Below are 55,822 nucleotides of genomic sequence, written 5' to 3'. Positions count from 1 at the left end.
CCCGAACCACTTTCCGAACGAGGCCGGTTGATCGCAGGCGACGTGCGCGGCGGGCTCGTAGCGCAACCGCCAGCCGGCGCGCTCGAGTCGCCAGCACAGATCTATATCGGCGGCCGAGCGCATCTGCTCGTCGAATCCGCCCTCGGCCAGCAGGGCGTGCCGCCGCACCAGCAGGGCCGCGCCCGGCGCGTACGACACCGAGCCGCGCGAACTGACCGCGGTTTCCCGGCGGCCGAAATCCAGGGACGACCGCGCGCTCTCGTAGCGGCCCAGCACACTGGCATCCGGCTCGCGCGCCACGATGCGGGGCGCGACCAAAGCGACCTCGGGATCGCTGAAATGGCCGAGCATGACCTCCAGCCAGCCCGCGCGGGGCACCACATCGGAATCCAGGAATGCGACGAATTCCGTTGTCGCCGCCCGCAGTCCGGCATTGCGCGCGGCGACCACGCCCTGGCGTACATCGTGGCGGAGCACGGTGACGCGGCAACGCCCACCGGTGCGCGGAATCCGAACCGGCCGGTCCGAACCGTCGTCCACGACCACCACGCTGTGCCCGCGCAAGGTCGAGAGCAGCCGCTGCAATCCGGCGGCGTCGTTGCAATGCGGCACCACGACCGTGACCTCCTCGGGGGAAGGAAGCAGGCGCGGACGCGGGTTGGCCACCCCGGAGTCGAGCAGCCGTCTGGCAACCACCGCGGACTGGGGATCCGTCACTTCGAGATACCCGTCACCGATCAGGGCGGCCGCTTCCGGAGCAAGTTTCAGCAACCTCGTCGGCGAGCCACCGACCAAGAGCCGTCCACCGGAATAGGTGCGCACCCGAGGATCGATTCGCACCCCGAACCCGTTGGGCAGTCGATCATGGCGCATTCCAAGAATGCTATGCGCTAACCGCCCTCCGGGCATCCCGTGTCGAAAAAAACGGACCGAATTCGATACGAATCCGGCGGCAACCCACCGGCTCCGGCGTTGCGTGTGTGTCAATGACCATCGACGCTATCTGGCTATCGCACGGCAACATTCACTTCATGATCAACGAGATTCCGCGTGGGACGCGATAGTTCATCTCCGGCTACTACCGCATGAGATGCGGCGTCGCCGCGTGCGCCGATCTCCTCCACGTACCGGGCCGCGACCACGAACGCGCACTCTAGACTGCGGAAGGCAAGCACATTGAACAGCAGATGACGGGTGGCCGTCGGGCGGGCTGCGCAGGTCTAGAGGTGGCATGGGAGTCGGACGGATGCAGACGAGCGGGGGCGGCAACACACTCTCGGAAGCCGAGATAGTCGAGGCCGCATTGCGTGTGGTGCGCGCCGACGGCGTGGAGAAGCTGTCGATGCGCCGGCTCTCCCGCGAACTAGGCGTCTCGCCGATGGCGCCCTACTACTACGTCGCCGACAAGCGCGAACTGCTGGATCTGGTGGCCAGCGCGGCCCTGACCGGCGTGCGGACCCCACCGCCGGAATTCGGCACCTGGCAGCAGCGCCTGCGCGAACTCATCGATCAGATCGACGAGAAGCTGCGCAAACATCCGGGCCTCGGCGATGTGCTGATCGAACAGACGCTGGGCAAACAGCTCGATCTGATCGCCGCTGTGATGGAAATCCTGTCCGATGCGGGCTTCGACGATCGCAATGTGCTCGCCGCCTATGCCACCATTCACACGTATCTGTTCGGCCGCGCCCGGGTCAATCCGCGGGACCGATCCGCGCTGGTCGACATGCCGCTTCCCGAAGCCGTCGAGCGGGCCGTCAAGCACATGGGCGATCTGCGCGGCAAATACTCCTACGACTTCGGTATGGATGTGCTGATCGCGGGGCTCGAGGCCCAGCTTGTCCGGCAGCGGGACGGCCACGTATCATAAATTAGAACACGTTCTAGTTTGCCCGCTCCAGTGCCCGGCCCCGAGAGGACACCATGACCACCGCCGATCCCGTCGTACCGCACAGCTCACGATCGGCCGTGCTGCGGGTCGCCGCTGTCGTCAACGAGACGGCCGACGCCTGTTCGCTGGTCTTCGACGTGCCCGAAGAACTGCGCGAGCGCTTCGCCTACCAGCCCGGCCAGTTCCTGACGCTGCGCATCCCGAGCGAGCGCACCGGTTCGGTCGCGCGCTGCTATTCGCTGGCCAGCTCGCCGCACACCGATGTGCAGCCGAAGGTCACCGTGAAGCGCACGGTCGACGGATACGCGTCGAACTGGGTGTGCGACAACGTCCAAGCCGGTGACGAGATCGAGGTGCTGCCGCCTTCCGGCGTCTTCACGCCGAAGGATCTGGACGAGGATCTGCTGCTGTTCGCCGCCGGCAGCGGTGTCACCCCGGTGATGTCGATCCTGAAATCGGCGCTCGCCCGCGGCACCGGCCGGATCGTGCTGGTCTACGCCAACCGCGATCCGGAATCGGTCATCTTCGCCGACGAACTGCGCGAACTCGCCGACAAGAATCCGCAGCGGCTCGTGGTGGTGCACTGGCTGGAGACGCTGCAGGGCCTGCCCACCGCCGACGGACTGGCCGCGCTGTGCACCCCGTACACCGGTTTCCGCGCCTTCATGTGCGGGCCGAAGGCGTTCATGGACCGGGTGCACGACGCCCTGGCCCAGCTGGAGGTGCCGCGCAACCGCACCCACGCCGAGGTCTTCAATTCGCTGTCCGGCGATCCGTTCGCCGCCGGCGCCCCGGTCGAGGTCAGCGAGGAGGACGCCGCCGACGCGGCCACCGTGGAGGTCGAACTCGACGGCGAGACCCATTCCATGCAGTGGCCGCGGCGTCAGACCCTGGTCGACATCATGCTCGCCAAGGGCCTGGACGTGCCGTACTCCTGCCAGGAGGGCGAATGCGGATCCTGCGCCTGCACCGTGCTGGAAGGCAAAGTGGAGATGGACAATTCGGAGATTCTCGATCCGGAGGACATCGAAGCCGGGTACATCCTCGGGTGCCAGGCGCATCCGGTCACCGATCATCTGAAGATCCAGTTCTGAGGACCGCCGCTGCCGCAGCCGACCGGTAGGCCCTGCGCGGCAGGGGAATCCGCCGCGGTGCACGGCCGCGGTATCGGCACGGCGGCGGCGCCGGGTGGTGGGCGAGCCGGCTTACGGCGCTTGCCGTTGCGCCCGATAGGCCGCGCGCGTCTCGGGTTCCAGATGTTCGGTGGCGTAACTCAGTGCCGTGCGGCCCATATCGTGGGCACGGCGGTCCAGGAATTCGGTGAGCAGGGCGCGGTCCACCCGTTTGCCGACTTCCCGCAACATCCATCCGACCGCCTTCTGAATCAGGTCGCGTCGATCGTCGAGCAGCCGTTCGCACAGTGCGAACGTGGTCGAGGCGTCGCCGGCCTTGATGAATGCGAAGGTCGTCAGCAATGCGACCCGTCGTTCCCACAGCGATTCCGACCGCGCCAGTTCGTCGAGCAGATCGCGCGGCCGTTCCAGTAACCACGGGCCGAGGATGTTCTCGGCCGATACGTCGACCAGATCCCAATTGTTCACGCGCCCGCCGCGCACCGCCGCGAGATACATCTCGACGATTTCCTGTTGCGCGGCAACGTCGTACGTGCGCGGTTTCCCCGCCTTCGCCATGGCATTGTTCGCGATCACCAAGGCGGCGAGCCGATGTTCGTGCACCGGACTCCGCAAAAGCTCAGCTATCTCCGAAACGGGCAGTGCGAAAAATTGTTTCGCGACCTTGCGGGTCTGCGGCACGGGGACTCCGAGGAAGACGTCGCCCTCGCCGTAGTCCCCGGGCCCGGTTTTGAAGAACCGCCGCAACTCGAGGGCGCGGCCGGGATCACCCAGCTCGTCCATGGCACGCGCGACATCGGCGGCGGTCGGTGCGGAGTTCATGCCCGCACTCCGCCGACACCGCCCGACGCCGAGTGCCGATCCTCCGGATGATGCGCAACGATCATGTACGGCAGTATCACTCACCCCTCACCCGATTCCCGACGACAACGCGTCCGGCCGCAGCCGGACACGTGCCGTTGCGGATCTAATTGGCGAAGGTGCGCTCCCCCCGCACCGGAGCGTGCGCGGACACCGCTCCCGCGGGAATGACGATGCGCCAACTCGGTTGTTTCCGAACCGGAAACGGCGGGAGTTCGGCGGCGCTCGGTGCGGGCTCGTGCCGCTCCGCGGTGATATCCCCGAATTCGACAACGGGCGCCGGGGGTGTCGCCGGTGCGGGCGGCGCCGGGTGCGGTGCTGCCGGAGCCGAAAGGGGTGCGGTCGGTACCGGCTGCGATGCCGCCGGCGCCAGCCGGGATGCGGCCGGAACCGGTTGCGGTGCCATCGGCATCGGATTGGGGGCGGTCGGCACCAGCTGGGATGCGATCGGCGCCGGATGGAGCGCGGCCGGCGCCACATGAGGTGCGGTCGGTACCGGCTGCGGTGCGGTCGTCGCGGGCGACACCCGTTGCGGTGCTGCCGGCGCCACATGAGGTGCGGTCGGTGTCGTGGGCGACGCGGTCGGTGTCGAGGGGTGTGCGGCTGCGACCGATCGCGTCGTCGGCCGGGCAGCCGTGCGCACAATCGGATTGTCGCGCAGATGATTCGTCAGTACACAGGCCGCGGCCCCGAAGGCGGTGATTCCGGCGAGCATTGCGGCGAAATCGAGATGGGCCCCCGCCAGTTGATGCGCGGCATGCGCCCCACCGAAGAGACCGCGGAGGATGCCGGAGAAACTGCTGTCGTCCGCGACCGCCGCGCGCATCTCGGATTCCTTGTTGTCGAGGTACAGCACATCCGCGAGGACGAACACCGCCACACCGGTCCCCGCCACCGCGGCCGCGGCGGAGAAGATCGACGCGCGGGTGCGCAGATAGGCCACCGCGGCGAAGATCGTCGCGAGCACCGCGACACAGGTCAGCACCGCCCACGTGCCGCTGATATCGGTATCGCGCAGACCGGCACCTGCCCAGTCCTGCTGGGACACGGTCGTACCGGTCAGCCTGCCGAAGGCATCCGACCGGATCGCGCCGCCCGGTCCGGAGGCCGACAACCAGGGCTGGAACAACAGGACGAGAGTCGCGGCGCTCAACACGGCCCCGCACAGGTATCCCCAGCTCGGACGGCGACCACCCGGTGGCGTCGGTAGTGAGCCGGACGATTCGAGGTCGCCGGTTCCGGGATGAACATCGCTCCAAGGCGTTCGGGTAGCCATAACTCCGGTTCTGTCTGTTACCGATGCGCCGGCTTCGTGGCGGCCGGCCCGGTAGGGGTGGGTGCGGAAATGCGTCGACGACCGCGCTGTACGTCTGCGAAAATCACGGTAGAACCGCGCCGGATAACGGGCCACCGGACCTCCCACGGCTGACTGGGGCGCAGGTCACAGCCCTTTTCCGACGCTCCGGCCGGAGGTGCTGAAAGAGATTGTCCCGGAACAGATTTCGATCGGCGGCACCGAATCCGGTAGCGGCCGGCCCGCGGGAAGCGCGGGCGCGAACGTGACCGGGTCGACACCGGCTACGCCGAGTGCCCCCGCGAAACTAGGCGGTCGGGCACGCGGTGTCGACCGCTCCGAGCGCTCGGCCGGATTCGAAGGCCGCCGCACTCGCGGGCAGTTCACCGGCACGGCCGCTGTTGTAGACCGTCACCGTGCCGGCGCCGGCGGTCGGCCGGCCCAGGGCGTCGATGCGCCGAAGTGTCTGGCCCGCAACGGCTTCCGCGCTGTCGAACAGACGGACGCCCGAGGGCAGCGCGGCCACGATGGAATCGAGGACCAGCGGGTAGTGGGTGCAGCCGAGGACGACCGCCTCGGTGCCGGCGGGAGTCTGCTCGGCGGCGCGGGCGATGGCGTGCTCGACGGCCGGGAGATCTCCGCGGTCGATCGCGTCGGCGAGGCCGTGGCATGCCACACCGGTCACATCGGCGTCACCGCCGAAGCGAGCGATGAGATCGGCCTGGTAGCGGCTCGCGGTCGTGGCCGCGGTCGCCCACACCGCGACCGAGGCACACGCGGCGGCCGCCGGTTTGATCGCGGGGACGGTGCCGATCACCGGCACGTCGGGCCCGACCTCGGCACGCACCTGTTCGAGTGCGGTGACGCTGGCGGTATTGCACGGCAGCACAATGGCCTCCGCGCCGAGCCGCAACGATCGGCGGGCCGCATCCAGCACCCGATCGATCACCCACTGCTCGGGTTTCGGCCCCCACGGCGCACCATCGGGATCCAGTTGCAGCAGCAGATCGAGGTCGGGACGCAACTTGCGCAGCCACGCCCCCGTCGGCAACAACCCCAGTCCCGAATCGATGAGCGCAACGATCACCCAGCCACTGTATTAGCGTCGCCACGAACCCTTACGCCCGACCGGGGTATCGGCCGGACCTGTTCCGCGCGCCGCTGGCGTGCCGCCGCACCGACCGATCCGGGCGGCCCGGCCCGGCGCGGGCGTTCAGCTCGCGGGTGCGGCGGACCTGGCGTTGGCTGCGAGTTCGGCGCGCATCTTCATCACCTGCGCGGTGCGACCGCCGCCGACCACGGCGGTCAGGACTCCGCCGTCGAAGTAGTGCGCCAGGAATTTGCGGCCGTCGTCCTCGACGATCCGGATCTCGTCGGCGCCCGCCGGGGTGCCGAGGACCTGGATCTTCAGGTCGTACTGGTCACTCCACACGTACGGCACCCGGGCGGCCGTGGGAACGTCGCCGCCGAGCAGCGCGGTCACCAGCAGCCGTGCCTGCTCACCGGCGTTGGTCCAGTGCTCCACCCGCTTGTGCCGGCCGTTGTCGTGGCGCCACGCGGCGACATCGCCGACCGCCCACACACCCTCGACCGAGGTGCGGCCCACCTCGTCGGCGAGGACACCCCCGCCCACCTGCGGTTCCGCCAGAGGGATGCCGGATCCGGCCAGCCATTCGGTGATCGGCGCGGAGCCGACACCGATGACCACCAGATCGGCGGTGACCGTAGTGCCGTCGGTGAGGGTGGCCCCGGTGACCGCGCCGTCTTCGACCTGCAACGAGCTCAGTCCGACGCCGCAGCGCAGGTCCACCCCTTCGTCGCGGTGCATGCGCCCGACCAGGCGGCCGACCGCCTCGCCCAGGGCGGCGGCCAGCGGAGTGGGCTGTGGTTCCACCAGCACCACGTCGACGCCGCGGGAACGGAAGCTCGCCGCCAGCTCGCAGCCGATGAATCCGGCGCCGACCACCAGCGCCCGCCGCGCGGTGGCCAGTCCGTCGCGCAGCGCGGCCGCATCCTCGTGCCGCCGCAGGACGTGGACACCGGCGGCCTCGGGCAGACCCGGAATCCGCTTGGGGCGCAGGCCTGTTGCGATGATCAGCTGTCCGTACTCGAGCACGGAGCCGTCGTCGAAGGTCACGGTGCGCGCCGCGGTGTCGACTCCGGTCGCGGCCAGGCCCAGTCGCAGCTCGATGTTCTTCTCGGCGAAGAATTCGGCGGGGCGCAGCGTCGTATCCTCGGTCTCGCCGCGCACGAACTGCTTGGACAACGGCGGCCGATCGTAGGGCAAGCGCTGTTCGTCACCGACGAGGATCACTCCGCCCTCGTATCCGGCGCGGCGCAATTCCTCCGCGGTGCGCAGGCCGGCCAGACCGGCGCCGACGATCACGATCGGGGCTGTCATCGTTGCGCTCCTGGCTCGGTTCCCACTGCTGGCACGTATTGCTGCACCAATCCACCATAAACTAGAACACGTTCTAGATTGCGGTGACGGGCGCCATATCCGACATGTGTGCAGGAATTTTCCGGAATAAGTATTGATCGGGCGGTCAATCAGAGTTATACCGAGATCAGAACACAATTCCGCCCCCCGAGGAGGCCCCCATGCTCACCGAAAACCGCACCCTGAGTTCCGTGGCCGTGGCACTGGGCGTCTACACCGCCCTGTCCCCCATCTGGACCGACCACAGCAACCGCGCCATGTGGACCCTGATCGTGCTCGGAGTGCTGATCGCCCTGGCCGGCCTGGTCCAGTTCACCCGTCCGGGCATCGCCGGAACCGATTACGCGATGGGCCTGTTCGGCGTCCTGCTGTTCATCTCGCCGTGGGTGATGAACTTCAGCTCCTTCAGCGCGGCGTCGTGGACCGCGTGGATCGTCGGCGTACTGACCGTCGCGGTCGCCCTGGCCGCCCTTCCGCAGGTATCGGCACGGATGCATACTGCTCACTGATGCAGATGCCCAAACCCCGTCGAGCGGGGCGTCGCCGCAGCAGCAAGGTCGACGGCGACGCCCGCGCCCTGATTCTGGATGCCGCCGAAAGCCTGTTCGCGGCACACGGATTCGACGCGACCGCGACGGCTGCGATAGCCACTGCGGCCGGCGTTCCGAAGGGGCTGGTCTTCTATTACTTCCCCACCAAGGACTCGATCCTCTCGGCGCTGATGGCCGAGCGAGTTCCCGCGCATCCGATCGACGACATCGCCACGGTGGTCCGGCCCGGCGATCCGGCGACCAGCCTGGTGAACCTCGACGCGGCGCTGAATCTGCGCGACCACCATTCCTCGGTGCTGCGCGTGATCATGTGGCGCGAGGCCGATACGCATCCGGATGTGCGAAAACAGGTGCGCCGCATGCGCGATCAGCTGCTCGACGTCACCGCCCGGGTATTGCAGGCGAGTGCGCCCGGGCAGGTACAACCCGGAACCCTGCGCGCCTGCGCGGCCGCCTGGGTGTCGGCCATGCTCACCATCGCGAGCACCGACCGGTTGCACGCACTGGACGGATTGACACTCGCGGGCGCCGAGGAGATCACGAACCTCTCCCGGGTCGTCGCGGCCGGCATGACCAGCCTGGGCTGAGCCGGCGCCGCCGGTTCAGCGAACCGGCAGCAGACCATCGACCAGCGCGCGCAATCCTTGCTCGTAGGTGTCGGCCGCGGTGAGCGCGCTCCACCGGTCGGCCACGGCCGCCAGGCGCGGAAGTTCGCCGGCATCGATATCGGCGAAGACGCGCTCCCGGAACACCGGCCGGTCGTCGTCGCGACGCCGGCGAGCCGCGGCCCGAATCAGAATTTCCCCGGCGGTGTAGTACCAGATCGTCCGATAGGCGTGCACCGCCCGCTCGGCATCCAGCCCGGCGTCCATCGCCGCGTCCAGGATCGTCTCGGGATACCAGAGCGCGGCCGGTGAGAGCAGGTCGTCGGCGGTGAGCACCTCGGTGATCCACGGAACCGGGGCCAGGATGTCGTGCATCGCGCGGGCCGCGACGATCAGGCGTTCCCAGGGGTCGTCCGGCAGTGGCGGATGGACCGCACCCGTCGCCACGTCGTCGAGCAGAAGCAGCAGCAGCGCGTCCTTGTCCGGTACGTGGTGATAGAGCGCCATCGGCGTCGCGCCGAGTTCGGTGGCCAGGCGCCGCATGGTCAGCGCCTGCACGCCGTGGGTCTCGATCAGCTCGCGCGCGGCGGCCACGATCTGCGCGCGGGACAACCGCGGCGGACGTCCGGTTCGGGTGCTCACCCGGCCATCTTGACACGAGGTCTCGACAGCGAGCATCGCGGTCGGTTACTTTTTATACATGTATAGAAAATACACACCGGGCGCCGCTCCGGCATTGATCACGGTGGCGCAGTGGATGATCGCGCTGGATATGGCGGTGGTGAACGTGGCCCTGCCCGCCGTTCGCCGCGAGCTCGGCTTCGCACCCGCACCGACTCCGGTCGCGGCCGAATGAAAGGCACCACCATGCACCTCGCACCTGTCGACCTGTTCGCCCGCGGCATCCGAATGCTGCCCGACGGCCGGGTGTTCGACGAACAACGCCGTATGTCCGGAGATATGGAGGGGTGGACGCTGGCGACTTTCCGGGTGGCCACCGACGCCGACGTCCACGGTGACCACTGGGAAATACATCCGAGCGGAGAGGAGTTGGTGGCGGTGCTCTCGGGCGGAATCCGGATGTATCTGCGTGAGCCCGGCGACGCGGCGGGACCGGTATCGCTGCGCGCCGGACAGGCGTTCATCGTGCCGCGGGGGCGTTGGCATCGGATCGAGGTGGACGAGCCGAGTGAACTGATGTCGCTCACCCTGCGCCGCGGCACCGAACTCGCAAAACGGACGGATTGAGCTGCGGCGCAAGGACGGCGGGAACCGTCGCACACCCCCGCGAACTCGCACCCCGAAACGTGAGCGATAAGAATGGAGTGTATGACGGATCCCGCCAATGCCCGTTTCGGAGAACCCCATACTGCACGAGAGGGGCACCGACTGACCCGCTCCGAGGAGGAGCCGGGTCAGCCGACGGGTGGCAGCGGTCCCGCGCACGGCGGTGCCGAGAAGTTCGGACTGCGCTGGGACAGCGCCGAATTCGGTGATTCCGGATCGGTTGAGAGCGTCTTCGGCCCGCCCCCGGTCGCCTCGCCCACCGATGTCCCGTCCTTTTCACCCGACTACCTCGCCGGCACCGCGGTTCCGGCACCTCCCGCCGCACCGCCGCTGCCGGTCCGCGACACATCGGCCCGCACGAACATCCCTCCGCTCGCCACCCGAGAACCCGCGCAGCGCAGCATGTTCGCCTCACCGTTCGATGCGGATTACGAGAAGGGTGCGGCGCAGTCGCAGAACAATCCTGCGGCCGACGACGAATCCGCTCCCACCTCCAGTTTCGCGGTGAGCGCGGCGGAGACGCCGCCGGTCGATCCGAGATCGGGTGTCCTGGGATCATCCACGGCTCCTGGCGACAACGAGAACTCGACGCCGGAAAAGGCAAGCTGGGAAACCGAACTCGATGCCGGATCCCAGGATCCGGAGGACACCGTCCGCCGCATCGCGGAGAGCCTGGGCATCGACCCCGGGCGGCAGAGTCGCGCCCGTACCGCCGAAACCGAGCCCGCCGAGCCGCCGGAACCGCGGCGATCCGATCCGGTCGAATCCGGCGCCCCGTCGACCGCATCCGTCCCGGCTCCGCCGAAACTCCCGATGCGGCTTCCCACTCCCGCCCACGGCATCGCCCGGACCGAACCGGCCGGTGCCGGAACGGGTCTCGCCGCCGACGCGACACCGGCGAGCACCGCCCCGCGCCCGGACACTCCCCGCCGGCCCATTCCCCGTGCGGCTCGGCGGGCACGCGGCGACGAGCAGCCCGCCGCGAACACCCCCGCGGCCCGGCTGCCCGGCGACATCGCGGCAACCGAATCGGCAACCGGTGAGCAGCACACCACCGCGGTGACCGAACCGGCAACTGCCGGGGACGAGCCGCCCGCAGCCACCTCCGGGAGCGAGAGTGAATCCCGCAGCGCGACAGCGGAAGGTGCGGACCGCACGGCGATCGGTCACGCGACATCGGCCGGCGGCGACGCCGATCCCACACGGCTCGCCGCGACACCACTGACCGACCGGTCGCCCGACGATGCCCTCCGGCCCACCGCGACCACCGAATCGGCGGCCGGGAGCGAGCACACACCACACCCCATTACGCGGGCCGAATCCGTCGCCGAGAGCGCCCAGGCCGCCGAACACACCGTCGCCGAGGCGAATACGGGCGCAGCGGAGGACGACAAGGACGAGAGGGCGACCCCCGCGGCGCGGCTGCCGCACCGGCATTCGAACGAGCCGGCACACTCCCACCGCGCGGAGTCGACGCCCCCGGCCCACTCCGATCCGGCCGACCGAACGGACGAAGCCGGCTCCGGAGATCCGGAATCGTGGCAGAACACCGACATGCTCCCGGCGATCCGCGGCCACGCGGACAACGGCCACGCCGCTTCCCACCAGCTTCCCTCCCGCAACGGGACGGCGGTGGGCCTGCGCTCGGCCCCGACGAGTACCCTCGCCGAACAGTCCGATACCGACATCCTGCGACGACGCGCCGCGGAAGTCCGGGTGGCGGAGTCCGTTCCGACCAGCCGGCACCGGTCGCTCGCAGCGGAAACCCGAGCCGACGACCCCGCGACCGAGGCCCCGGAAGACGGTGCGACACAGCCGGATTCGGCGATCGGCGCCGCCCACATCGAATCGTCCACCAGTGCCGCCGGTACCGGTGGTCGCCGAAATCGTCGTGCCACCGGTGATCAGCACTCCGGTGACACACCGGACGACATCGCTTCGCGCACCGGCCTGCCCCCCACCTCCCGCCGCGCGGCCCGCCGCCGGGCCGAGACCACCGGCGAACCCCCGGCCATCGACGTCGGCCTGGTGATGCAGTTACTGCTGGCCAGCCACACCCTGGAAAATGTGGCCCGCAACGCCGAAGCCGGCGATGTCGACCTCAACGGCCTCATCACCGCCGCCCACCGAACCCGCACCGCCGCAGTCGAACTCGTCACCACCTGGTTCGGCGGCGCCGACCAGATGCGCGAATTCGCCGAAGCGCTCCTGGCGGCGACCGAGAACTGATCCAGCGACGCGAAAAGGGCCGCTCCCCGAGGGGAACGGCCCTTTTCATGCTGTCACATGTCGTGACGGCCGATCACAAAGTCACTTGATGACCTTGGTGACGCGGCCGGCGCCGACGGTGCGGCCACCCTCGCGGATCGCGAAGCGCAGGCCCTCTTCCATGGCGACCGGCTGGATCAGCTTGACGCTCATCTCGGTGTTGTCGCCCGGCATGACCATCTCGGTGCCCTCGGGGAGGGTCACGACGCCGGTCACGTCGGTGGTGCGGAAGTAGAACTGCGGGCGGTAGTTGTTGAAGAACGGGGTGTGGCGGCCGCCCTCGTCCTTCGACAGGATGTACGCCTGGCCCTCGAACTCGGTGTGCGGGGTGGTGGTACCCGGCTTGATGACGACCTGACCACGCTCGACATCTTCGCGCTTGATACCACGCACCAGCAGACCGACGTTGTCACCGGCCTGGCCCTGGTCCAGCAGCTTGCGGAACATCTCGATGCCGGTGATGGTGGTCTTGGTGGTCTTCTCGCGGATACCCACGATCTCGACCTCTTCGTTGACGTTGATCACGCCACGCTCGACACGACCGGTGACCACGGTGCCACGACCGGTGATGGTGAAGACGTCCTCGATCGGCATCAGGAACGGCTTGTCGGTCTCACGGACCGGGTCCGGGATGGACTCGTCGACGGCGTTCATCAGCTCGACGATCGACTCGACCCACTTCTCGTCACCCTCGAGGGCCTTCAGGCCGGAGACGCGGACGACCGGAGCCTCCTCGTCGAACTCCTGGGCGGCCAGCAGCTCGCGGACCTCCATCTCGACGAGCTCGAGGATCTCCTCGTCGTCGACCATGTCCGACTTGTTCAGCGCGACCAGGATGTAGGGCACGCCGACCTGACGGGCGAGCAGCACGTGCTCACGGGTCTGCGGCATCGGGCCGTCGGTGGCGGCCACGACCAGGATGGCGCCGTCCATCTGGGCCGCACCGGTGATCATGTTCTTGATGTAGTCGGCGTGACCGGGGGCGTCGACGTGCGCGTAGTGACGCTTCTCGGTCTGGTACTCGACGTGGGAGATGTTGATCGTGATACCACGAGCCTTCTCCTCCGGAGCCTTGTCGATCTGGTCGAACGCGAAGCTCTGGTTCAGGTCCGGGTACTTGTCGGCCAGCACCTTGGTGATGGCGGCAGTCAACGTGGTCTTGCCGTGGTCGACGTGACCGATGGTGCCGATGTTGACGTGGGGCTTCGTCCGCTCGAACTTCGCCTTCGCCACTGTTGTCCTCCTGGACTAGTTAGTGCGTGCTTTTGTGCAGCAGTGCGGTTTGTATTTACAGGGGGTCGTACGCGACCGATACGGGGCGGATTCTCGCAAATCCGCCCCGACTGCGATTACTCGCCGGTCGCCTTGGCGATGATCTCCTTCGCCACGTTGGCCGGAACCTCCGCGTACGAATCGAACACCATGGAGTAGTTCGCCCGGCCCTGGGTCTTCGACCGCAGGTCACCGATGTAACCGAACATCTCCGAGAGCGGAACCAGCGCCTTGACGACACGGGCACCACTGCGTTCCTCCATGGCCTGGATCTGGCCACGGCGGGAGTTCAGGTCGCCGATCACATCGCCCATGTAGTCCTCGGGCGTGATGACCTCGACCGCCATGAGCGGCTCGAGGATCACCGGACCGGCCTTACGGGCCGCTTCCTTCAGCGCCATCGAACCCGCGATCTTGAACGCCATTTCCGAGGAGTCGACCTCGTGGTAGGCGCCGTCGAGCAGGGTGGCCTTCAGGTTGACCAGCGGGTAACCGGCGAGGACACCGTACTGCATGGAGTCCTGGATGCCGGCGTCCACCGACGGGATGTACTCGCGCGGAACGCGGCCACCGGTGACCTTGTTCTCGAACTCGTAGGTCGCGCCGTCCTCGCCGGTGAAGGGCTCCAGGCCGATGATGACGCGGGCGAACTGGCCCGAACCACCGGTCTGCTTCTTGTGCGTGTACTCGAGCTTCTCGACCGGCTTGGTGATCGTCTCGCGGTACGCGACCTGCGGCTTACCGACGTTCGCCTCGACCTTGAACTCGCGCTTCATCCGGTCGACGAGGATGTCGAGGTGAAGCTCGCCCATACCGCCGATGACGGTCTGGCCGGTTTCGGCATCCAGCTTCACGGAGAAGGTCGGGTCCTCTTCGGCCAGCTTCTGGATCGCGGTGCCCAGCTTCTCCTGGTCGGACTTGGTCTTGGGCTCGATCGAGACCTCGATGACCGGGTCCGGGAAGGTCATGGACTCCAGCACGATCTGGTTCTGCGGATCGCACAGGGTGTCACCCGTGGTGGTGTCCTTCAGGCCGATGACCGCGTAGATGTGGCCGGCGGAAACCTGCGGGACCGGGTTCTCCTTGTTGGAGTGCATCTGGAACAGCTTGCCCAGACGCTCCTTCTTGCCCTTGGTCGCGTTGATGACCTGGGCGCCGGAGTCGACCTTGCCCGAGTAGACGCGGACGTAGGTCAGCTTGCCGAAGAACGGGTGCACGGCGATCTTGAACGCCAGCGCGGCGAACGGCTCGTCGGCGCTCGGCTTACGAGTGATGATCTCGTCTTCCTTGCCGGGCACGTGACCCTGCACGTTCTCGACGTCCAGCGGCGAGGGCAGGTAGTCCACGACGGCGTCGAGCATGGGCTGCACGCCCTTGTTCTTGAACGCCGAACCACACAGCACCGGGTACAGCTCCGAGGCGACGGTCAGCTTCCGGATGGCGCCCTTGATCTCGTCGATCGTGAGCTCCTCGCCACCGAAGAACTTCTCCAGCAGCGCCTCGTCCGACTCGGCGACGGTCTCGAGCAGCTCCTGGCGGTACTGCTCGGCCTTCTCCTTCAGGTCGGCCGGGATCTCGGTGACCTCGTACTTCTCACCGAGCTTGGTCTCGCCGGTCCACACCTTGGCGTTCATCTCGACCAGGTCGACGATGCCCTCGAAGGTGTCCTCCGCGCCGATCGGCAGCTGGATGACGAGCGGCTTCGCACCGAGACGGTCCTTGATGGTCTGCACGGTGAAGTAGAAGTCCGCGCCCAGCTTGTCCATCTTGTTGACGAAGCAGATACGCGGCACGTCGTACTTGTCGGCCTGACGCCACACCTGCTCCGACTGCGGCTCGACGCCCTCTTTACCGTCGAACACCGCGACGGCGCCGTCGAGCACACGCAGCGAACGCTCCACCTCGACGGTGAAGTCGACGTGGCCGGGGGTGTCGATGATGTTGATCTGGTTCTGGTTCCAGAAACACGTCACCGCCGCCGAGGTGATGGTGATGCCGCGTTCCTGCTCCTGCTCCATCCAGTCGGTGGTCGACGCACCGTCGTGGGTCTCACCGATCTTGTAGTTCACACCGGTGTAGAACAGGATTCGTTCGGTAGTGGTCGTCTTGCCGGCATCGATGTGAGCCATGATGCCGATGTTGCGGACCTTGTTGAGGTCGGTGAGCACGTCCTGTGCCACGGAAATCTTCCCCGCTCTGCTCTGTTAGCGATCAGCTAGTTGGGATTTTCGGGAACGGCCCGGGCGGTTCCGCTTCGATGCGGGCCCCTGGCCATCACTATGTCAACGTCGGGTGCGGCTGATTGGTGCCCTGCTGAGCACGTGCCGCACCCGACTGTGACTCGCCTCCCGGCGCCGTTCCTTCACCGGCGGACCGGGTGACCAATCACCAGCGGTAGTGCGCGAACGCCCGGTTGGACTCGGCCATCTTGTGGGTGTCCTCGCGACGCTTCACCGAAGCGCCCAGACCGTTGCTCGCATCCAGCAGCTCGTTGGCCAGACGCTCGATCATGGTCTTCTCACGACGCGCGCGCGAGTAGTTGACCAGCCAGCGCAGCGCCAGGGTGTTGGCGCGCCCCGGACGAACCTCGACCGGGACCTGGTAGGTGGCGCCACCGACACGACGCGGCTTCACCTCGAGGGCGGGCTTCACGTTGTCGAGCGCACGCTTGAGGGTGACGACCGGATCGGTGCCGGTCTTCTCGCGCGCCTGCTCGAGGGCACCGTAGACGATGCGCTCGGCGGTCGACTTCTTGCCGTCCAGCAGGATCTTGTTGACCAGCTGAGTGACCAGCGGCGATCCGTAGACCGGATCGTTGATCAGCGGACGCTTGGGTGCGGGGCCCTTGCGTGGCATATCAGCTCTTCTCCTTCTTGGCGCCGTAGCGGCTGCGGGCCTGCTTGCGGTTCTTCACACCCTGGGTGTCGAGCGAGCCGCGGATGATCTTGTAGCGCACACCGGGGAGGTCCTTCACACGACCACCGCGAACGAGCACCATCGAGTGCTCCTGCAGGTTGTGACCCTCGCCCGGGATGTAAGCCGTGACCTCGACCGCGCTGGTCAGGCGAACACGCGCAACCTTACGCAGCGCGGAGTTCGGCTTCTTCGGGGTCGTGGTGTACACGCGGGTGCACACGCCACGACGCTGCGGGCTCCCCTTCAGGGCCGCAGTCTTGGTCTTGGCGACCTTGTCGCGACGACCCTTGCGGACCAGCTGGTTGATGGTTGGCATATACCGGCTTTCCTTATTCAGTAACCAGGTGTCTGGAACTCTTCGATGTCTGTTTGTCGGCGGTGCTGCCCGATTCCCCGGAGTTCACACCGACGTCATAGAGCTGTCACCACTTGCCCGGATCGCGTTTCCACGCGTCCCGAGGTCGGGCGTGTCGCGCGCAGTACATGCCTACTTTTCCGGGCACGCTGAAACGGTCGGCCGCTCTCGCTGGCTTACGTTCTACGCACAAACCTGCCCGCACGCTTCCGGGCACAGCGATCCACGATACCCGTCGGCGCGGCGGGGGGCAAAAGTGGGGTCCGCAGGCCCCGGCCCACCACCGACTATGCGTTTTCACTATCTCTCGAGGCCACCCGCGCGGCGCGGCCGGGGTGGCGAGGCGACGATCGCCCGGGACCCGGTCCTGCGACACCGCGCGAAGACCCCGGGCGCCGAACGACATTCGCTCAGCGCGCCAGGTTCAAGGTCAACTCCGCCAGCTTCTTCGCCCCGGCACACGGATCCGGATGACCACCCGGCCGGTAGTTCACCCACCAGCCGATGATCCCGGTGTCCGCGGCCGGCGCCATCACACCGCACGAATCCGGATCGCCCGGCCGCTGGACCTGCAGCGAGCGCCGGCCCTGCACGTTCACATCGGTGGTGGTGTAGCCGAGCCGATCGTTGTTGGCCTTCTCGTTCGGCAGCGAACCCATCTCGTACCAGTTCAGCGTGGCCATACCGTCGCCGCCGGGCGTACCCGACAGATCCCACATGCACACCGCGCCGTTGAACGAACCCTGTGCGTCCTGGGCACCGGTCGCCTTGGCGATGTCGTCCTGTTTGACGACCTCGCATTCGCGCAGCAACTTGTCGAAGTTCATGTTCACGCCGCCGCCGCTACCCGCCGGCAACGCGGTTCCCGAGACCGTGCGACCGCAGCCGCCTACCGTCAGCCCGACCGCGAGTGCGAGGACCGCGATCCCGCCCGCACGCACGCCGCGCCGGACGCGGCCCTGATCACGCATGCCGTTGCTCATTTCAGCCGCCCTCACTTCAGCCGCTGCACGGTCAGTTCGGCCAGTTTGCGGTTCTTGTCGCACGGTGTCGTCGACACCTGCCCGAATGCGCCGGCCGAGGTCGACCATTCGAAGAAGTCGTCGCCCAGCTGCACCGCGAAGTCACAGATGGTGCCGTCCGGGCTCGCATCCTGGAAACCCTGATGCCCGCCGACCTCGATCGACTCCGGATTGCGGCCCTGCGCGGTCACCCACGCCTTCTCCCGTCCGATCGGACTGCCCCGATACGACGCGAACGTCACGCTGGGACCGCCGATTCCGCCGGCCTGCCAATTGCAGCCGACCGAATTCTTGAACACCTGCGAGATCTGACCGAGCCCACCCAGATTCCGGACCTCGTCATCGGTGACATGCCCGCACTCCCCCGCGAACGGACCCAGCGCCGCCACCTTCGCGGGCGGACGAACCGACGGGGAATCACTGTCGGACTTGTCGCCCGAACCGCAGCCCGCCAGCAGTGCCGCGAGAGCCGTCCCGGTGACAATCGCCGCCGTCAATCGCATGATGGGCACTCTACTGGTTTCGGCGTCCTGGGCTCGGGTGTCGCGTAGCACAGGGCCACCACCTCAGTCTGCGGTCGGGTCGGCCAGGCCGTGGCGGTAGCCGTAGCGGACGGCGTCGGCACGGTTGCGGGCGCCGATCTTGGCGAAGGCGTTGTTGATGTGAGTTTTCACCGTCGCCGGCGAGACGAACAGGTGGGCGGCTATTTCGGCGTTGCTCAGTCCACGCGTGATCAGCGAGACGACCTCCGCCTCGCGAGCGGTGAGGCCGTCGGGATTCGGCGTACCGGCGGCGGGCGCGCTCGGCGCCGGCCGGTCCCGTGCTCCGATCAGGGCGTCCACCAGCCGCTGGGACACCGTGGCGTCGAAGGTGGACTGCCCGGCCGCCGCTGCACGGATGGCGGCGACGATCTCCGCCCGGCCGGCGTCCTTGGTGAGGTAGCCGCGCGCGCCCGCACGCAGCGCGCTCACGATCGAGGCGTCGTCGGCGTAGGTGGTCAGTACCAGTACCGCGGTCCCGGGATGGCCGCCCGCGATCCGGCGGGTCGCCTCGACGCCGTCGAGTACGGGCATCCGCAGATCCATGAGCACCACGTCCGGATCGGTCTCCGCCACCGCTCGCAGTGCCTGTTCCCCGTCCCCCGCGGCGCCGACCACGATCACCTCGTCGACCAGTCCCAGCAGTGCGACCAGACCCTCACGCATCACCTGCTGGTCGTCGACCACCAGCACCCGGAGCGGTTCCTGTCCCTCACTCAATCGGAACCTCCGCTGTCACAACCCATTCGCCGTCGGCCGCACCGGACGACAGCGTGCCCCCGGCCAATGCGATCCGCTCACGCATCCCGGTCAGACCGTACCCGCCGCCGGGCAGCGGCTCGCGATTCGTCTGCTCCGCGAACGCGTTTCGCACCGACAGTCGCACCTCGTCGGCCGCGAACTCGAGCGCGACCCGCACCGGCCGGCCCGGTGCGTGCTTGGCGGCATTCGTCAGGGCCTCGCGCAGGGTGCGCAGCAGCGATACCGCGGCACCCGAATCCACCGGCCGGGCGGGGCCGTCGCAGCGCAGTTCCACCGTCATCCGGTGATCGCGCCGATAACTCTCGACCAGTTCACGCACGGCATCGGGCAGCGGTGGCATGTCGCCGCGCAGCGCGGCCACCGCACCGCGCGCCTCGATCAATCCGTCGCGGGCCAGCCGGTGCGAGCGCCGTACATGCGCCAATGCGCCCGGTATATCGCCCCTTTCGTCGAGCAGCAGCTCCGCGACCTCCAACTGCATACCCAGTGCTCCCAGCGAATGTGCCAGTACATCGTGCAATTCCCGCGCGATCCGGGCACGTTCGTCCAGCGCGGCCGCCCGGGCCTGTTCGTCCTGTGCGCGCCGCGTCTGTTCGAGCAGCAGCTGGGTCTGGCGTACGCGCAGTCGATGCTGTCGGCGATACAAACCGAGCAGCAGCAGTATGACGAGCACGCCGACATAGGTCAGCAGGTCGCCGAGGCTCTTCCCGGCCGCCGCACAACCGGCGATCAGAACCGCGACCTGTGCCGCGAAGCCGAGCAGGATGATTCGCGTAGCGGACCGGAACTGCTGGGCGAGCACACTGGCCGCCGCGCACAGCATGATGAACGCGGAAATGTCCGGGGCCGCTCCGACGACCGCCGCGCTCGACAAGGCGCACCAGGTCAACGCCAGGGTGGCCATCCGGGGATACCGGGATTCGACCACCGCGAACACGAGCCACCCGGCATAGGCGGCCACCAGCACCGCCCACAGCCACGCCGCCGGCGCTCCCCGGTGGTTGAACACCAGATTGGCCGCGAGCAGCGTCGCGCCGATCGAACGCATCAACGGGCTGGCGTCGGGATCGTTGCCGATCAGCCTTCGCCCGAACTCCCGCAGCCCCTCTCGCATAACCCTCCTGGTGGCATGTCGTGCCCGCACCACGACGGTAGGCGCGGTCGACTCGTTGCCGGAACGACCGCCGGGCCGAGATTCGGCCCGCCGGCTCCACCCGTGGGTGGAGATCCCGTGGTCCATCTCCCGGCCGAGGCGCACACATGCGCGAAATCCCTAGCGTGTCAACGACATAGCGCCAGTACTCGCAGGGGAGATTCCGATGACCGACACCGCCGCATTCACCGCCGCCGACACCGGGAGCGAACCACGCCGGCTGTGGCGGGTGCTCGGACTCGCGGCCGATATCGGCCTGTCGCCCGCGACCTACTATCTGCTGCTCGCGGCCGGGTTCACCAGCTATCGAGCGCTGGTGGGTTCGACAATCGTCGCGGGCGGGTGGGCGCTCGCTGTCGCGGCGGCGCGCCGCAAGGCCGACGGCATCGCCGTGTTCGTCTTCCTGCTCAACGTATTGGGCCTCGTGCTGGCCGTACTCGGTGGTGACGAGCGAATGATGCTGGCCAAGGACCCGATCACCTCCGCCGTGATCAGTGTGCTGCTGGCGGGCAGCTGCCTGCTGGGCCGGCCGGCGATGTTCGCGATCTCGCAGCGCATGCACGCGCTCGGGCCGGATTCCGCCGTCCGCTGGGACACATTGTGGCACAACGACTCCGTCGTCCGCCGCGCGTTCACGATCGCCACGGCGGTGTGGAGCGCCGGACTCGCGGTCGATGCGGTGGTGCGACTCCTGGTGATCTATTGCCTGCCGGTGCCGGCAGCGGTAGCGCTGATGAACCCGGTGCAGTGGACGATCATCGCCGCGCTGGCCCTCTACACCGTGCGGTCACGACGGCGCCTCGACATCAAGGCGCGTTTGCGCGCACTGCCCGACGCCGGGTGAGGACGCGCGCCCGGTCACAGATTCCCGCGCGCGTGCTGTTCCCTCTCGATCGCCTGGAACAGGGCCTTGAAGTTGCCCTTTCCGAAGCCCAGCGAGCCGTGCCGCTCGATCAATTCGAAGAACACGGTGGGGCGGTCGGTGAGGGGCTTGCAGAAGATCTGGAGCAGGTATCCGTCCTCGTCGCGGTCGACCAGGATGCCGCGCGATCGCAGTTGTCGTACGGGGACGCGGACGTGGCCGATGCGGGCGCGCAGATCGGGATCGTCGTAATAGGCGTCCGGGGTGTCGAGGAATTCGATGCCCTCCCGGCGCAGGGCGTCGACGGTGCTCAGGATGTCGCCGGTGGCCAGCGCGATGTGCTGGACGCCCGGGCCGCCGTAGAACTCCAGATACTCGTCGATCTGTGAGCGTTTGCGCCCGGCCGCCGGTTCGTTCAACGGAAACTTCACCCGGTGGTTGCCATTGGCCACGACCTTGCTCATCAAGGCCGAGTATTCGGTGGCGATATCGTCGCCGACGAATTCGGCCATATCGGTGAAGCCCATGACGCGCCGATAGAACCGCACCCACTCGTCCATCCGCCCGAGTTCCACATTGCCCACGACGTGATCCACGGCCTGGAACAGCCGATGCGGCGACCGCGGCTGATAATTCGAACGGCGCGCGATATATCCCGGCAGATACGGACCGTGATAGCGCGACCGGTCGACGAGGGTGTGGCGGGTTTCGCCGTAGGTGGCCAGGGCAGCCGTGCGGACCGTGCCGAATTCATCCGACGCGTCGCGCGGCTCGGCCAGGATCCGCGCGCCGTGACGCCGGGCGTGGGCGATGCAGCGGTCCACATCGGGCACCTCGAGCGCGATATCGACGATGCCGTCACCGTGCCGGTCGTGGTGGGCGACCAGCGGACTGGCCGGATCCACCGCACCGCACACCACGAATCGCGCACTGCCGCTGCGCAAGACGTAGGACTTGTGATCGCGGTTGCCGGTCTCGGGTCCGGAATAGGCCTCCAGCGCCATCCCGAAGGCCTGCAGATAGTGCGTGAACTGGGTCGCGTTGCCGACCACCCACACCAGTGCGTCCCATCCGAGGACGGGAAACGGATCCGCACCGGGATCGTGGTCGACCAGACCGACGAGCCGGCGCAGCTCCGCATCGCTCGCCACCGCGGGCCGGGTGTCGCGGGAGATGTCCTCGATCGTCATGCATCCAGATAATCTCCGAGCGGAGGTGCTGGGCAATATCGAGGATTTCGGGTAGACACCCTGGCGTAATTGGTCACCATATGCCGCCGAGTGCTGGACAATTTGAATAGCTGCACCCGGGCCTCGTCCGGTGGCGCGGCGCCGGACCGAATACAGGAGACGACGATGACGCGCACCCCCGCCAAACTGGACGAACTGGATCTGGCGATCCTCACCGCCATGCACGAGTACCAGAAGGCGGGCGTACTCGAGCTGTCGCGACGCACCCGGGTGGCGCGGGCGACCGTCCAGTCGCGCATCGCGCGCATGGAGGAGGCCGGGGTCATCGCCTCCTACGATCCGCGGGTCGACGTCACCGCCGCCGGATTCGACGTGCAGGCTTTCGTGAGTCTGGAGATCGCGCAGGGCGCACTGGACGCGGTGACCACCGATCTGGACGCCATCCCCGGCGTGCTCGAGGCCTACGCGACCACCGGTTCCAGCGATGTCCTGTGCCGCATCGGCGCCGATTCGCATTCGGGCCTGCAGGCGGTGCTGCTGAGTATCGACCGCAGCGCCGCGGTGGTGCGCTCGCACAGCGTGATCGTGCTGTCCACGGTGGTCGCACATCGCACGCTGCCGCTGCTGCGCACGCTCACTCCGGCGGGGAGGAGCAAGGCTCCGGCATACCGGAATTCGACGCCCTGAGCGCGCGCCTACTTCCCGGTTCTGAGATTCGCTCCGGGCGCGAGGATTTCGACCTCCGGCCGCAGGCTCGGTTCCAGAAAACCCAGCAGATTCCGGGCCTCCGCTTCGACCTCGGCCGCTTCCCGCGCCGACCATTCCCGGTTCGGTGCGATGCGCAACCGCGCCGCCGACTTGCCGGCGAAGATTTTGTAGATGCCGGCCAGAAATCCGTCGATGAGCACCGGACACACCTGGGCGGCCATATGTTGCAGGGGCAGCGGGGCATTCCCGGGAATGATCCGGCTGCGATCCCGGTGCGACAGCAGCACATTGTCGTACCACCCCAGCAGCCGGACGGGTGCGGGCAGATCGGGATCGGCGAGTTCGGCGTCGGCGGCGTCGTAGAGAACGCGGCCGCGCTCGTCGGTGTAGGTGCGCACGCGCTCGCCCAGCCCGGCCAGTATTTCCCTGATTCCGAGCAGCCGCGACCAGGTCTGCACATCCGTCGTGGACGCGGGACCGAAGGCACGCAGATAGCGAAGGACCAACTCCTGCACCGGATATGCGTCATCGAGCGGTACGTCCAGCCACGGTTCGATGCGCGACCACACCGGCCGGCTGTTGTTCCGCCACAGGCCGCGCGGCGGGGTCTGCAGCACCGGGAGCTGGTAGAGCCAGGTCTGGGTCACGGCCGTGGGGTCGCGGTCGGGATAATTCTCGACGGCACGGGCCCGCAGATCCGCCGACGACATCGGCTCCGCTCCCAGCACCTTCTCGCCCCGGGTGCGTACCTCCTCCGGATCAAGCCCGACCATCGCGCCGTAGAAGAAGCCCTTGCGGAACGGGATCTTCTCCAGCTCCGGCTGGATGTGCGGCGCGATGCGCACCGCATCGGCCGCCGTCACCAGGTGAATCGTGGCGCGCATCAAGGTGATTCGCACCAGCGAGCGGTTCTCGAGGCCGGCCGAGACCGTCGCCGGATCGAAGTCGCTGATCCGGCTCCACAATCCGACGTAGGGCGGCGTCACATCCTGGGCCTGCAGCCCGACCAGATGTTCACACAGCTGCGGGACCGGCACCGGGGACCGCTGGAGCAGGTGCTGCCGGGCCAGCAGGGTGCGATTCAGAATCCGGTCGGACAGTTCCATGATGCGCACACCCTACGGCCCGGCACCGACATCCGGCGTGTACCGAACGAAGACCCGCTCAGCGGACGGTGACGACGACTTTGCCCTTCGCCGAACGGTTGTCGAGCGCGGCCACCGCGGCCGCCGTCTCCGTCAGCGGGTACAGCACGGGCTGCGGCGCCGCGATCTTGCCCGATTCCAGCAGCGGCGCCACCTCGTCCCACTGCTCCTGCAGATACCCCGGGTGGGTCATCACCCATTCGCCCCAGGCGGCGCCGACCACCTCGACGTTTTTGAGCAGCAGGCGATTCACCTTCACGGTGGGAATCTCGCCCGCGGTGAAGCCGACCACGAGCAACCGGCCGGCCGGAGCCAGCGAGCGAATGCTGTCGGTGAACCGGTCGCCGCCGACCGGATCCAGCACGATGTCGACGCCGCGTCCGCCGGTCAATTCCTTCACCGCGGCCAGCCAGCCGTCGGTGAGTACCACATCGGAGGCGCCGTTGGCCCGCGCGACCTCGGCCTTCTCCTCGGTACTCACCACGGCGATCACCCGGCCCGCGCCCAGCGCCTTCGCCATGCGCAGGGTGGAGGTGCCGATGCCGCCGGCGGCGCCGTGCACGAGCACGGTCTCGCCCTCGGCCAGCCGGCCCCGGTTGCGCAGGCAGAAGTGCACGGTCAGATCGTTGAACAGAATTCCCGCACCCGCTTCGAGGGAAATGTTGTCCGGCAGCCGGAACACCATCTCCTTGGCGGTCACCGCGGTTTCTGCGACCGCGTTACCCAGCATGGTCAGCGCCACCACCCGGTCGCCCGCCTTCACGCGCGCATCCTCGGGCGCCGAGCGCACGATCCCGGCCACCTCGCCGCCGACCACGAACGGCAGTTCGGGTTTCATCTGGTAGAGCCCCCGGGTCATCAGCACATCCGGGAACGCCACCCCCGCGGCATGGACGTCGATCACCACGCCACCGGGGAATTCCGCCGGTTCGGGGATGTCCACGACCTCGATGGATTCGGGCCCCTCGAGCTTGCTCACCTGGGCTGCGCGCATGAAACGACCTCTCTGTCCGCGGCTGCTTTCCAACAAGTTAACCGGTCTTCGCGCAGCCCTGTCCACAGGTCCCCGATTTGCTACGCTTGGGCCCGCTGAACTGAGCGAAGAGGGGGATTTCTCATGGCCGGTCCCAACGATCCACCCGCGAACGCGATGAAGATCGATCCCGCGGCCCTGCAAAGTTTCGCGAAGACCCTGCGCGACGAGTCCGACGCCATCGGCAAACTCGACTCCGGACTGGCCGACGCGGCCGCCGCACTCCCGGGCACCGGCTGGGACGCGGCCTGCACCGGCGCCAAGGATTCGGTAGAGAACGCGTTGAAGCGAATCGGTTCGCGCGTAACGCATATCGCCGACACCGTCGAACAGGCCGGCAAGGTCATCATCGATACCGACCAGCAGCTGCGCGACGATCTGAACAAGATCGGCATCCGCGCATGAGCGGCGCGGCATTGACCATCGGCGATGTCGAAAAGTGGGACCCTGACAAACTGAATACTGCCGCGACCGCCGTCGGCAAACTATCCGGTGACCTCGATCAGGCCGTCATCACCGCCGTGAACAGCACGCAGAAACTGGGTCAGGACCAGAAATGGGGCGGCGGCGCCGCGCAGGCCGCGGACGGCCGGATGCAGGTGGAGAAAGGCCGCGCCTCGACCGTGAGCCAGGCGATCCTGGGCTTGCAGACGGCGCTGAACCAACAGGTGGAGAACCTGAAGAACGCCAAGATCGCCGTGCTCCAGATGCGCGACCAGGCGACCTTCGTGCCCGCCCCCAGCCTCATGCCCGCATTCGAAGTCAATCCCGACGGCACGGTGAACCCGCAGAAGCGGCTCGACTGGCTCGACCAGCACCGCGACAAACTCAACGACATCGAGTACACGGCGAAGACCACCGAGATCAAGACCGACGCCGCCACGCACGAGTGGGCGATCGTCAACGCCCTGAAAAATGCGCAGACAGTGGCGGATTCGGCAATTACCGCCCTCAACGGCGCCAAGGCCCCGGTCGATGCCGCGTTCGCAGGACTCGGCGACCCGGTCACCGGCGCGGGCGCCGCACCTCCGGCGCCACCCGCTCCCACCGCACCCGCCGCTGCGGCGCCGCCCGCCGCCCCGACCGCCACACCGGTCGCGCGCCATTCGGGCAACCCGGCGTCCTCCAGCCTGATGGGCAACTCCCACCACGGCGGCGGCACCAGCTCCTACAGCGGCGGCGGCACCAGCTCCTACAGCGGCGGCAGCTACGGCGGCGGCAGCTACAACGGCCCGACCAGCGGCCCGCCGCCGACCGCACATCCCTCCGGTGATGTGCAGCAGTGGATCGCCCAGGCCAAGCAGATCCTGATCGAGATGGGTTATCCCCCGGAATCAATCGACGAGAACGCCATCGCGCTCATCATCGAGCACGAATCCGGCGGCGATCCCAACGCGATCAACAACTGGGACAGCAATGCGGCGGCCGGTCATCCATCGAAGGGTCTGATGCAGTGCATCGACAGCACCTTCAACGCCCACGCCGCCCCGGGCCACACCGACATCTGGAATCCGGTCGACAACATCGTGGCCGCCACGCGCTACTCGATCGACCGCTACGGTTCGCTCGACAACGTGCCGGGCGTTTCCGCGGTCTCCGGTGGTGGTGGCTACGTCGGCTACTGATCGGCGGCCGGAACGCCGGTGGCCGCGACACAACTGGACATTTGCTACGTGTGAGTAGAGCCATCTCGGCGTAACAGTGTGACCTGCGCCCCGTAAAGTCATGTCACAAGAAGCACCGCATGAAGTACGCGGCACACCGTGCAGCGCGAGGAGCACCAGTGTCACTCGATCAGCCACTCGCCCCGCTTCCCCAGGAGGGCATGGGCTTCGCCTCGGCGTGGCCCATCCGGGCTGGCGATGTAGATCCCTACAGCCGGCTGCGGCTCGACGCCGTGGCTCGATATTTGCAAGACATCGCGTGGGAAGAGTTGCACAGCACGTTCTTCCACCGCACCGACCCGGCGTGGATCGTACGCCGCACCGTCATCGACGTGGTGCGTCCGATCGTCTGGCCGGATCGGGTGCAGTTGCGGCGCTGGTGTTCGGCGATGTCGACCCGGTGGACGAATATGCGGGTGCGGATCACCAGCGACAGCGGCGGCCTGATCGAGACCGAGGGCTTCTGGATCAATATCAACGAGTCGACGAATATGCCGACCCGGATCAGCGACCAGGGATTGGCGCATCTGGCCCGGACCACCGACGAACATCGGCTGCGCTGGCGGCCGTGGCTGACCGATGCGGTGCCGCCGGAGTCGGACACCGATCTGACGTTCCCGGTGCGCGCGACCGATATCGACCAGTTCAACCACGTCAACAACGCCATGTACTGGCAGGCGGTCGAGCATTTCCTGGTGGACTATCCGAAGCTGGTGGCCGGGCCGCATCGCGCGGTGATCGAATATGTGGCGCCGGTGCTGGCCCGTCAGCACATCAGCGTGCGCAGCCGCTACGAGCCCGGTGACCGCAACGGCCAGCCGGTGCTGCGGCTGTGGTTCATGGTCGGTGGCACCATCACCACCACCGTGCGGATCGGCGCGTTACCGACCTGAGTGTGGATAGCGGAGAGTTCGCGAAGGAGCCCCGCCGAGGTCCGGACCCTCCCCGCGGGGAGGGTCCGGAAGCACCGGTGTTCAGCCGCGCGCGGCTTTGAGCAGATCTTCGATGGTGGTGAACTTGACCCGCGGCCGGCCGCCGGACTTGCCGGCACTCTTCTCGGCCGCGTCGATGGCCTTCCAGCCCTCCCGGCCGACGGCGTCGGGCTGGCGCTGCGCGAGCAGGGCTTCGAGCGCGGCCCGATCACCTTGCGGGGCAGCCAGTTTGCCGGAGGTGAAATCCTCGAGCAGCTGTTCCACGGTTTCGGTGGCATCCACGCGATTGGAACCGATCACGCCGCGCGGACCGCGCTTGATCCAGCCCGAGACGTAGACGCCGGTGACGTGCGCGCCGTCGGCGACGACGCGGCCGTGCTCGTTGGGCACGATCCCGGCGCGCTCGTCGAACGGCAGATCCGCGATCGGAACGCCGCGATAGCCGATGGACCGCAACACCATCGACGCCGGCAGCGTCTCGGTGCGATCCGACGCCCGCGCCACGACGCGGCCGTCCTCGCTGACGAGTTCGTTGTGCACGAACTCGAGCTCCTCGACGTGCCCCTCGCCGCGGATCTCGGTCGGTGAGGCCAGGTAGCGGAACACGATGCGCTTGTTGTCCGGGTTCGGGGCCTTCGCCGCGTACTCCTGCGCCAGTTCGTACTTCAGGCGCAGCGAGGGCTCGATCTCGGGATCGTCGAGCAACGCCTGGCTGGCCGGATCCAGCTCCAGCTCGGCGGGGTCGATGATCACATCGACGCCCTTCAGATGTCCCAGCGCAAGGAACTCCGCCGAGGTGTAGGCGGCCTGCAGCGGGCCACGCCGGCCCAGGACCACGACCTCACGGATATTGCTCGAGCGCAGCGCGTCCAGGGCGTGGTCGGCGATATCGGTCTTGGCCAGCTCCTCCGGCGACAGCGTCAGCACGCGTGCGACGTCGAGGGCGACGTTGCCGTTACCGACGATCACCACACGCTCACCGGACAGATCGAAGCTGCGCTCGGCGTAGTCGGGGTGCCCGTTGTACCAGGCCACGAACTCGGTCGCCGAATGGCTGCCGGGCAGATCCTCACCGGGCACGTCCAGGCGGCGGTCGGTGGAGGCGCCGACGGCGTAGATCACCGCGTGGTGATGGGCCTGCAGTTCCTCGTGCGAGATGTGTTTGCCCACCTCGACATTGAGCCGGTACTGCAGGGTGTCACGCCGGAACGCGCTCTCGAACATGGCAGACACCGACTTGGTCCCCGGATGATCCGGGGCCACACCGGCGCGCACCAGACCCCACGGGGTGGGCAGCCGGTCGAACATCTCGACCTCGACATCGGCGCGGCGCAGCAGCTCGTCGGCGGCATAGCAGGCCGCCGGCCCGGCGCCCACGATCGCCACCCGCAGCGTGCCCAGTTCCTTGGGCGGGCGCGCCGGGGTCACCAGCGGGTCGAAATTCGACTCCAGCGGGTGGCGCTGGAAGTAGGCGGCGTTGATATCGCGGAAACGAGCCAGCGACGCCGTCAGATCGTCCTCGGAGAAGATGGCCTCCACCGGGCAGGCATCCACACACGCACCACAGTCGATACAGGTGTCGGGGTCGATGTACAGCTGCTCGGTCGTCGCGAACTCGGGTTGCTCCGGAGTGGGACGAATGCAATCGACCGGGCACTCGGGAACGCAGCTGGCGTCGTTGCAACAACGCTGCGTGATCACGTAGGCCATATCTCGCAGATCCTCGAAACATCATGGGACGTCCCCACCCGGGTTTGGACAGGGCGTGCATCGCACCGGTTGCCTTCGGCCCCCGTTGTGACACTACCTTCAGTGTGCCTCGAGAGTGAGTTACATCTCTCATCAGGTAGCGATTTAGATAACACCGTTTACTTTCTACGGCGCTACGGTATTGCTCATGGCGCGGACGCTGATCCTGATGCGACACGGTAAATCCGCATATCCGCCGGGTGTCGACGACCACGATCGGCCGCTGGCGCCCCGGGGGCGGCGCGAGGCCGCGCTGGCCGGAACCTGGCTGCGCGAGACCCAGCCGGCGATCGACGCGGTGTGCTGTTCGGACGCGGTCCGGACCCGCGAAACGCTCGCCGCGACCGGTATCGACGCGCCGGTCGTCTACGAGCATTCGATCTACGAGGCCACGCCGCACACGCTGATCGAATTGATCCAGTTGACCGGCGACGAGGTGGAGACGCTGCTGCTGATCGGCCACTCGCCGGGGATGCCGTGGACGGCGTGGGAGCTGGCGGCCAATCGCGCCTCGTTGCCGGCGGAGGAGCTCAGCCGCAAATTCCCGACCTCCGCACTGGCGGTGCTGGAATTCGACCGGCCGTGGTCACGCGCGGACCCGGGCACCGGCGAATTGGTCCGGTTCCACGTGCCGCGCTGACGCGCTGGTGTCGAAAAGGCTTGTCAGCGTAGGAATTTGCCGCGCACGACGACGACCGCGCCGAGCAGCACGAGCACCAGCAACGCGACGAACCAGTTCGTCAGCGCCCAGACGACGCCCAGTACGACGATCACCGGGACCGCCGCGACGAGGGCGATGAACGGGCTTTCTTTGACCGTCTCCAGCGCCGACCGCGCCCGGACCCGATCGATTTCCTTGGCCATGCACTCAGAGTAGGCGCTCGGCGCTGGTTGCGCCCGAATTGTCCGGCAACCCGGATTGTCGGTGGTCGATGAGATGCTCCTCACATGGATTGGAAAATCGAACTCGTCGCCATCCCGGTCACCGACGTCGACCGGGCGAAGGACTTCTACACGCGCATCGGATTCAACGCCGACCACGACGCCAGCCCGACCGAGGACATCCGGTTCGTGCAGCTGACTCCGCCGGGTTCGGGGTGCTCGATCTGCATCGGCACGGGCATCACCGACGCCGCGCCGGGCAGCGTGGTCGGTATGCAGATGGTGGTGTCCAGCGCCGAGGAGGCCTATCGACAACTGGTGGCCGCCGGCGTGGAGGCCACGCCGGTCAAGGACGAGGGCTGGGGCCTGTTCACCTATTTCGCCGATCCCGACGGCAACAAGTGGGCCGTGCAGGAACTGCCGCAGCGGGGTTGAGCCACCGAGTCGAGCCCGGGCGGTGTGTTCCGATGCGCTCGGGCTTGCATGGAGTGCACTCCAGGTGGGTACTGTCGAAGCGCAGATCCGGCGCAGCCGGTGCGGGTCGGGACGCGGCTCAGGAAGGCGAGGGGCGATGACGGCAACCACGGCGAATCCGCTCGAGCACACCGAGGATTACGAGCGCCCGAAGTATTCGATCGGCGATGTCGCGGAGCGGTCCGGTCTCACCCGCGACACGCTGCGCTGGTACGAGCGAATCGGCCTGATGGACTACATCGGCCGCGATTCCAGCGGCAAGCGCCGGTTCAGCGATCGGGACCTGAGCTGGCTGCACCTGATCGGCTGTCTGCGCACCACCGGGATGTCGGTCGCCGATATGGTCCACTACGCCGAACTGGTGCGCGCCGGTGACGAGACCACCCCGGAGCGGCTGGAGATGTTCCGCAAGACCCGCGAGGGGGTGCTCGCCCAGATCGAGGACCTGCACAGCACACTCGCCGTGCTGGACCGCAAGATCGGCCTCTACGAGGGCAGAGTTGCTGCCATGCAAGACATCTGAACCCGCGTGACGTCGCATACATCCCGCGCAAGGTGACGCAGCGCACGGTTAGGATGCCTCCGCTATGCAAACCCCCGCTGCCGATGCCCGCATCTGGATCGACAAACAGAGTCCCGAGCCCTTCCGCGCGCTCAACAGCGTCGCACTGGCCGTCCGCAACGCCGCCGCGGCCGCCGGTCTCGACCGCTCCCTGGTCGAGCTGGTCAACGTGCGCGTCTCGCAGATCAACGGATGCGCGTACTGCCTGGATCTGCACTCCCAGGCAGCGCTGAAGGCAGGCGTGACCCGACAGCAACTCGACGTGTTGCCGGCCTGGCGGCGTACCGAGTTGTTCACCCCGTCCGAATGCGCCGCCCTCGCACTCGCCGAGACGACCACCACGTTGCCCGATGAGGACACCCTGCAACGTGTGTACGCCCATGCGCGGCAACAGCTGTCGGACGAACAGGTTTCGGTGATCGTCTGGGTCGCGACGACCATCGGCGCGTTCAATCGCGTGTCGATCATGAGCAGGCATCCGGTGCGGGAACGGAAGGAGTAACCCGATGATCGATCAGGCCGCGACCGCAGCAGTCGTCCGCAACGACGCGCAGCACCGCTACGAGGTGTGGTACGGCGACAAACTCGCCGGATTCGCCGAATATCGCGACAACGGCGAGGACACCACCTTCATCCACACCGAGGTGGATTCGGAGTTCAGCGGGAAGGGCCTGGCCGGCACGCTGGCGCAGCACGCGATCGTGGACACGATCGACCGCGGCCGTGCGATCGTGCCCCGCTGCTCGTTCATCAAGAGCTGGCTCGACAAGCACCCGGACTACGATGCTCACGTAGTGGGCAAAGGCATTCAGCGGTAACCGCGCCCGACATCAGCGGTGACCCCGGACCGGAGGTGGCCGATGAGCGATCTCGAGGCGGATCCCGCCGAGGCGCTGTGCGAATCGTCGCCGGCGCCCGGCCCGCGGGCGGATTTCTATCCGGCGCGGGAGGTGCCACTGGGCGGCGTACGCGGCGTCACGGTGATGCGGGTGCTGCCCCAGCGCGATCTGCCGACGGTCGGGGCCTGGTGTTTCCTCGACCACTTCGGTTCGACCGAGACCTCGCATCGGCTGCCGCCGGATATCGATCCCCATCCGCATATCGGATTGCAGACGGTGACCTGGCCGTTCGACGGCCGGATCCGTCATCGCGACAGTGTCGGATCCGATGTGGAGATCGAACCCGGCCAGCTGAATCTGATGACCTCCGGACGCGGTATCGCGCATTCGGAGTACACCGTGCCCGGTGCGCCCGCCGGGCAGGGGCTGCAGTTCTGGATCGCCCTGCCGGACGCGCACCGCGATATCGCCCCGCACTTCGAGCAGCATCGCGAGCTGCCCGTGCTGGCCCGTCCGGGACTGCGGGCGACCGTGCTGATCGGCTCGCTCGGGGATGTGCGCTCCCCGGCGATCACCTACTCCCCGATCGTCGGCGCGGACATCACCGTCGGCCCGGGCGCGGACGCACATCTGCCGCTGACACCCGGATTCGAGCATGCGGTACTCGTGATGTCGGGCGAGGTGCGCATCGACGACGTACTCGCCGAGCCCGGTCCGCTGCTGTATCTGGGCAGCGACCGCGCCGAACTGCGGCTGCGCAGCGCATCCGGTGCGCGGGTGGTGCTGATCGGCGGCGAGCCCTTCGGCGAGGATCTGGTGATGTGGTGGAATTTCGTCGGCCGCAGCCACGACGAGATCGACGCCGCCCGCACCGCATGGGAGAAGCACGACACCGAACGCTTCGGCGACGTCGCGGGACATACTCCACAGCAACGCATTCCGGCGCCGCCGCTGCCCAACCTGCGGTTGCGACCGCGCACCCGCCGCACGTTCCCGCCCCGCTGATCAGCTCCGATCGAAAACCGTGCTGCCCGAATCGGTCTCGTCGGTCATGGTCTGGGTTCCGATGACGCGCAACAGTTCCAGCCGCTCCTTGGCGTCGGTACCGGGGCGCGGATAGTAGACCAGCAGATGCTGGGCGGCATTCGGCGTCACCAGCGTTTCGCAGACCAGGTCGAGCAGCCCTACCTGCGGGTGCCGGATCCGCTTGGCATCGCTGCTCCGGACCGCCACCTCGTGCGCCGACCACAGCCGTTCGAATTCGGGACTGACCGCCCGCAGCTCGGTCACCAGTTCCGTCACGTCGGGGTCGCCCGCCCGCCGCGCGGCGGTCGCCCGGAGATCGGCGACGTGCCGACGGGTCAGCCGGTCCCAGTCGGCGTCGGGGAACGTCTCCCGGCCGGCCGTATCGGTGAACCAGCGCCACAGCAGGTAGCGATCCATGCCGGTGAAGCGGGTGTGGTCACCCATCATGTTGATGTGCATGCGGTTCTGCGTGAGGATCTCGCCGAGATCCGACACCACGCAGGCGGGCGTGTCCTCCAGCTTGTCCAGCAGGTAGAGCAGCCCGGGTCCGACGTGCCGGTCGCCGCCGCCACGATGGGGCGCCGCATGTCCGCACAGGTGGTAGAGATGGTCGCGCTCGTCGTCGGTGAGCCGCAGCGCGCGGGCGAGTGCACCGAGAACCTGCACCGAGGGCCGCGGGCCCCGCGACTGTTCGAGACGGGTGTAGTAGTCGGTGGACATCCCGGCGAGCAGGGCGACCTCGTCGCGACGCAGGCCGGGAGTCCGGCGGCGGGTACCGGGCAGCAGTCCCACATCGGCGGGCTGTAGTTGTTCGCGCCGGCGCCGCAGGAAATCTGCCAGTTCATCGCGATCCATCACTCCACTCTGCCCCGGCGCGGCGGCCGCAGCCAGGGATCGCCGATCCCCCGATAAACGATCTCTGCCGAAGGCGGCGGATCGAGGCGCAGGATTCGAGCATGACTATCGAGCAGACACAACTGGGCGCGACGGGCCCGAAGGTCGGACGCATCGGTCTCGGCGCGATGGGTATGTCGGGCGCCTACGGGACATCCGACGAGACCGAATCCATCGCCACCATCCACGCCGCCCTCGACTCCGGCGCCACCCTCGTCGACACCGGCGATTTCTACGGCGCCGGACACAACGAAATGCTGATCCACCGGGCCCTCGCCCAGCGCCCGCGCGAGGACTACCAGCTGAGCGTGAAATTCGGCGCCCTGCGCGGTCCGGACGGCAGCTTCGGCGGCGTCGACACGCGCCCCGAGGCGATGCGCAACTTCCTGCACTATTCGCTGCAGCGACTGGGAGTGGATTACGTCGACATCTACCGTCCCGCACGGCTGGATCCGGCGGTTCCGATCGAGGACACCGTGGGCGCGATCGCGGAGATGGTGCAGGCCGGCTATGTGCGCCACATCGGACTGTCCGAGGTCGGCGCGCAGACCCTGCGGCGTGCGGCGGCAGTGGCGCCGATCGTCGATCTGCAGATCGAGTACGCCCTCATCACCCGGGGCATCGAGCGCGAAATCCTGCCCACGGCACGGGAACTCGGCATCGGGATCACCGCCTACGGCGTGCTCTCGCGCGGCTTGCTGAGCGACTCCCTGCGCGCGAACCAGATCTTCGCCCCCGATGATTTCCGCGCTCACAGCCCGCGATTCCAGGGCGAGAACCTCACCACCAATCTCCGGCTGGTCTCCGCGCTGGCGGAGATCGGCGACCGGCACGGCGTGAGCGTGGCACAGCTGGCGATCGCCTGGGTCCTGACCCGGGGCGCCGATATCGTTCCACTGATCGGCGCGCGGCGGGTGGACCGCTGGACCGAAGCGGTTGCCGCACTGGATATTCGGCTCTCCCAGTCGGAGCTCGCCGCGATCGAGGCGGCGGCGCCCGCCGAGGCGGTCGCCGGTGACCGCTACGCCGCCCCGCAGATGGCCATGCTGGACAGCGAGCGCTGAATCTCCTTCGCCGCCCGCGTATTCGCGGCGCGGCTACTTGCGGCGCGGCCGGATCACCGCGGTGAACGTGGCCGCGGCGACCGACTTGCCGGTGCTGTCGGTGATGTCGACCGGCATCGCCAGTTCCACCGGCTGCTGCGCGGCGATATCGGCGCGGGCCTGTTCCAGTTCCGCCGCGGTCAACTCCGAAGCGGCGCGGAACGGGCCCGCCTCCCCCTTGGCCCGGGCCAGATATTCGATCCGGCCGTCGCGCGCGACGATGAACGTCTCGCCCATCAGGTCGACGATGCCGGAAATGGAAGCGCCCATCGCGGCCGTCTCCGCGAGGCCGAACAGGATCGCGGCATGTACGTCGCCGTTGTGATTGAGGTGTTCCGGCTTCGGCGCCATGCTCACCACGTTGCGGCCGGGCAGATATTCCACCCCTTCCACCCCCGCGAACTGGATGAATCCCAGCTTCTGAAATCCCGCCATCACCAACTCGCCCATGGCAGCGTGGTCCATTGCGTCTCCCGTCGCACCCAGAATTGAAACGTGTTCCACTTTTTTACTCTGTACGAGGAAACCTGTCCACAGCACGCCGCCACACCGGCCCGAAAGGCGTGTCCGAAAAATCCGAAAAGAAGGTTGTTCAGATTCGCCGGATTTTGGTTAAGCTTCATCCCACTGCGCTGAGCACGGCAGGACAACCAACCGGGTCCGCGGACCCATGATGCACGAGGAAGCAGTTCATGAACGCCTTTATCGCCCTGATCGACTCCAACTCCGCCGGCACAGTGAACTCGAACAGCGTCTTCACCAACATCATGAACCTGTTCGTGACGGGGTCGGCGGGGTCCGCCACCCAGGGCGGCGGCATCTTCCACTGAGCCGCGCTCCGCAACCTTCGGCCCGCCCCCGACCCCATGCACGGAGGCGGGCCGTCGGCATTCCGGCGGACGACCGGGATGTTCAGGCGCGCAGCTGACCGGGAGTGGTGTGGAAGCGGCGGCGGAACGCCTTGGTGAAACTACTGGCCGAACCGAATCCCAGATCCGCGCCGATATCGGCGACGCTGCGCTGCCGGTAGGCCGGATTCCGCAGGCGGTCGCGGGCGATCTGCAGCCGCTGCTCCCGGATGACCTCGCTCGGCGTGGTGCCGGCCTGACTGAAGGCGAGTTGCAGCTGGCGCAGCGACCAGCCGAGGGCCGCCGCGACGCGTGCGCCGGTGAGTTCCGGATCGCCCGCATGCGTGCGGATGTAGCGCCGGGCACTCACCTCCAGCTGTGCCAGCTGGGCGGGCGCACTCGGCGGTTCCCCGAGAATCTGCATACACAGCAGATCCACCAATTGTTCTGCGACCGTGTCGAATTGGTGGTCGGTGAGCGCGGCGCGCTCGGTGTACAGGGTGCCGGCCACCGCTCCGGCGACGCCGCCGATCCCGGTGCTGAGATTCAGCGGCCGCGGCGGCGGCTCCCGGCGGTTCAGACGATGGCGGATGTCCTCGCGCGCGATCGTGACGATGAGCCCGTGCGAGCCCTCACACATCGACATCTCGAAGGGTTCGTCGGTGGAGACCAGGCACCCACTGCCGGGCGGCAACGAACCGGTGTCGTCGCCGTGGCGGAAGGCCAGGGTCCCGGTGATCGGTACGAGCAGACGATAGTCGTGGTCGGGATCGGCGCGAATGAGCCGCGGACTCCGGAAATAGGTGACGGCATCGGATTCCCAGCCGACGAGTTGATACGACTCGGTACGGCGCAGCGAGGTCCGGCCGTGAAAGTCTCCGGAAGCCGGGAACCGGTAGCCCAGCGCGCACTGGTACGAGCTGATCAGATGAGCCCAGTAATCGACCCGCTCGTGCGGCTCGATCGCACTCGTCGTCTCCGATTCGGCAGTGGTCATCGTGGATATCATCGCCGGTTTTCCGATTCTGCGCACGCGAACAATGGCCGTGCGTTTCAGGACACGTGGGCACGCCCCGGCGCTCGCTACCGTGCCGGAGAGCTGATATCCGGAATCGGGCTGTACAACGGCGGAATACGGGTCCGGATCAGCGCGGAATGGATGAGGATCAGGAGGTTTTTCATGCGCAGGATCGTGGTCGGGGACGACGGCGCCGGACAGGGCACAGTACTTTCCGACGAGAAGGTCGAGCCGCTGACGCTGGCATTGTTGCCGGGGGCGCAACTGCATCGGATGTGGGAGGTCGACGAGCTGCCCACACTTCCCGTCGACCGGATGCCATCCGATGTCGACACCAGCTACTTTCCCGGCCCGGGCGGAGTGCGCTTCGGATTCATCTCCGTCCCACCGGGTTTGAGTTACGAGCCCGACGCCGAGCTTTCCGAGGCCGAGATGGCGGCGGTGGCGGCCGAGGCGGAGCAGAAGCTGCCGGGCATGATGGCGGCCTTCGACCCGGCTCGTCCCGGCGTGCACGCCACCGAGAGCGTCGACTTCGTGGTGGTGCTCAGCGGAGAGGGCCGCCTGCGGATCGGCGACGGTGAGGATGTGGCACTGCGACCGGGCGATTGTGTTGTGCAGCACGGCGCCCCGCATGCCTGGTTCAACGACGGCACCGAGCCGTTCGTGTTCTGCTACACCCTCTGCGGCGTCGAGCGGACCACGCCGGCCGCACCGTGAGGCGAACGCGACGATGAGAATTTCCGGAAGTCGTTGGCGCAGCTTCGAATACACGCCCGTCGACGCCGGTCCGTGCGCGGTGGAACTGCCCTCCGCCGCCGTGGGCGTACCGCGGCGATTCTTCGATTGCCTGCTGGTGCGCATCGTCGTCGAACCCGGGGACTGCCCCATCAGCGGTGACGCCGTGCGCGCGGTCCGGCAACTGTGCGCCGACAGCGACGCATCCTTCGTCGTCCTCGCCGGCAGTCCGTTCTGCGTGGCGGGCGGCAGTCGTTTCACCTTCGCCTCCGATCAGGCCGACGTGCTGACCCACCTCGCCGACACCCTGGACGTGCTGGCCGAGTTCACCGATCGCTTGGAGGAACACGGCGAACGCGCCCACGCGATTCCGTTCGGCTGGAACGTCGCGTGCCGGATGGAGATGCCGGCGCGGCCGTGGACGTCGACGCTGACGCTGCGCGCACCGGCCCCGCCGCTGCGCTTCGACGGATTCGCACCCGCACCCCGCGGCCGGCCGCATTGCCCGCACGCCCTCGTGTCGGCGCATTCGCGCACCTTCCGGCGGTGAGGTCGAGCCACCGCTCGTGAAATCCACCGCTCTTGACCTTCAGGTCGGCTGAAGCTTCATGATGGGGCGGTGGCGGAATCCGGAATGGTGACGATCGGAGCGTTCGCGCGGGCCAGCGGGCTCACGGCGAGCGCACTGCGGTTCTACGCCGATTCCGGACTGCTACCGCCCGCGATCGTGGATCCGGTGTCGGGATATCGGTATTACGCCGACGACCAGCTGGAACGGGCGGTGGCGATCCGCGGTTTGCGCGAGATCGGCATGCCGCTGGACACCATCGCGGCGGTGCTGGCGGCCGAGGGCGAGAGCGCGGGACAGCTCATCGACGAGCACGTCGCCGGGCTGGAAGAGCAGGTGCGGCGCGCTCGGGGACGGGCAGCCGAGATCAAGGCGACGCTCGGCACCGGGCGCGGGTGGGCGGTCGCGACGGTCAGCGGTCCCGTCTTCGCGACGGCGGTCGAGCAAATACTCGCCGCGACCGTGCACGAGCCGGAGCATCCCGTCCTGAGCGGTGTCCACGTCGAGGTCTCGGCGGAGGCGCTGACGCTCACGGCCACCGACCGCTACCGGCTCGCCACCCGCACCCTCGTCCCCGAGCGGCCGAGTTCGACCGAGTGGGCCGCGACCGTCGACGGTGACGATCTGCGGCTGGCCGTGCCGCGGATCCGCCGCCACCACCAGGTCCGGCTGGATGCCGGACCACATTCGGTCCGGTTCCGGGCCGGTGAGTCGCCGGCCGGCACGTGCCGCATCCTGCCGGGGCCGTTTCCCGACCACCGCATGCTGCTGGGTTCCATCGACACCGCCCGCACGCGCGTCGTGACGCCGAGGGACGCACTCGTCCGGGCGGTGGAATCGCTACGCGCACGCCAGATCCGGCTGTGCGTCCGCACCGGGGCGATCGCACTCACCGGAGCCGGTTCCGATGCGGCCGAACAGATTTCGGCCGCGGTCACCGGACCGGATGTCGAGCTCACCTTCGACATCACCACCCTCTACCCGGCGATCGGCGCGGCCATCGGCCCGGACGTGATGATCGACATCGCCGGTCCGAAGCAGCCCGTCGTCATCCGATCCGCGGACGACGGCGACCTCACCACCCTGGCGATGCCCGTCGCCCCTGCCCATTTCGAGGAATCATGACCGACACCGTTGCCCACGACCCCACCATGGCAGCCATCGGCGCGGCCGTGGAACGCGGTCGGCAGGGCGAAACCGACTCCGCCCGGAGGCAACTCGCCGAACTGTGGGAGACGATCGGACCGGTGGGCGATCCGCTGCACCGCTGCACCCTCGCCCACTACCTGGCCGACCTCCACACCGATCCGGCCCAGGCACTGGTGTGGGACATACGGGCCCTCGACGCGGCCGACGCCCTCACCGAGGCGCGGGTGCAGAGCCATCACGCGAGTCTGCACGTCGCCGGGTTCTACCCCTCGCTGCATCTGAACCTCGCCGACAACTACCGGCTGCTGGGTTCGTTCGACGCCGCCGCGGAGCACATCGCCGCGGCGCGCGACCATGCCGGCGCGCTGGCCGACGACGGCTACGGCCGGCTCATCCGCACGGCGATCGACGAGGTCGGCGCGGCGATCGATCGACGATCGACCCGGCGCCGCGATTCCGCGCCGTCGCCGTCGTGACCGAAAGCCGCGGGGCCGCAGTCACTATCCGCCGACGACCACCGGTACCAGTTGTTCGTCATCGGTCCACGCGCCGTGGTGGCCGAGCAGTGTCGATTCGACAGGTTCGCGACCGGGACAGACGAGCACGCTGCGGTCGCGTGCCACGGCGATGATGTCGCCGATCCGTTCGGCGATCGCCGGACCGGGCGGAGTGGGCCCGAACCAGTGCTCGGCCAGCGCCTGTTCGCGGCTCACCACCCGTGCGTGCCCGGCCAGTTCCTCGGTCCACGCGGCCAGCACATCGGGCAGCGCGCCGGGACGTTCCAGGTAGACGTGCCGCGCCCGGGCCTCCCCGCCGATCAATCGCACCTCGCGATGCAGGTCGGCGCGTGCGTCCAGATCGACGACCTCGCCCGCGCGAATCATGCCGTGATCTCCGGTGACGATCAGCGTGCACGTCGCGGGCAGTTCGGTGAGCAGATCCGCCACGCACGCATCGATCCGGGCCAGTTCCGCCAGCCATTGCGCCGATCCCGGACCGTACAGGTGTCCGTTCGCGTCCAGCTCCGGATAGTAGGCGTAGGCGAATCGGGACCCGGAGCCGGAACCGGCTGCGACGGAAAGGATTCCGTCCCGGACGCCGTCCAGGTCGTCGGCCGGGTGCAGTGTGCCCGGGGCGCGGAAGACGGCTCGCGTCAGACCGGATCCGCCCTGATATCCGGGAACGACGTAGTGCACGTCGACGCCGTGCGCGGCGAGGTCCTGAACCCGGCTGCGGGCCGGCTGTATCTGCTCGGGCGGGTACTGCTCGCGGGCATCCGGACCGGTCGCGCTGTCCAGACGCCAGCGCAGCGCGTTGAGCAGTCGCGGACCCGCGGCCGCGGGCACGGCGAAGCTGTAGCCGATGATGCCGTGGGTCGCGCACGGTGCGCCGACCGCAAGGCTCGCGAGCCCGGCCGCGGTCGTGGCCGGGAATCCGGTGGCCACGGTGGTTGCCACGTGTGCGGCCAGCGTCGGCGCGGTGTCGCGGTGGCGGGCGAGCAGTTCTGCGCCCAACCCGTCGACCAGCAGCACCACGACATCGCGGTTCGGCCGCAGACCCAGCGGATTGTGCACATCCATCCCCAGGGCGGCGGCCACCGAGGGCAGAACGTCGGCGAGTGAGTAACGCATCACCGCCCATGGTGCCGCATCGATTCCGCTGCGACGAGCCGATTTCGAGCCCAGCCGCGGCGGCTCCGGTTTCCCGCTCAAGCGAGAGGTTCGCGCAGTTCCCGGACGACGATGGCATTGCCGCCCCGTTGTTTCGCCCGATACATGGCGGTGTCCGCGAAGCCGAGAAGCCGCTCGGGCGAGACACCGTCATCGGTCCCCGCACCGAGGTCGACGACCACCACGCCGATGCTGGCGGTGACCGCGGCCCCATCGCTCGAATTCTCGACCTCCCGCCGCAGCCGCTCGGCCATCGCCCGCGCGGCCCCGGCGTCCAGCGGACCGACGATCGTGAACTCCTCACCACCGGTGCGCGCGATGGTGGCAGCGGGGTCGGCGGCGTCGCGCAACCGTGCCGCGATTCTGGCCAGCACCCGGTCGCCCTCCTGATGCCCGAAGGTGTCGTTGACCTCCTTGAATCGATCCAGGTCGATGACCATCGCGCAGATCGGCGCGCCGGGGGCGAACACTCTCGGTAGGTGGTAATCGAGGCCGCGCCGGTTCAGCAGGGTTGTCAGCGGATCCGACAACGCGTTCGTGCGCAGCACCCAATAGAAGAACTGCAGCGTGGGCAGCACGAAAACGACGGCGAGGACCATGATCAGCGCGGTGGCCATCGCCAGGGGGACATCGCGATCGGAGTCGGAAGAGATCATCATTCGTCCCGTGACCAGCAGCACCGAGAACAGCGACCACCCCGCATGCACGGCGAGAGCCTTGGCGCTGTGGAAGAGCGCGAGATAGCCACCGGTCAGGATGAGGGTGGTCGCGTTGATCATCGCCACGCTGCCGGAGACCAGCAGGCTGCAGCTCGTGATGGCGATATCCGCGACCGCTATCAACGCCAGTGACACCGAGGCGGTCGGCCAGGGCAGGAGGTACCAGCGCAGGGCCGCCAACAGCGCCACCACGGCGAACAGGCCGATAATCGCCCGGCCGGGTGCGCTCTGCGGGCCTTCGGACGACAGCAGGAGCATGAGGGCGACGAAGCACAGGCCCAGGCCGGATGTGCCGATCGAGAATTTCAGCAGGCCCAGTGCCCTCTGGTTCCGGAGCGTGCTCAGCAACCAGCGATAGTCGATGGGTTCTCGCCACCACATCCGCACGGCACGCAGTCCGCCGGAGTTCAGCGCGTCGGCGACACGTGTCCGCGCGGACACGCCCCTGCTGCGGCGAGGCTCGACGCCGACCGGCTCGGGTGCAGCCATCCGACAACGTTAGGACCGTGTCGGCCGCCCTGTGAAGTGCCGCAGGACCAGCGATCGATGGCCGTAATGCCCTCCTCCGCCCAAACCCCGAACGAGCCCGGATCGGTGCCGGATCAGTTCCTGATTTCCCGGATGAACACCCGGCCGTCACGGGTGGTGGTGATGGCGGTGTAGGCGCGATAGAGGAAACCGCGGTCGGGGCGGCGTTCGAACACCTGCACCCGGTAGCGGTCCGGGACATCGCCACCGGTCACGTGCACGCAATGCTGAGTGCCGACGGGGACCTGGTCGATCTGCCGCTGCAGGGTTTCGGCGGAGGGGACTGCGGTCGAATCTGGAGCGACGTATTCCCTTGCCGCCGAACCACTTCGGGTGTCGTACCGCGCGTATTCGTAGCCCAGCAGCGCATCCGGGCCGGATGCGCTGCCGCCGGGCGCGTCGTCGTTGACGTCGATCGTGGTCCGGGTGGCGTAGCACCACGGAACGCTGTCCGGCGCTTCGGGTTTCGCATCCGTGCTGGCCATCACATCCGGCGTGGCGACACCCATCGGCAGCTGCGGCCACCAGCGATCGTAGATCTCCAGCGCCGCATGCTTGGTCCAGCGCAGCCCGAGGACGAATCGGGAACGCTGCGCATCCTGGGGGAACAACGTGTACAGGTCCTGCGCCCCGGTCGAATCCGGCGTCGGCAACACCACATCCAGCGGATCCGCGAAGCCCGGATGCTTCGCCAGCAGGTCCCCACTGTGTTTACTGGCGTCTGCGGCGAATTCGACTGCGGCGTCTCTGTTTTCGAGATCGACGATCTCCACGCGCAGATCCCGATCCGGATTCTCGCACGCGACGGCCGCTCGCTCTCCCGTCGTCGCATCGACCGCGCACCGGGTCCCCTGCCATCCGGTCTCCCCGGGCCGAACGGACAACAGCTGCGGGAAACTGTCCACGATCAGCTGATGTTTCGCGTCCCAGCCGACAGGAGTCGAACCTCGGCCCGACAATTTCCCGATCGCCAGCCCCGCCCCGGCCACGAGGACCACGACCACGGCGAGGGCCGCGCCCCGCCGGATCCACTTCCTCGGCCGCGCCGCCCCGACGCGAACCGCCGGCGAAAGGGACACCGGCGAAGGGATCGACGGCTCGCCCTGCGTCGGTCTATGCCGCTGCCACGGCGCGTCGAATGCCTGCCGCATCGGAAATCCCGCCTGCGTGACTGCCGCCGCCCCTTCCTCCTCGGCATGGGCCGGGGCGCGATACACATCGATCACTGAACCAGATCCTTTGCCATGCAGGGCTTTTCGCAAATCAGTCGCGAATTCCCCACAGCTGCCGTATCGCTCGCCCGGGTGTTTCGCCATCCCCCGCACGAGCACCGCGTCGAGCGCCGGCGGCAGGTCCGATCGCACCGCGGTCAGCCGGGGAATCGGTTTGGTGACGTGCCCGGCGACCACCTGCCCGGGATTGGTTCCGGCATAGGGCGGCCGGCCGCACAACAGGGCGAACAGGGTGCAGGCCAGGGAATACTGGTCGCACCGATGGTCGAGCGGTTCGCCGGAGAGCTGTTCCGGGGAGGCGTAGGCGAGAGTGGCGGTGAGGGTGCCGGTCACCGTGAGTTCGGTGTCGGCGTCCTGTAATCGGGCGATACCGAAATCGGTGAGGACCGCCCGTTCGGCGCGACCGGCCTCGGGTGTCTCGAGCAGGATGTTCGCCGGTTTGATGTCGCGGTGCAATACCGCCTTGCTGTGCGCGTAGTCCAGTGCCGCAGCGGTTTCGGTGACGATGCGCAACACCCGCTCGGTGGTGAGAGCCCGCTGGTCCAGCCGCGCCGCATCGGTACCGTGCACATACTGCATGGATATCCACAGGTGTCCGGCATCGGCGCCGCGGTCGTAGACTCGCACGATGCCCGGATGTTCCAGGCGGGCAACGATATCGGCTTCCTGATCGAACCGGCGACGACGCTCGTGATCGGCGGAGACCTCCCGGTCGAGCAGTTTCAGTGCCACCCGGCGCGGCAGCCGGGGGTGGCGGGCGAGATAGACCGTTCCCATTCCGCCACGGCCGAGGACGCCCTCGATGAGGTAACCGGCGAACGTCTCGCCGATCGCGAGTGCGGCCACGGTCCCCCTTCTGGTCGAGCCCACCGAGGCGTCAGCAGCTTACCGGACGAATCCGGCGCCTTCGCGGGACAGTTCCGCCGCCCGTGCCGGGCGGATCCGCCGGCCCTCGCCGGGCGGTGGCCTCCTCCGATACCGTGGATGTCCAGCGTCGCGTATGTCGATGAAGGTGGTGAGATCGCAATGTTCGACCCGTTGGCCGATATCGACCGGGCCCTCGCCGACCGGGCCGGATGGACGTGGTTCGACGACCACCTGCTGTACACCTGCGGGGTGCTCGATCTGCTGCGCCGCGAGGAGTTGGCGCGGATGCCCGTCAAGTCGACCCGGATTCGGATCGACCCGGGCGAGGTCTGTATCGCGGAAGGCCCGGCGACCTGGTCGTTCTGGCGGGCGCCCGGGGACGGCAGCTGGACCCGCAACAACGTCTACGTCGCGGGCAGCGCCTCCTTCGTCGCGGCCGCGCAACTGGGGAACGCGCTGGTGAATCAGGCCCGGCGCCAGCGTGCGGAGGCCGCGTCGCAACCGCGCTGGATCGCCGAACGCCCCGGTTCGGTGATGATCTCCGACCGCCGCATCCACCTCACCAACCCCGACTACTCCTTCCGGATCCGGTGGGCATCGCTGGAGACGATCGACCTGACCGCCGCCGATCAGGTGGTCGCGCGCTACGTCGACCGCAATCGGACCTTCCACCAGTGGCAGGTCCGAACGCCTTGGGCCGTATTGATATTCGTCGTCGCCGCCCATCTGCACTTTCCCAATCATCCACTGCTGCTGTCCGGAAATTGGCTACCGGCGGGTTTCGAGGACAAATGCCATCTCGCGGGGAAGAAATGCCCACCGGTCCGAGAACGCTGACCTCGCCCGCCGGAACCCCTCGTCCCGCTCGTGGTGAGGGTTGCTGGGCAATGTCGGCGCCGCGTGGCACCATCGCGTTGTGAGCAGCACACCTGCCCCCGACCCGCGCCTGCGCGATCTCGCCAGGCTGCGCAAGGTCCGCGACCGCATCGACCGGGAATATGCGAAACCCCTGGATGTGGAGGCCCTCGCGCGCGATGTGCACATGTCCGCGGGGCATCTGAGCCGGCAGTTCCGCCTCGCCTACGGGGAGTCGCCGTACGGATATCTCATGACACGGCGAATCGAACGCGCGATGGCGCTGCTGCGCCGGGGTGACCTCAGCGTGACGGAAGTGTGCTTCGAGGTCGGCTGCCAATCGCTGGGCACCTTCAGTACCCGCTTCACCGAACTGGTCGGAGTGCCGCCGAGCGTCTACCGGCGCGAGGCCGCCGACGCCACCCTGGGCATGCCGTCGTGTGTCGCGAAACAGGTGACCAGACCGATCAGGAATCGAGAAGCGCAGGCTACCGAATAGGAATTAGCGTGAGCGACATGGACATCACCATTCACGACACCTTCCTCCCGCAAGACGATCCGGAGGCCGCGCTGACGTTCTACCGCGACACGCTCGGCTTCGAGGTGCGCAACGACGTCGGCTTCAAGGGCATGCACTGGATCACGGTCGGCCCCGCCGGACAGCCGGACATCTCGATCGTGCTCTACCCGCCGAACGCCACCCCCGGCGTCACGGAAGAAGAGCAGCGCACCATCTCCGAGATGATGGCCAAGGGCACCTTCGCCAGCCTCAACCTGGCGACCAAGAACGTCGACGAGGTGTTCGAGCGGCTGCAGGCGAACGGGGCCGAGGTCGTGCAGGAGCCGACCGATCAGCCCTACGGACTGCGCGACTGCGCGTTCCGCGATCCCTCGGGCAATCTGCTGCGGATCCAACAGGCCTCCTGAGCCGACCCCGACAACCGAGCCGGCCGGCGGACCAGGCCGCCCACCCGAAATTGGAGAAACCATGAGCAAGGCCTCGACGCCGGACCGGCACGTTGCCGACACCCACGACCTGATCCGCGTAGACGGTGCGCGGGTCAACAACCTCAAAGACATCAGCGTCGAAATTCCCAAGCGTCGCCTGACCGTCTTCACCGGCGTCTCGGGATCGGGGAAGAGTTCGCTGGTCTTCGGCACCATCGCCGCGGAATCGCAGCGGATGATCAACGAGACCTACAGCGCCTTCGTCCAAGGCTTCATGCCGACGCTGTCGCGGCCTGAGGTCGACTTCCTGGACGGCCTCACCACCGCGATCTCGGTCGACCAGGAGCGGATGGGCGCCAACCCCCGCTCCACGGTCGGCACCGCCACCGACGCCAACGCGATGTTGCGCATCCTGTTCAGCCGCCTCGCCCAGCCGCAGATCGGCTCGCCGAACGCCTATTCGTTCAATGTGCCCTCGGTGACCGCCAGCGGTGCGATCACCGTCGAGCGTGGCGGTAAGACCAAGGCCGAAAAGGCGACCTTCCACCGGCTCGGCGGTATGTGCCCGCGCTGTGAGGGCATGGGCTCGGTCACCGATTTCGACCTGACCGCCCTCTACGACGAGAGCCTGTCGCTCAACGAGGGTGCGCTCACCATCCCCGGCTACAGCATGGACGGCTGGTTCGGCCGCATCTACCGCGGTTGCGGGCTGTTCGACCCCGACAAGCCGATCCGCAAGTACAACAAGCGCGAACTGCACGACCTGCTCTACAAGGAGCCGACCAAGATCAAGGTCGAGGGCATCAACCTCACCTACGAGGGGCTGGTCCCGAAGATCCAGAAGTCGATGCTGTCCAAGGATGTCGATTCGCTGCAACCGCATATCCGCGCGTTCGTCGAGCGTGCGGTGACCTTCACGACCTGCCCGGAATGTGAGGGCACCCGGCTCAGCGCCGAGGCCCGGTCCTCGAAGATCGGCGACAAGAGCATCGCCGACGTCTGCCGGATGCAGATCAGCGATCTCGCCGAATGGGTGCGCGAACTCGACGAGCCGTCGGTCGCGCCGCTGCTGAAGGGTCTGCAGCACCTGCTCGACTCGTTCACCGAGATCGGCCTCGGCTACTTGTCACTGGATCGGCCAGCGGGCACGCTCTCCGGCGGTGAAGCACAGCGCACCAAGATGATTCGCCACCTCGGCTCGTCCCTGACCGATGTCACCTACGTCTTCGACGAGCCCACCATCGGCCTGCATCCGCACGATATCGAGCGAATGAACAACCTGCTGCTGCAGTTGCGCGACAAGGGCAACACGGTGTTGGTGGTGGAGCACAAGCCGGAAGCGATCGCGATCGCCGACCATATCGTCGATCTGGGTCCGGGGGCCGGAAGCCAAGGCGGCACAGTCTGCTTCGAGGGCGATCTCGAGGGTCTGCGCGCCAGCGACACGATCACCGGCCGCCATCTCGACGATCGGGCGAAACTCAAGGACGCGCCCCGGAAGTCGGCCGGCGCGTTGGAGATTCGCGGCGCCTCCACCCACAACCTGAAGGATGTCGACGTCGACATCCCGCTCGGGGTGCTGTGTGTGATCACCGGCGTGGCCGGATCCGGTAAGAGTTCGCTCATCCACGGGTCGGTCGCCGACCGCGACGATGTCGTGGTGGTCGACCAGGGCGCGATTCGCGGCTCCCGGCGTAGTAATCCGGCCACCTACACCGGACTGCTCGAGCCGATCCGCAAGGCATTCGCCAAGGCCAACGGCGTCAAGCCGGCGCTGTTCAGCGCGAACTCCGAAGGCGCGTGCCCCACCTGCAACGGCGCCGGCGTGATCTACACCGATCTGGCGATGATGGCCGGCGTCGCGACCACCTGCGAGGAATGCGACGGCAAACGCTTCCAGGCGGCGGTTCTGGACTATCACCTCGGCGGCCGCAACATCAGCGAGGTGCTGGAGATGTCGGTGGCCGAAGCCGAGGAGTTCTTCGGCGCGGGTGAGGCGAAACTTCCGGCGGCACACAAGATTCTGCAGCGCCTCGGCGATGTCGGACTCGGCTATCTGAAACTGGGCCAGCCCCTCACCACGCTGTCGGGCGGTGAACGCCAGCGCATCAAACTCGCCACCCACATGGGCGAGAAGGGCGGGATCTACGTTCTCGACGAGCCGACCACGGGCCTGCATCTCGCGGATGTGGAGAACCTGCTCGGCCTGCTCGACCGCCTCGTGGACTCGGGCAAATCGGTGATCGTCATCGAACACCACCAGGCGGTCATGGCGCATGCCGACTGGATCATCGACCTCGGTCCCGGGGCCGGCCACGACGGCGGGCGCATCGTCTTCGAGGGAACGCCGGCCGATCTGGTCGCCGATCGCTCGACGCTCACCGGCGAACACCTCGCCGCCTACGTCGGCGGGTAATTCGCGACCCACCGCGACAGCGATCGCTTCTCCGAGCGCCTGCCGGTTCCGGTCGACCGGAACCGGCAGGCCGGATGCGTCGGCGCGGGCGGCTCAATGCTGCGCCGACGCGGTCTGTGGGTCGCCCGAATCAGCGAGCGGACGGGTAGGGCGTCATGCGGTGTCCCCACCGGCGGGATCGGCGAGGCCGCGTTCGTAGGCCGCGCGGGTGGTGGAACCGCGGGTCGCGGCGACCTGATCGGGAACCAGGCGCCGGAAGGTCAGGTCGCGCAGGCGCTGCGGGAGCAGTTCGGCGAGCCGGACGAGCGGACCGATGTATCGCGGCACGGTGACCTCGAAACGAGGGTGTTCGAGGGTCCGCAGCACCGCGCGGGCGACATCGGCGGGCTGGAGCAGTTTCGCGGCGCCGGTGGCGGTTCCCGCGGCCAGTTCGGTCGCGACCACCCCCGGCATGATCACCGAGATCCGCACGCCGCTGCCGCGCAGTTCCTCGCGCACGCCGGTCAGATAGCCGAGCACCCCGTGTTTGGTCGCGGCGTAGGTCGATTCGCCGGGCGGGGACAACCGCGCGGCGGCCGAGGCGATCGTGACGATGTGGCCCTGCCCGCGCGCCCGCATGCCCGGTGCGACCAGCCGCACGCCGCGAATGACGCCGTGCAGATTGACCTCCAGCATGCGCACGGTCGCGACCTCGGGCTCCGCGTCGAACGGGCCCACCCACATCACACCGGCATTGTTGACCAGCACGTCGATCGGACCCCACAGCGATTCCACTGCGGCGACGAAGCCGCGGAAGGAGTCCGTGTCGGTGACGTCGAGCGCGAAACCGCGCACGGTACCGGACAATTCGGCCGCGGTGGCAACGGCCGCCGGTTCGTCCCGGTCGCCGATGGCAACCCGGGCACCGGCCTCGGCGAGCACGCGCGCGATCTCCCGGCCTATGCCCCGCGCCCCGCCGGTCACCGCGACGACACGACCGGCAATCGGTGAGGTCATGGATGATTCTCCATTCTGACATGCCTGCGTATCAGCAACGATGCTCTAGTGTGCCATAGGCCGGGACGTAAGGACAGGGGCATGCCGGGACGGAAGTATCAGGGACTGATGCCGGACGAGCGCCGCCTGCAGCGGCGCGCGGCGATCCTGGAGGCCGCGCTGGAGGTTTTCGGCACCACCGGGTATGCGGGCAGTTCGGTCAAACAGATCTGCCGGGCCGCACGACTCACCGAACGCTACTTCTACGAATCCTTCACCGACCGCGAAAGTTGCCTGGCCGCCCTGTATTCCGAAGTCGTGACGCGGGTGCGCGCCGCGACCGTGGCCGCGATGACCTCCGCGGGCGACGACATCGACGCCCAGACCCGCGCCGGATTGCAGACGTTCATCGGAAATCTGACCGAGGATCGGCGGCTTGCCAGGGTGGCCCTGATCGAGGCCGTCGGCGTATCCCCCGCCATGGAGGAACGCCGCCACGAGGTGCTGCGCGAATTCGCCGAGATCGTCACCGCCGCCTGGGCCGCCACCCGCGCCGAACCGCTGTCGCTCGAACAACATTCGGCCGCGGTCGCCCTCGTCGGCGGCGTCAACCATCTCCTGGTCGACTGGCTGATGGGCGGCAGCCCGCAATCCCCCGCCGCGCTCACCGACGTCTGCACCACCCTGTTCATCGCCGCCCGCCGCACCTTCGACGCGCAGGCCCGAGCCACGGAGACATCATGGCCGACGATCCCCTGATCGACTTCACGCGCGAATCGTTCAGTCACATGGGCATCAGCCACCCGATACTCAGATCGGGATCGGGCCCGGCGGTGATCGTGATGACCGAGGTCCCCGGCATCACGCCGAAGGTCGCCGAATTCGCCCGCCGGGTACGCGATCTCGGCCTGACCGCGGTGCTACCGGATATGTTCGGCACGGCCGGACGCGATCCGAACCCCGCCGCTCACGGCCTGCTGAGCAGCGCGGCCTACGGTGTCGGCGCCATGGCCCGGCTCTGCATCGGACGAGAGTTCAGCATGCTGGCCGGCCCGGGGGCCTCACCCATCACGACCTGGTTGCGCGCCCTGGGCGCCGCCGAACACCGGCGTTGCGGCGGGCCGGGCATCGGGGCCGTCGGCATGTGCCTGACCGGAGGATTCGCCCTCGCCATGGCCGCCGACGACCATCTGCTCGCGCCGGTGCTGTCGCAACCGGCCACGCCGGTGCCGGTCACGCGCCGCCGACGTGCCGAAATCGGTATCGGCACTGCGGATCTCGCGCGCATTCAGCAACGATGCGCGCAGGGCCTCGGCGTCCTCGGCCTGCGATTCCGCGGCGATCGACTGGTCCCGGAGGAACGATTCGCCTCGCTGCGCAGACAATTGGGCCCGACCTTCGTGGCAGTGGAGCTGGACCCCGAGGATGCGAATCCGGACGCGCCGACGCCGCCGCATTCGGTACTGACCGAACACCTCGTCGACACGCCCGGCCATCCGACCCGGCAGGCGCTCGACCTGGTTCTCGAGCACCTTCGCACGCGATTGCTCGATTCCCGCGACCACGCGCCCGACCGGCCCTCGCCCGACGAGCCCTAGCTCACCGGCCGACCCGGCCGATACGACAACGCCCCGCCTCGGATGACCGAGGCGGGGCGAAGTGCCTTACTACGCGGGATTACCGGTAGTCGCTGAAACCGTAGTCGTCCAGCGGGACCGCGGCACCGGTGGTGGTGCCGAAGCCCTCGGGGCTGTAGTAGGTGTCGTCGTAGGACGGCACCGCGTACGCCGCGGCACGGGCCTCTTCGGTCGGCTGCACCTGGATGTTGCGGTAGCGGTTGATACCGGTACCGGCCGGGATCAGCTTACCGATGATCACGTTCTCCTTCAGGCCGATCAGCTTGTCGGAGCGGCAGTTGATCGCCGCGTCCGTCAAGACACGAGTCGTCTCCTGGAAGGAGGCCGCCGACAGCCACGAATCGGTGGCCAGCGACGCCTTGGTGATACCCATCAGCACCGGGCGACCCGACGCGGGCTCGCCACCCTCGGCGACGACGCGGCGGTTGGACGCCTCGAACTCCGAGCGCTCCACCAGCGAACCGGGCAGGAACTCCGTCGCACCCGAGTCGATGATGGTTACGCGGCGCAGCATCTGGCGAACGATGACCTCGATGTGCTTGTCGTGGATGGACACACCCTGCGACCGGTAGACCTCCTGGACCTCGTGGACCAGGTGGATCTGCACCTGTCGCGGGCCCATCACACGCAGCACCTCGTGCGGATCGGCCGAGCCCTCCAGCAGCTGCTGGCCGACCTCGACGTGGTCGCCGTCGGCGAGCAGACGCTCGGAGCCGTCCTCGTGCTTGAACACCCGCAGACGCTGACGCTTCGACAGCTTGTCGTAGACCACCTCGTCCGAACCGTCGTCCGGGATGATGGTGATCTTGTAGAAGCGGTCGTCGTCCTCGAGCCGCACCCGGCCCGAGACCTCCGCGATCGGCGCCTTGCCCTTGGGCACACGAGCCTCGAAGAGCTCCTGCACACGGGGCAGACCGCCGGTGATGTCGTCACCCGCGACACCACCCTGGTGGAAGGTACGCATGGTCAGCTGGGTACCGGGCTCACCGATGGACTGGGCGGCGACGATACCGACGGCCTCACCGATGTCGACCAGCTTGCCGGTCGCCATCGAGCGGCCGTAGCAGGTCGCACACACGCCGGTGCCGGTGGTGCAGGTGAGCACCGAGCGGACCTTGACGTCGGTGATGCCGGCCTCGAGCAGCGCCTCGATGGCGGGGTCGCCGAGGTCGTGCCCCTTCTCGACGATGACGTTGCCGTTGGCGTCGACCGCGTCGGCGGCCAGCGTCCGGGCGTAGGTGCTGGTCTCCACGTGCGGATCGCGGATGAGCAGGCCGTCGGGCTGCTTCTCGGCGATCGCGACGAGGATGCCGCGCTCGGTGCCACAGTCCGTCTCGCGCACGATGACGTCCTGCGACACGTCCACCAGACGACGGGTCAGGTAACCCGAGTCGGCGGTACGAAGCGCGGTGTCGGCCAGACCCTTTCGCGCACCGTGGGTGTTGATGAAGTACTCCAGAACGGTCAGGCCCTCACGGAACGAGGACTTGATCGGCCGCGGAATGAACTCACCCTTCGGGTTGGTCACCAGACCCTTCATGCCCGCGAGGGTACGAGTCTGGGTGAAGTTACCCGTGGCGCCCGAATCGACGATCGTGATGATCGGGTTGTCGGCCGGGTAGTGCGCACGCAGCGCCTTACCGACCTCTTCGGTCGCTTCCTGCCAGATCTTGACCAGGGCGTTGTTGCGCTCCTGGTGGTCGAGAGCACCACGCTGGTACTTCTTCTCGATCTGGTCGGACTGCGCCTCGTAGCGCTCCATGATCTCGGCCTTCTCCGGCGGAACGAGAACGTCCGACATGGAGACGGTGACACCCGAACGCGTGGCCCAGTAGAAGCCGGCGTCCTTGAGCTTGTCGACGGTCTGCGCGACCACGATCATCGGGTAGCGCTCGGCGAGATCGTTGATGATCGTCGCCTGCCGCTTCTTCGGCATCTGCTCGTTGATGAACGCGTAGTCCGCCGGCAGCAGCTCGTTGAAGATGACCCGGCCCAGGGTGGTCTCGCACAGCCACGCGTCGCCGCGCTGCCAGCCCTCGGGGAACAGCTCCGCCTCGATGTCCTTCGGCGGGCGCTGATCGGTCAGGCGCACCTTGATCAGCGAGCGAACCGTCAGCTCGCCGCGGTCGACGGCCATCTGGGCCTCGGCCGGCGACGCGTAGACGCCCTGCTCGGGAGCATCCGCGGTGGCAGGCCGGTACTCGCCTTTGGCGCCCTCTTCCAGGCGGGTCAGGTAGTACAGACCGGTCACCATGTCCAGACGCGGCATGGCCAGCGGGCGGCCGGACGCCGGGGACAGGATGTTGTTCGACGACAGCATCAGGATGCGGGCCTCGGCCTGCGCCTCCGCCGACAGCGGCAGGTGCACGGCCATCTGGTCACCGTCGAAGTCGGCGTTGAAGGCCTCACAGACCAGCGGGTGCAGCTGGATGGCCTTACCTTCGACCAGCAGCGGCTCGAAGGCCTGGATACCCAGGCGGTGCAGCGTGGGCGCACGGTTCAGCATGACCGGGTGCTCGGCGATGACCTCTTCGAGGACGTCCCACACCTGGGCACGCTGCCGCTCGACCATCCGCTTGGCGGACTTGATGTTCTGCGCGTGGTTCAGGTCGACCAGACGCTTCATCACGAACGGCTTGAACAGCTCCAGCGCCATCAGCTTGGGCAGACCACACTGGTGCAGCTTCAGCTGCGGACCGACGACGATGACCGAACGGCCGGAGTAGTCGACGCGCTTACCGAGCAGGTTCTGACGGAAACGACCCTGCTTACCCTTGAGCAGATCGCTCAGGGACTTCAGCGGGCGGTTACCGGGCCCGGTCACCGGGCGACCGCGACGGCCGTTGTCGAACAGCGCGTCCACGGACTCCTGCAGCATCCGCTTCTCGTTGTTGACGATGATCTCGGGGGCGCCGAGGTCGATCAGTCGCTTGAGGCGGTTGTTGCGGTTGATCACGCGGCGGTACAGGTCGTTCAGGTCGGAGGTGGCGAAGCGGCCACCGTCGAGCTGAACCATCGGGCGCAGCTCCGGCGGGATCACCGGAACGGCGTCGAGGACCATGCCCATCGGCGAGTTGCCGTTGGCCTGGAAGGCCGCGACGACCTTCAGGCGCTTGAGCGCGCGCAGCTTCTTCTGGCCCTTACCGGTGCGAATGGTTTCGCGCAGGTTCTCGGCCTCGGCGTCGATGTCGAAGTTCTCCATCAGCTTCTGGATGGCTTCGGCACCCATCGCGCCGGTGAAGTACTCGCCGTAGCGGTCCTGCAGCTCGCGGTAGAGGACCTCGTCCACGATCAGCTGCTTGGGAGCCAGCTTGGTGAAGGTGGTCCAGATCTCGTCGAGCCGGTCCAGCTCGCGCTGGGCACGGTCGCGCAGCTGGCGCATCTCGCGCTCGCCGCCGTCCTTGACCTTGCGGCGGACGTCGGACTTGGCACCCTCGGCCTCGAGCTCGGCCAGGTCGGCCTCGAGCTTCTGGGCGCGGGCCTCCAGGTCGGCATCGCGCTGGTCGGCAATCGCCTTCTTCTCGACCTCCATCTCCGCCTCGAGCGTGGACAGCTCGTTGTGGCGCAGATCCTCGTCGACGGTGGTGATGACGTAGGCGGCGAAGTAGATGATCTTCTCGAGATCCTTCGGCGCCAGGTCCAGCAGGTAACCGAGGCGGCTCGGCACACCCTTGAAGTACCAGATGTGGGTGACCGGCGCGGCCAGCTCGATGTGGCCCATCCGCTCACGACGCACCTTGGCGCGAGTCACCTCGACGCCACAGCGCTCACAGATGATGCCCTTGAAGCGGACGCGCTTGTACTTGCCGCAGTAGCATTCCCAGTCCCGGGTGGGACCGAAGATCTTCTCGCAGAACAAGCCGTCCTTCTCCGGCTTGAGCGTGCGGTAGTTGATGGTCTCCGGCTTCTTGACCTCACCGTAGGACCAGTTGCGAATGTCTTCGGCGGTCGCCAGGCCGATCCGGAGTTCATCGAAGAAGTTGACGTCTAGCACGTAACTTCCTTTCCCCTGTTCGGGTTCAGTATCGAGCAAAGTTCGCTAGTTCGTCCGCCGTGGCGGACCACTTCCGCGGAGCGGGAAACTATGCCCCGGCGCCCAATGCGGGCGCCGGGACCGATCGGCTACTGCGCGAGGTCGTCGACCGTCGCAGCTTCGTTGCGGGACAGGTTGATGCCGAGGTTGGCCGCGGCACGCTCGAGGTCCTCGTCGTCACCGTCGCGCATCTCGATCGCCGCGCCGTCGGA

At 67.7% G+C, this 55,822-nt stretch carries 57 protein-coding genes (1 of these 57 cut by a window edge); 30 read left to right on the top strand and 27 right to left on the bottom strand.

Annotated features, from left to right (window positions below; all coding sequences use genetic code 11):
* Positions 1 to 873, bottom strand: the 5' portion of a protein-coding gene (gene mftF / locus NE2_RS22945) for a mycofactocin biosynthesis glycosyltransferase MftF (protein WP_063029273.1). Its footprint begins 525 nt before the window's first position; only the first 873 of its 1,398 coding nucleotides appear in the window; its start codon is at positions 871 to 873; its stop codon lies off the left edge, out of view.
* Between the two features lie 373 nt (positions 874 to 1,246).
* Between mftF and mftR2 the strand changes: the two genes are divergently transcribed.
* Both mftR2 and NE2_RS22935 read left to right on the top strand, forming a co-directional pair.
* Complete coding sequence (gene mftR2, locus NE2_RS22940; RefSeq protein ID WP_030517131.1) at positions 1,247 to 1,870, top strand: mycofactocin system transcriptional regulator MftR2; 624 nt, start codon at positions 1,247 to 1,249, stop codon at positions 1,868 to 1,870.
* 53 nt (positions 1,871 to 1,923) lie between these two features.
* Positions 1,924 to 2,985 carry a ferredoxin--NADP reductase gene (locus NE2_RS22935; RefSeq protein ID WP_063029271.1) on the top strand — a complete coding sequence of 354 codons (1,062 nt, stop codon included), beginning with the start codon at positions 1,924 to 1,926 and terminating at the stop codon, positions 2,983 to 2,985.
* Positions 2,986 to 3,096: 111 nt separating this feature from the next.
* Here NE2_RS22935 and NE2_RS22930 read toward each other — a convergent pair whose 3' ends face one another.
* The 4 genes from NE2_RS22930 to NE2_RS22915 form a co-directional block, all read right to left on the bottom strand.
* On the bottom strand, positions 3,097 to 3,846 hold the full coding sequence (locus tag NE2_RS22930) for a DNA alkylation repair protein (RefSeq protein WP_063029269.1): 750 nt from the start codon (positions 3,844 to 3,846) through the stop codon (positions 3,097 to 3,099).
* Between the two features lie 145 nt (positions 3,847 to 3,991).
* Positions 3,992 to 5,038 (bottom strand): hypothetical protein, encoded by a 1,047-nt coding sequence (locus NE2_RS22925; protein WP_146165347.1) that lies wholly within the window; start codon positions 5,036 to 5,038, stop codon positions 3,992 to 3,994.
* 448 nt (positions 5,039 to 5,486) lie between these two features.
* Positions 5,487 to 6,266, bottom strand: a complete 780-nt coding sequence (locus tag NE2_RS22920; RefSeq protein WP_063029265.1) for a glutamate racemase — start codon at positions 6,264 to 6,266, stop codon at positions 5,487 to 5,489.
* Between the two features lie 126 nt (positions 6,267 to 6,392).
* Entirely contained in the window at positions 6,393 to 7,580 is a 1,188-nt protein-coding gene (locus NE2_RS22915) for an NAD(P)/FAD-dependent oxidoreductase (protein ID WP_063029263.1), read from the bottom strand.
* A gap of 200 nt (positions 7,581 to 7,780) precedes the next feature.
* Between NE2_RS22915 and NE2_RS22910 the strand changes: the two genes are divergently transcribed.
* Both NE2_RS22910 and NE2_RS22905 read left to right on the top strand, forming a co-directional pair.
* Positions 7,781 to 8,128, top strand: a complete 348-nt coding sequence (locus tag NE2_RS22910) for an SPW repeat protein (protein ID WP_063029261.1) — start codon at positions 7,781 to 7,783, stop codon at positions 8,126 to 8,128.
* The gene (locus tag NE2_RS22905; RefSeq protein WP_106958677.1) at positions 8,128 to 8,757 is read left to right on the top strand and encodes a TetR/AcrR family transcriptional regulator; all 630 of its coding nucleotides are present in this window, start codon (positions 8,128 to 8,130) and stop codon (positions 8,755 to 8,757) included. Before NE2_RS22910 ends, NE2_RS22905 begins: the two co-directional genes overlap by 1 nt.
* A 15-nt stretch (positions 8,758 to 8,772) precedes the next feature.
* On the opposite strand, the gene NE2_RS22900 is transcribed toward NE2_RS22905, so the two are convergent.
* Positions 8,773 to 9,417, bottom strand: a complete 645-nt coding sequence (locus tag NE2_RS22900) for a TetR/AcrR family transcriptional regulator (RefSeq protein ID WP_233429859.1) — start codon at positions 9,415 to 9,417, stop codon at positions 8,773 to 8,775.
* Between the two features lie 58 nt (positions 9,418 to 9,475).
* On the opposite strand from NE2_RS22900, the gene NE2_RS35880 reads away from it, so the two are divergent.
* The 3 genes from NE2_RS35880 to NE2_RS22890 all read left to right on the top strand — a co-directional run bounded on the left by NE2_RS35880 (position 9,476) and on the right by NE2_RS22890 (position 12,291).
* Positions 9,476 to 9,631, top strand: a complete 156-nt coding sequence (locus NE2_RS35880; RefSeq protein ID WP_157110961.1) for a hypothetical protein — start codon at positions 9,476 to 9,478, stop codon at positions 9,629 to 9,631.
* 11 nt (positions 9,632 to 9,642) lie between these two features.
* Positions 9,643 to 10,023, top strand: a complete 381-nt coding sequence (locus NE2_RS22895) for a cupin domain-containing protein (RefSeq protein ID WP_063029290.1) — start codon at positions 9,643 to 9,645, stop codon at positions 10,021 to 10,023.
* 81 nt (positions 10,024 to 10,104) lie between these two features.
* Positions 10,105 to 12,291 (top strand): hypothetical protein, encoded by a 2,187-nt coding sequence (locus NE2_RS22890; protein WP_063029257.1) that lies wholly within the window; start codon positions 10,105 to 10,107, stop codon positions 12,289 to 12,291.
* An 81-nt stretch (positions 12,292 to 12,372) separates the two neighbouring features.
* Here the strand turns inward: NE2_RS22890 and tuf are convergent, their stop codons facing one another.
* The 8 genes from tuf to NE2_RS22850 form a co-directional block, all read right to left on the bottom strand.
* Positions 12,373 to 13,563 (bottom strand): elongation factor Tu, encoded by a 1,191-nt coding sequence (tuf, locus tag NE2_RS22885; RefSeq protein WP_063013626.1) that lies wholly within the window; start codon positions 13,561 to 13,563, stop codon positions 12,373 to 12,375.
* Between the two features lie 116 nt (positions 13,564 to 13,679).
* Positions 13,680 to 15,782 carry an elongation factor G gene (fusA, locus tag NE2_RS22880; protein WP_063029255.1) on the bottom strand — a complete coding sequence of 701 codons (2,103 nt, stop codon included), beginning with the start codon at positions 15,780 to 15,782 and terminating at the stop codon, positions 13,680 to 13,682.
* 205 nt (positions 15,783 to 15,987) lie between these two features.
* Complete coding sequence (gene rpsG / locus NE2_RS22875; protein ID WP_030517120.1) at positions 15,988 to 16,458, bottom strand: 30S ribosomal protein S7; 471 nt, start codon at positions 16,456 to 16,458, stop codon at positions 15,988 to 15,990.
* A gap of 1 nt (position 16,459) precedes the next feature.
* Positions 16,460 to 16,834 carry a 30S ribosomal protein S12 gene (rpsL, locus tag NE2_RS22870; RefSeq protein WP_014353064.1) on the bottom strand — a complete coding sequence of 125 codons (375 nt, stop codon included), beginning with the start codon at positions 16,832 to 16,834 and terminating at the stop codon, positions 16,460 to 16,462.
* 449 nt (positions 16,835 to 17,283) lie between these two features.
* Positions 17,284 to 17,844 carry a DUF3558 domain-containing protein gene (locus NE2_RS22865; RefSeq protein ID WP_063029288.1) on the bottom strand — a complete coding sequence of 187 codons (561 nt, stop codon included), beginning with the start codon at positions 17,842 to 17,844 and terminating at the stop codon, positions 17,284 to 17,286.
* A gap of 23 nt (positions 17,845 to 17,867) precedes the next feature.
* Positions 17,868 to 18,398, bottom strand: coding sequence for a DUF3558 domain-containing protein (locus tag NE2_RS22860; protein ID WP_063029253.1), 531 nt, complete (start codon positions 18,396 to 18,398; stop codon positions 17,868 to 17,870).
* Between the two features lie 63 nt (positions 18,399 to 18,461).
* The gene (locus NE2_RS22855; protein WP_084494255.1) at positions 18,462 to 19,154 is read right to left on the bottom strand and encodes a response regulator transcription factor; all 693 of its coding nucleotides are present in this window, start codon (positions 19,152 to 19,154) and stop codon (positions 18,462 to 18,464) included.
* Positions 19,147 to 20,310: a sensor histidine kinase gene (locus NE2_RS22850; RefSeq protein WP_063029251.1), complete on the bottom strand. Its 1,164-nt coding sequence runs from the start codon at positions 20,308 to 20,310 to the stop codon at positions 19,147 to 19,149. Before NE2_RS22850 ends, NE2_RS22855 begins: the two co-directional genes overlap by 8 nt.
* A gap of 205 nt (positions 20,311 to 20,515) precedes the next feature.
* On the opposite strand from NE2_RS22850, the gene NE2_RS22845 reads away from it, so the two are divergent.
* Entirely contained in the window at positions 20,516 to 21,193 is a 678-nt protein-coding gene (locus tag NE2_RS22845) for a VC0807 family protein (RefSeq protein ID WP_063029246.1), read from the top strand.
* Positions 21,194 to 21,207: 14 nt separating this feature from the next.
* Here NE2_RS22845 and hppD read toward each other — a convergent pair whose 3' ends face one another.
* Positions 21,208 to 22,401, bottom strand: a complete 1,194-nt coding sequence (hppD, locus tag NE2_RS22840; RefSeq protein ID WP_063029244.1) for a 4-hydroxyphenylpyruvate dioxygenase — start codon at positions 22,399 to 22,401, stop codon at positions 21,208 to 21,210.
* Positions 22,402 to 22,566: 165 nt separating this feature from the next.
* Between hppD and NE2_RS22835 the strand changes: the two genes are divergently transcribed.
* A complete protein-coding gene (locus NE2_RS22835; protein WP_063029242.1) occupies positions 22,567 to 23,088 on the top strand; it encodes an Lrp/AsnC family transcriptional regulator in 522 nt (173 codons plus the stop codon).
* Positions 23,089 to 23,096: 8 nt separating this feature from the next.
* On the opposite strand, the gene NE2_RS22830 is transcribed toward NE2_RS22835, so the two are convergent.
* Both NE2_RS22830 and NE2_RS22825 read right to left on the bottom strand, forming a co-directional pair.
* Positions 23,097 to 24,215, bottom strand: a complete 1,119-nt coding sequence (locus NE2_RS22830) for a winged helix DNA-binding domain-containing protein (protein ID WP_063029283.1) — start codon at positions 24,213 to 24,215, stop codon at positions 23,097 to 23,099.
* 58 nt (positions 24,216 to 24,273) lie between these two features.
* On the bottom strand, positions 24,274 to 25,248 hold the full coding sequence (locus NE2_RS22825; RefSeq protein ID WP_063029240.1) for an NADPH:quinone oxidoreductase family protein: 975 nt from the start codon (positions 25,246 to 25,248) through the stop codon (positions 24,274 to 24,276).
* Between the two features lie 123 nt (positions 25,249 to 25,371).
* Between NE2_RS22825 and NE2_RS22820 the strand changes: the two genes are divergently transcribed.
* From NE2_RS22820 to NE2_RS22810, 3 genes are all read left to right on the top strand, one after another.
* Positions 25,372 to 25,692: a hypothetical protein gene (locus tag NE2_RS22820; protein WP_063029238.1), complete on the top strand. Its 321-nt coding sequence runs from the start codon at positions 25,372 to 25,374 to the stop codon at positions 25,690 to 25,692.
* Positions 25,689 to 26,912 (top strand): lytic transglycosylase domain-containing protein, encoded by a 1,224-nt coding sequence (locus NE2_RS22815; protein ID WP_063029236.1) that lies wholly within the window; start codon positions 25,689 to 25,691, stop codon positions 26,910 to 26,912. The genes NE2_RS22820 and NE2_RS22815 overlap by 4 nt, the downstream gene beginning before the upstream one ends.
* A gap of 158 nt (positions 26,913 to 27,070) precedes the next feature.
* On the top strand, positions 27,071 to 27,844 hold the full coding sequence (locus NE2_RS22810; RefSeq protein WP_181064150.1) for an acyl-[acyl-carrier-protein] thioesterase: 774 nt from the start codon (positions 27,071 to 27,073) through the stop codon (positions 27,842 to 27,844).
* Between the two features lie 81 nt (positions 27,845 to 27,925).
* Here the strand turns inward: NE2_RS22810 and NE2_RS22805 are convergent, their stop codons facing one another.
* Positions 27,926 to 29,593, bottom strand: coding sequence for an FAD-dependent oxidoreductase (locus NE2_RS22805; RefSeq protein WP_063029234.1), 1,668 nt, complete (start codon positions 29,591 to 29,593; stop codon positions 27,926 to 27,928).
* Between the two features lie 187 nt (positions 29,594 to 29,780).
* Here NE2_RS22805 and NE2_RS22800 point away from each other — a divergent pair, with 187 nt between their 5' ends.
* Complete coding sequence (locus tag NE2_RS22800; RefSeq protein ID WP_063013652.1) at positions 29,781 to 30,272, top strand: SixA phosphatase family protein; 492 nt, start codon at positions 29,781 to 29,783, stop codon at positions 30,270 to 30,272.
* Between the two features lie 23 nt (positions 30,273 to 30,295).
* Here NE2_RS22800 and NE2_RS22795 read toward each other — a convergent pair whose 3' ends face one another.
* A complete protein-coding gene (locus NE2_RS22795; protein WP_030517105.1) occupies positions 30,296 to 30,496 on the bottom strand; it encodes a hypothetical protein in 201 nt (66 codons plus the stop codon).
* A gap of 84 nt (positions 30,497 to 30,580) precedes the next feature.
* On the opposite strand from NE2_RS22795, the gene NE2_RS22790 reads away from it, so the two are divergent.
* From NE2_RS22790 to NE2_RS22770, 5 genes are all read left to right on the top strand, one after another.
* Positions 30,581 to 30,949 (top strand): VOC family protein, encoded by a 369-nt coding sequence (locus NE2_RS22790; protein WP_063029232.1) that lies wholly within the window; start codon positions 30,581 to 30,583, stop codon positions 30,947 to 30,949.
* Between the two features lie 136 nt (positions 30,950 to 31,085).
* Positions 31,086 to 31,511 (top strand): MerR family transcriptional regulator, encoded by a 426-nt coding sequence (locus NE2_RS22785; protein WP_030517103.1) that lies wholly within the window; start codon positions 31,086 to 31,088, stop codon positions 31,509 to 31,511.
* Between the two features lie 64 nt (positions 31,512 to 31,575).
* Positions 31,576 to 32,052 (top strand): carboxymuconolactone decarboxylase family protein, encoded by a 477-nt coding sequence (locus NE2_RS22780; protein WP_063029230.1) that lies wholly within the window; start codon positions 31,576 to 31,578, stop codon positions 32,050 to 32,052.
* A 4-nt stretch (positions 32,053 to 32,056) separates the two neighbouring features.
* The gene (locus NE2_RS22775; protein WP_063013658.1) at positions 32,057 to 32,368 is read left to right on the top strand and encodes a GNAT family N-acetyltransferase; all 312 of its coding nucleotides are present in this window, start codon (positions 32,057 to 32,059) and stop codon (positions 32,366 to 32,368) included.
* 42 nt (positions 32,369 to 32,410) lie between these two features.
* On the top strand, positions 32,411 to 33,394 hold the full coding sequence (locus tag NE2_RS22770) for a pirin family protein (RefSeq protein WP_063029228.1): 984 nt from the start codon (positions 32,411 to 32,413) through the stop codon (positions 33,392 to 33,394).
* Here NE2_RS22770 and NE2_RS22765 read toward each other — a convergent pair whose 3' ends face one another.
* Entirely contained in the window at positions 33,395 to 34,270 is an 876-nt protein-coding gene (locus NE2_RS22765; RefSeq protein WP_063029226.1) for a helix-turn-helix transcriptional regulator, read from the bottom strand.
* A 101-nt stretch (positions 34,271 to 34,371) separates the two neighbouring features.
* Between NE2_RS22765 and NE2_RS22760 the strand changes: the two genes are divergently transcribed.
* Entirely contained in the window at positions 34,372 to 35,373 is a 1,002-nt protein-coding gene (locus tag NE2_RS22760) for an aldo/keto reductase (protein ID WP_063029224.1), read from the top strand.
* Between the two features lie 33 nt (positions 35,374 to 35,406).
* Here the strand turns inward: NE2_RS22760 and NE2_RS22755 are convergent, their stop codons facing one another.
* Positions 35,407 to 35,877, bottom strand: a complete 471-nt coding sequence (locus NE2_RS22755) for a PaaI family thioesterase (RefSeq protein ID WP_063029222.1) — start codon at positions 35,875 to 35,877, stop codon at positions 35,407 to 35,409.
* A gap of 227 nt (positions 35,878 to 36,104) precedes the next feature.
* Between NE2_RS22755 and NE2_RS35875 the strand changes: the two genes are divergently transcribed.
* Positions 36,105 to 36,242, top strand: a complete 138-nt coding sequence (locus NE2_RS35875; protein WP_157110960.1) for a hypothetical protein — start codon at positions 36,105 to 36,107, stop codon at positions 36,240 to 36,242.
* An 82-nt stretch (positions 36,243 to 36,324) separates the two neighbouring features.
* Here NE2_RS35875 and NE2_RS36355 read toward each other — a convergent pair whose 3' ends face one another.
* Positions 36,325 to 37,257 carry an AraC family transcriptional regulator gene (locus tag NE2_RS36355; RefSeq protein ID WP_063029217.1) on the bottom strand — a complete coding sequence of 311 codons (933 nt, stop codon included), beginning with the start codon at positions 37,255 to 37,257 and terminating at the stop codon, positions 36,325 to 36,327.
* 183 nt (positions 37,258 to 37,440) lie between these two features.
* Between NE2_RS36355 and NE2_RS36350 the strand changes: the two genes are divergently transcribed.
* From NE2_RS36350 to NE2_RS22725, 4 genes are all read left to right on the top strand, one after another.
* The gene (locus NE2_RS36350) at positions 37,441 to 37,995 is read left to right on the top strand and encodes a cupin domain-containing protein (RefSeq protein WP_063029215.1); all 555 of its coding nucleotides are present in this window, start codon (positions 37,441 to 37,443) and stop codon (positions 37,993 to 37,995) included.
* A gap of 13 nt (positions 37,996 to 38,008) precedes the next feature.
* Entirely contained in the window at positions 38,009 to 38,563 is a 555-nt protein-coding gene (locus tag NE2_RS22735) for a hypothetical protein (RefSeq protein WP_146165345.1), read from the top strand.
* A gap of 69 nt (positions 38,564 to 38,632) precedes the next feature.
* On the top strand, positions 38,633 to 39,706 hold the full coding sequence (locus tag NE2_RS22730; RefSeq protein WP_106958675.1) for a DNA polymerase III subunit beta family protein: 1,074 nt from the start codon (positions 38,633 to 38,635) through the stop codon (positions 39,704 to 39,706).
* Positions 39,703 to 40,206: a hypothetical protein gene (locus NE2_RS22725; protein ID WP_063029210.1), complete on the top strand. Its 504-nt coding sequence runs from the start codon at positions 39,703 to 39,705 to the stop codon at positions 40,204 to 40,206. Before NE2_RS22730 ends, NE2_RS22725 begins: the two co-directional genes overlap by 4 nt.
* Positions 40,207 to 40,230: 24 nt before the next feature.
* Here NE2_RS22725 and NE2_RS22720 read toward each other — a convergent pair whose 3' ends face one another.
* From NE2_RS22720 to NE2_RS22710, 3 genes are all read right to left on the bottom strand, one after another.
* Complete coding sequence (locus NE2_RS22720) at positions 40,231 to 41,361, bottom strand: alkaline phosphatase family protein (RefSeq protein WP_063029208.1); 1,131 nt, start codon at positions 41,359 to 41,361, stop codon at positions 40,231 to 40,233.
* Between the two features lie 77 nt (positions 41,362 to 41,438).
* Positions 41,439 to 42,608: a GGDEF domain-containing protein gene (locus tag NE2_RS22715; protein WP_084494252.1), complete on the bottom strand. Its 1,170-nt coding sequence runs from the start codon at positions 42,606 to 42,608 to the stop codon at positions 41,439 to 41,441.
* Between the two features lie 113 nt (positions 42,609 to 42,721).
* Positions 42,722 to 44,725: a serine/threonine-protein kinase gene (locus NE2_RS22710; protein ID WP_063029204.1), complete on the bottom strand. Its 2,004-nt coding sequence runs from the start codon at positions 44,723 to 44,725 to the stop codon at positions 42,722 to 42,724.
* Positions 44,726 to 44,863: 138 nt separating this feature from the next.
* Here NE2_RS22710 and NE2_RS22705 point away from each other — a divergent pair, with 138 nt between their 5' ends.
* The 4 genes from NE2_RS22705 to NE2_RS22690 all read left to right on the top strand — a co-directional run bounded on the left by NE2_RS22705 (position 44,864) and on the right by NE2_RS22690 (position 48,965).
* Positions 44,864 to 45,583, top strand: coding sequence for a hypothetical protein (locus NE2_RS22705; protein ID WP_063029203.1), 720 nt, complete (start codon positions 44,864 to 44,866; stop codon positions 45,581 to 45,583).
* A gap of 79 nt (positions 45,584 to 45,662) precedes the next feature.
* Positions 45,663 to 46,100 (top strand): helix-turn-helix transcriptional regulator, encoded by a 438-nt coding sequence (locus tag NE2_RS22700; protein ID WP_063029279.1) that lies wholly within the window; start codon positions 45,663 to 45,665, stop codon positions 46,098 to 46,100.
* 17 nt (positions 46,101 to 46,117) lie between these two features.
* Positions 46,118 to 46,528 carry a VOC family protein gene (locus NE2_RS22695; RefSeq protein ID WP_030517086.1) on the top strand — a complete coding sequence of 137 codons (411 nt, stop codon included), beginning with the start codon at positions 46,118 to 46,120 and terminating at the stop codon, positions 46,526 to 46,528.
* A 61-nt stretch (positions 46,529 to 46,589) separates the two neighbouring features.
* Positions 46,590 to 48,965: an ATP-binding cassette domain-containing protein gene (locus NE2_RS22690; protein ID WP_063029202.1), complete on the top strand. Its 2,376-nt coding sequence runs from the start codon at positions 46,590 to 46,592 to the stop codon at positions 48,963 to 48,965.
* Between the two features lie 153 nt (positions 48,966 to 49,118).
* Here NE2_RS22690 and NE2_RS22685 read toward each other — a convergent pair whose 3' ends face one another.
* Entirely contained in the window at positions 49,119 to 49,961 is an 843-nt protein-coding gene (locus NE2_RS22685; RefSeq protein ID WP_063029200.1) for an SDR family oxidoreductase, read from the bottom strand.
* Between the two features lie 81 nt (positions 49,962 to 50,042).
* On the opposite strand from NE2_RS22685, the gene NE2_RS22680 reads away from it, so the two are divergent.
* Both NE2_RS22680 and NE2_RS22675 read left to right on the top strand, forming a co-directional pair.
* Positions 50,043 to 50,699, top strand: coding sequence for a TetR/AcrR family transcriptional regulator (locus tag NE2_RS22680; RefSeq protein ID WP_063029198.1), 657 nt, complete (start codon positions 50,043 to 50,045; stop codon positions 50,697 to 50,699).
* Positions 50,681 to 51,538 carry a dienelactone hydrolase family protein gene (locus tag NE2_RS22675; protein WP_063029196.1) on the top strand — a complete coding sequence of 286 codons (858 nt, stop codon included), beginning with the start codon at positions 50,681 to 50,683 and terminating at the stop codon, positions 51,536 to 51,538. Before NE2_RS22680 ends, NE2_RS22675 begins: the two co-directional genes overlap by 19 nt.
* A gap of 79 nt (positions 51,539 to 51,617) precedes the next feature.
* Here the strand turns inward: NE2_RS22675 and NE2_RS22670 are convergent, their stop codons facing one another.
* Entirely contained in the window at positions 51,618 to 55,571 is a 3,954-nt protein-coding gene (locus NE2_RS22670; protein ID WP_063029194.1) for a DNA-directed RNA polymerase subunit beta', read from the bottom strand.
* Positions 55,572 to 55,822: the final 251 nt, after the last annotated feature.

This window comes from Nocardia elegans NBRC 108235 (assembly GCF_001612845.1).
GTDB classification, from domain to species: Bacteria; Actinomycetota; Actinomycetes; order Mycobacteriales; family Mycobacteriaceae; genus Nocardia; species Nocardia nova.
This window is presented reverse-complemented; position numbering and strand designations above follow the sequence as displayed.

Excerpts from the sequence above, each read along its gene's own strand:
- mftR2 (WP_030517131.1), top strand. The coding sequence starts at position 1,247 with ATGCAGACGAGCGGGGGCGGCAACACACTCTCGGAAGCCGAGATAGTC.
- NE2_RS22935 (WP_063029271.1), top strand. The coding sequence starts at position 1,924 with ATGACCACCGCCGATCCCGTCGTACCGCACAGCTCACGATCGGCCGTG.
- NE2_RS22930 (WP_063029269.1), bottom strand. The coding sequence starts at position 3,846 with ATGAACTCCGCACCGACCGCCGCCGATGTCGCGCGTGCCATGGACGAG.
- NE2_RS22915 (WP_063029263.1), bottom strand. The coding sequence starts at position 7,580 with ATGACAGCCCCGATCGTGATCGTCGGCGCCGGTCTGGCCGGCCTGCGC.
- NE2_RS22910 (WP_063029261.1), top strand. The coding sequence starts at position 7,781 with ATGCTCACCGAAAACCGCACCCTGAGTTCCGTGGCCGTGGCACTGGGC.
- NE2_RS22905 (WP_106958677.1), top strand. The coding sequence starts at position 8,128 with ATGCAGATGCCCAAACCCCGTCGAGCGGGGCGTCGCCGCAGCAGCAAG.
- NE2_RS35880 (WP_157110961.1), top strand. The coding sequence starts at position 9,476 with ATGTATAGAAAATACACACCGGGCGCCGCTCCGGCATTGATCACGGTG.
- NE2_RS22895 (WP_063029290.1), top strand. The coding sequence starts at position 9,643 with ATGCACCTCGCACCTGTCGACCTGTTCGCCCGCGGCATCCGAATGCTG.
- NE2_RS22890 (WP_063029257.1), top strand. The coding sequence starts at position 10,105 with ATGACGGATCCCGCCAATGCCCGTTTCGGAGAACCCCATACTGCACGA.
- rpsG (WP_030517120.1), bottom strand. The coding sequence starts at position 16,458 with ATGCCACGCAAGGGCCCCGCACCCAAGCGTCCGCTGATCAACGATCCG.
- rpsL (WP_014353064.1), bottom strand. The coding sequence starts at position 16,834 with ATGCCAACCATCAACCAGCTGGTCCGCAAGGGTCGTCGCGACAAGGTC.
- NE2_RS22865 (WP_063029288.1), bottom strand. The coding sequence starts at position 17,844 with ATGCGTGATCAGGGCCGCGTCCGGCGCGGCGTGCGTGCGGGCGGGATC.
- NE2_RS22860 (WP_063029253.1), bottom strand. The coding sequence starts at position 18,398 with ATGCGATTGACGGCGGCGATTGTCACCGGGACGGCTCTCGCGGCACTG.
- NE2_RS22850 (WP_063029251.1), bottom strand. The coding sequence starts at position 20,310 with ATGCGAGAGGGGCTGCGGGAGTTCGGGCGAAGGCTGATCGGCAACGAT.
- NE2_RS22845 (WP_063029246.1), top strand. The coding sequence starts at position 20,516 with ATGACCGACACCGCCGCATTCACCGCCGCCGACACCGGGAGCGAACCA.
- hppD (WP_063029244.1), bottom strand. The coding sequence starts at position 22,401 with ATGACGATCGAGGACATCTCCCGCGACACCCGGCCCGCGGTGGCGAGC.
- NE2_RS22835 (WP_063029242.1), top strand. The coding sequence starts at position 22,567 with ATGACGCGCACCCCCGCCAAACTGGACGAACTGGATCTGGCGATCCTC.
- NE2_RS22830 (WP_063029283.1), bottom strand. The coding sequence starts at position 24,215 with ATGGAACTGTCCGACCGGATTCTGAATCGCACCCTGCTGGCCCGGCAG.
- NE2_RS22825 (WP_063029240.1), bottom strand. The coding sequence starts at position 25,248 with ATGCGCGCAGCCCAGGTGAGCAAGCTCGAGGGGCCCGAATCCATCGAG.
- NE2_RS22820 (WP_063029238.1), top strand. The coding sequence starts at position 25,372 with ATGGCCGGTCCCAACGATCCACCCGCGAACGCGATGAAGATCGATCCC.
- NE2_RS22815 (WP_063029236.1), top strand. The coding sequence starts at position 25,689 with ATGAGCGGCGCGGCATTGACCATCGGCGATGTCGAAAAGTGGGACCCT.
- NE2_RS22805 (WP_063029234.1), bottom strand. The coding sequence starts at position 29,593 with ATGGCCTACGTGATCACGCAGCGTTGTTGCAACGACGCCAGCTGCGTT.
- NE2_RS22800 (WP_063013652.1), top strand. The coding sequence starts at position 29,781 with ATGGCGCGGACGCTGATCCTGATGCGACACGGTAAATCCGCATATCCG.
- NE2_RS22795 (WP_030517105.1), bottom strand. The coding sequence starts at position 30,496 with ATGGCCAAGGAAATCGATCGGGTCCGGGCGCGGTCGGCGCTGGAGACG.
- NE2_RS22790 (WP_063029232.1), top strand. The coding sequence starts at position 30,581 with ATGGATTGGAAAATCGAACTCGTCGCCATCCCGGTCACCGACGTCGAC.
- NE2_RS22785 (WP_030517103.1), top strand. The coding sequence starts at position 31,086 with ATGACGGCAACCACGGCGAATCCGCTCGAGCACACCGAGGATTACGAG.
- NE2_RS22780 (WP_063029230.1), top strand. The coding sequence starts at position 31,576 with ATGCAAACCCCCGCTGCCGATGCCCGCATCTGGATCGACAAACAGAGT.
- NE2_RS22775 (WP_063013658.1), top strand. The coding sequence starts at position 32,057 with ATGATCGATCAGGCCGCGACCGCAGCAGTCGTCCGCAACGACGCGCAG.
- NE2_RS22770 (WP_063029228.1), top strand. The coding sequence starts at position 32,411 with ATGAGCGATCTCGAGGCGGATCCCGCCGAGGCGCTGTGCGAATCGTCG.
- NE2_RS22765 (WP_063029226.1), bottom strand. The coding sequence starts at position 34,270 with ATGGATCGCGATGAACTGGCAGATTTCCTGCGGCGCCGGCGCGAACAA.
- NE2_RS22760 (WP_063029224.1), top strand. The coding sequence starts at position 34,372 with ATGACTATCGAGCAGACACAACTGGGCGCGACGGGCCCGAAGGTCGGA.
- NE2_RS22755 (WP_063029222.1), bottom strand. The coding sequence starts at position 35,877 with ATGGACCACGCTGCCATGGGCGAGTTGGTGATGGCGGGATTTCAGAAG.
- NE2_RS35875 (WP_157110960.1), top strand. The coding sequence starts at position 36,105 with ATGAACGCCTTTATCGCCCTGATCGACTCCAACTCCGCCGGCACAGTG.
- NE2_RS36355 (WP_063029217.1), bottom strand. The coding sequence starts at position 37,257 with ATGACCACTGCCGAATCGGAGACGACGAGTGCGATCGAGCCGCACGAG.
- NE2_RS36350 (WP_063029215.1), top strand. The coding sequence starts at position 37,441 with ATGCGCAGGATCGTGGTCGGGGACGACGGCGCCGGACAGGGCACAGTA.
- NE2_RS22735 (WP_146165345.1), top strand. The coding sequence starts at position 38,009 with ATGAGAATTTCCGGAAGTCGTTGGCGCAGCTTCGAATACACGCCCGTC.
- NE2_RS22725 (WP_063029210.1), top strand. The coding sequence starts at position 39,703 with ATGACCGACACCGTTGCCCACGACCCCACCATGGCAGCCATCGGCGCG.
- NE2_RS22720 (WP_063029208.1), bottom strand. The coding sequence starts at position 41,361 with ATGCGTTACTCACTCGCCGACGTTCTGCCCTCGGTGGCCGCCGCCCTG.
- NE2_RS22715 (WP_084494252.1), bottom strand. The coding sequence starts at position 42,608 with ATGGCTGCACCCGAGCCGGTCGGCGTCGAGCCTCGCCGCAGCAGGGGC.
- NE2_RS22705 (WP_063029203.1), top strand. The coding sequence starts at position 44,864 with ATGTCCAGCGTCGCGTATGTCGATGAAGGTGGTGAGATCGCAATGTTC.
- NE2_RS22695 (WP_030517086.1), top strand. The coding sequence starts at position 46,118 with ATGGACATCACCATTCACGACACCTTCCTCCCGCAAGACGATCCGGAG.
- NE2_RS22690 (WP_063029202.1), top strand. The coding sequence starts at position 46,590 with ATGAGCAAGGCCTCGACGCCGGACCGGCACGTTGCCGACACCCACGAC.
- NE2_RS22685 (WP_063029200.1), bottom strand. The coding sequence starts at position 49,961 with ATGACCTCACCGATTGCCGGTCGTGTCGTCGCGGTGACCGGCGGGGCG.
- NE2_RS22680 (WP_063029198.1), top strand. The coding sequence starts at position 50,043 with ATGCCGGGACGGAAGTATCAGGGACTGATGCCGGACGAGCGCCGCCTG.
- NE2_RS22675 (WP_063029196.1), top strand. The coding sequence starts at position 50,681 with ATGGCCGACGATCCCCTGATCGACTTCACGCGCGAATCGTTCAGTCAC.